The sequence below is a fragment of the Flaviflexus massiliensis genome, from assembly GCF_001375495.1.
GTDB classification, from domain to species: Bacteria; Actinomycetota; Actinomycetes; order Actinomycetales; family Actinomycetaceae; genus Flaviflexus; species Flaviflexus massiliensis.
Map to the genome: position 1 here is coordinate 173,015 of NZ_LN831056.1, position 53,891 is coordinate 226,905.

Annotated in this window: 65 protein-coding genes, 1 tRNA gene and 4 pseudogenes (2 of these 70 running past the window's edge); 33 read left to right on the plus strand and 37 right to left on the minus strand. The window is 58.8% G+C overall.

Going from position 1 to position 53,891, the window contains the following annotated elements:
- On the plus strand, positions 1–428 hold the 3' portion of the coding sequence (locus tag BN1241_RS00795) for a nucleoside deaminase (protein WP_054951855.1). Its footprint begins 34 nt before the window's first position; 428 of the gene's 462 nt are visible here — the last part of the coding sequence; its start codon lies off the left edge, out of view; it ends in the stop codon at positions 426–428.
- 181 nt (positions 429–609) lie between these two features.
- On the opposite strand, the gene nhaA is transcribed toward BN1241_RS00795, so the two are convergent.
- Positions 610–1,920, minus strand: a complete 1,311-nt coding sequence (nhaA, locus tag BN1241_RS00800; protein ID WP_230198216.1) for a Na+/H+ antiporter NhaA — start codon at positions 1,918–1,920, stop codon at positions 610–612.
- A gap of 107 nt (positions 1,921–2,027) precedes the next feature.
- Here nhaA and BN1241_RS00805 point away from each other — a divergent pair.
- A tRNA-Leu gene (locus BN1241_RS00805) sits at positions 2,028–2,101 on the plus strand.
- A gap of 403 nt (positions 2,102–2,504) precedes the next feature.
- The gene (locus tag BN1241_RS00810; RefSeq protein WP_054951856.1) at positions 2,505–3,434 is read left to right on the plus strand and encodes a Bax inhibitor-1/YccA family protein; all 930 of its coding nucleotides are present in this window, start codon (positions 2,505–2,507) and stop codon (positions 3,432–3,434) included.
- A gap of 171 nt (positions 3,435–3,605) precedes the next feature.
- Here BN1241_RS00810 and BN1241_RS00815 read toward each other — a convergent pair whose 3' ends face one another.
- Both BN1241_RS00815 and msrA read right to left on the minus strand, forming a co-directional pair.
- Positions 3,606–4,010, minus strand: coding sequence for an FKBP-type peptidyl-prolyl cis-trans isomerase (locus BN1241_RS00815; RefSeq protein WP_054951857.1), 405 nt, complete (start codon positions 4,008–4,010; stop codon positions 3,606–3,608).
- A 65-nt stretch (positions 4,011–4,075) separates the two neighbouring features.
- Positions 4,076–4,723, minus strand: coding sequence for a peptide-methionine (S)-S-oxide reductase MsrA (gene msrA / locus BN1241_RS00820; protein ID WP_054951858.1), 648 nt, complete (start codon positions 4,721–4,723; stop codon positions 4,076–4,078).
- A gap of 160 nt (positions 4,724–4,883) precedes the next feature.
- Between msrA and BN1241_RS00825 the strand changes: the two genes are divergently transcribed.
- Positions 4,884–6,314, plus strand: coding sequence for an AI-2E family transporter (locus BN1241_RS00825; protein WP_054951859.1), 1,431 nt, complete (start codon positions 4,884–4,886; stop codon positions 6,312–6,314).
- 119 nt (positions 6,315–6,433) lie between these two features.
- Here BN1241_RS00825 and BN1241_RS00830 read toward each other — a convergent pair whose 3' ends face one another.
- The 3 genes from BN1241_RS00830 to BN1241_RS00840 all read right to left on the minus strand — a co-directional run bounded on the left by BN1241_RS00830 (position 6,434) and on the right by BN1241_RS00840 (position 7,824).
- Positions 6,434–6,748 (minus strand): YqfO family protein, encoded by a 315-nt coding sequence (locus BN1241_RS00830; protein WP_054951860.1) that lies wholly within the window; start codon positions 6,746–6,748, stop codon positions 6,434–6,436.
- 107 nt (positions 6,749–6,855) lie between these two features.
- Positions 6,856–7,338, minus strand: a complete 483-nt coding sequence (greA, locus tag BN1241_RS00835; protein WP_054951861.1) for a transcription elongation factor GreA — start codon at positions 7,336–7,338, stop codon at positions 6,856–6,858.
- Between the two features lie 87 nt (positions 7,339–7,425).
- A complete protein-coding gene (locus tag BN1241_RS00840; RefSeq protein WP_054951862.1) occupies positions 7,426–7,824 on the minus strand; it encodes a DUF4307 domain-containing protein in 399 nt (132 codons plus the stop codon).
- A gap of 90 nt (positions 7,825–7,914) precedes the next feature.
- Between BN1241_RS00840 and mca the strand changes: the two genes are divergently transcribed.
- Together mca and BN1241_RS00850 are read left to right on the plus strand one after the other, a co-directional pair.
- Positions 7,915–8,775: a mycothiol conjugate amidase Mca gene (gene mca / locus BN1241_RS00845; protein ID WP_222704353.1), complete on the plus strand. Its 861-nt coding sequence runs from the start codon at positions 7,915–7,917 to the stop codon at positions 8,773–8,775.
- On the plus strand, positions 8,775–9,092 hold the full coding sequence (locus BN1241_RS00850) for a hypothetical protein (protein ID WP_054951864.1): 318 nt from the start codon (positions 8,775–8,777) through the stop codon (positions 9,090–9,092). The genes mca and BN1241_RS00850 overlap by 1 nt, the downstream gene beginning before the upstream one ends.
- 125 nt (positions 9,093–9,217) lie before the next feature.
- Here the strand turns inward: BN1241_RS00850 and BN1241_RS00855 are convergent, their stop codons facing one another.
- Together BN1241_RS00855 and trhA are read right to left on the minus strand one after the other, a co-directional pair.
- Positions 9,218–10,435 (minus strand): PPK2 family polyphosphate kinase, encoded by a 1,218-nt coding sequence (locus BN1241_RS00855; RefSeq protein WP_077138212.1) that lies wholly within the window; start codon positions 10,433–10,435, stop codon positions 9,218–9,220.
- A gap of 185 nt (positions 10,436–10,620) precedes the next feature.
- Positions 10,621–11,346, minus strand: a complete 726-nt coding sequence (gene trhA / locus BN1241_RS00860) for a PAQR family membrane homeostasis protein TrhA (protein ID WP_082418134.1) — start codon at positions 11,344–11,346, stop codon at positions 10,621–10,623.
- A gap of 35 nt (positions 11,347–11,381) precedes the next feature.
- Here trhA and BN1241_RS00865 point away from each other — a divergent pair, with 35 nt between their 5' ends.
- Complete coding sequence (locus tag BN1241_RS00865; protein WP_187117577.1) at positions 11,382–12,173, plus strand: isoprenyl transferase; 792 nt, start codon at positions 11,382–11,384, stop codon at positions 12,171–12,173.
- Between the two features lie 126 nt (positions 12,174–12,299).
- Here BN1241_RS00865 and BN1241_RS00870 read toward each other — a convergent pair whose 3' ends face one another.
- From BN1241_RS00870 to xseA, 3 genes are read right to left on the minus strand one after another with little or no spacing between them, the layout of a single operon-like run.
- Complete coding sequence (locus BN1241_RS00870) at positions 12,300–13,256, minus strand: PfkB family carbohydrate kinase (RefSeq protein ID WP_054951866.1); 957 nt, start codon at positions 13,254–13,256, stop codon at positions 12,300–12,302.
- Complete coding sequence (locus tag BN1241_RS00875) at positions 13,253–13,501, minus strand: exodeoxyribonuclease VII small subunit (RefSeq protein ID WP_054951867.1); 249 nt, start codon at positions 13,499–13,501, stop codon at positions 13,253–13,255. Before BN1241_RS00875 ends, BN1241_RS00870 begins: the two co-directional genes overlap by 4 nt.
- On the minus strand, positions 13,488–14,747 hold the full coding sequence (gene xseA / locus BN1241_RS00880) for an exodeoxyribonuclease VII large subunit (RefSeq protein ID WP_054951868.1): 1,260 nt from the start codon (positions 14,745–14,747) through the stop codon (positions 13,488–13,490). Before xseA ends, BN1241_RS00875 begins: the two co-directional genes overlap by 14 nt.
- Positions 14,748–14,914: 167 nt before the next feature.
- Between xseA and BN1241_RS00885 the strand changes: the two genes are divergently transcribed.
- Positions 14,915–15,955 (plus strand): 4-hydroxy-3-methylbut-2-enyl diphosphate reductase, encoded by a 1,041-nt coding sequence (locus BN1241_RS00885; protein ID WP_054951988.1) that lies wholly within the window; start codon positions 14,915–14,917, stop codon positions 15,953–15,955.
- A 107-nt stretch (positions 15,956–16,062) separates the two neighbouring features.
- Here the strand turns inward: BN1241_RS00885 and BN1241_RS00890 are convergent, their stop codons facing one another.
- The gene (locus BN1241_RS00890; RefSeq protein WP_054951869.1) at positions 16,063–17,217 is read right to left on the minus strand and encodes a DNA recombination protein RmuC; all 1,155 of its coding nucleotides are present in this window, start codon (positions 17,215–17,217) and stop codon (positions 16,063–16,065) included.
- A 107-nt stretch (positions 17,218–17,324) separates the two neighbouring features.
- Between BN1241_RS00890 and BN1241_RS00895 the strand changes: the two genes are divergently transcribed.
- The 5 genes from BN1241_RS00895 (at position 17,325) to BN1241_RS00915 (ending at position 20,985) form a co-directional block, all read left to right on the plus strand.
- Entirely contained in the window at positions 17,325–18,206 is an 882-nt protein-coding gene (locus BN1241_RS00895; protein WP_054951870.1) for a hypothetical protein, read from the plus strand.
- 274 nt (positions 18,207–18,480) lie between these two features.
- A complete protein-coding gene (gene ychF, locus BN1241_RS00900; protein WP_054951871.1) occupies positions 18,481–19,560 on the plus strand; it encodes a redox-regulated ATPase YchF in 1,080 nt (359 codons plus the stop codon).
- Between the two features lie 33 nt (positions 19,561–19,593).
- Positions 19,594–19,875 (plus strand): type II toxin-antitoxin system RelE/ParE family toxin, encoded by a 282-nt coding sequence (locus tag BN1241_RS00905; RefSeq protein WP_054951872.1) that lies wholly within the window; start codon positions 19,594–19,596, stop codon positions 19,873–19,875.
- Positions 19,862–20,164: a HigA family addiction module antitoxin gene (locus BN1241_RS00910; protein ID WP_054951873.1), complete on the plus strand. Its 303-nt coding sequence runs from the start codon at positions 19,862–19,864 to the stop codon at positions 20,162–20,164. The genes BN1241_RS00905 and BN1241_RS00910 overlap by 14 nt, the downstream gene beginning before the upstream one ends.
- Before the next feature lie 74 nt (positions 20,165–20,238).
- Positions 20,239–20,985: an alpha/beta fold hydrolase gene (locus BN1241_RS00915; RefSeq protein WP_230198233.1), complete on the plus strand. Its 747-nt coding sequence runs from the start codon at positions 20,239–20,241 to the stop codon at positions 20,983–20,985.
- Positions 20,986–21,250: 265 nt separating this feature from the next.
- On the opposite strand, the gene BN1241_RS12685 is transcribed toward BN1241_RS00915, so the two are convergent.
- Positions 21,251–21,421 carry a hypothetical protein gene (locus BN1241_RS12685; protein WP_222704354.1) on the minus strand — a complete coding sequence of 57 codons (171 nt, stop codon included), beginning with the start codon at positions 21,419–21,421 and terminating at the stop codon, positions 21,251–21,253.
- Between the two features lie 66 nt (positions 21,422–21,487).
- Between BN1241_RS12685 and BN1241_RS00925 the strand changes: the two genes are divergently transcribed.
- Positions 21,488–22,677 (plus strand): IS3 family transposase gene (locus tag BN1241_RS00925; protein ID WP_390617980.1). Its coding sequence is split into 2 segments (ribosomal slippage): positions 21,488–21,740 and positions 21,740–22,677, totalling 1,191 coding nucleotides; the frame shifts between segments, so codons are not numbered across the junction.
- A gap of 53 nt (positions 22,678–22,730) precedes the next feature.
- Positions 22,731–23,786, plus strand: coding sequence for a replication initiation protein (locus BN1241_RS00930; protein ID WP_261795453.1), 1,056 nt, complete (start codon positions 22,731–22,733; stop codon positions 23,784–23,786).
- A gap of 257 nt (positions 23,787–24,043) precedes the next feature.
- Here BN1241_RS00930 and BN1241_RS00935 read toward each other — a convergent pair whose 3' ends face one another.
- Both BN1241_RS00935 and BN1241_RS00940 read right to left on the minus strand, forming a co-directional pair.
- Positions 24,044–24,934, minus strand: a complete 891-nt coding sequence (locus BN1241_RS00935) for a hypothetical protein (RefSeq protein WP_187117578.1) — start codon at positions 24,932–24,934, stop codon at positions 24,044–24,046.
- A gap of 191 nt (positions 24,935–25,125) precedes the next feature.
- Positions 25,126–25,518 (minus strand): hypothetical protein, encoded by a 393-nt coding sequence (locus BN1241_RS00940; protein ID WP_054951879.1) that lies wholly within the window; start codon positions 25,516–25,518, stop codon positions 25,126–25,128.
- 1,133 nt (positions 25,519–26,651) lie between these two features.
- Here BN1241_RS00940 and BN1241_RS00950 point away from each other — a divergent pair.
- The 4 genes from BN1241_RS00950 to BN1241_RS00965 all read left to right on the plus strand — a co-directional run bounded on the left by BN1241_RS00950 (position 26,652) and on the right by BN1241_RS00965 (position 29,800).
- Positions 26,652–27,880 (plus strand): IS3 family transposase gene (locus BN1241_RS00950; RefSeq protein WP_147599124.1). Its coding sequence is split into 2 segments (ribosomal slippage): positions 26,652–26,931 and positions 26,931–27,880, totalling 1,230 coding nucleotides; the frame shifts between segments, so codons are not numbered across the junction.
- A 307-nt stretch (positions 27,881–28,187) separates the two neighbouring features.
- Positions 28,188–28,796 carry a ParA family protein gene (locus BN1241_RS00955; RefSeq protein WP_054951880.1) on the plus strand — a complete coding sequence of 203 codons (609 nt, stop codon included), beginning with the start codon at positions 28,188–28,190 and terminating at the stop codon, positions 28,794–28,796.
- Positions 28,789–29,028 (plus strand): hypothetical protein, encoded by a 240-nt coding sequence (locus tag BN1241_RS00960; protein ID WP_054951881.1) that lies wholly within the window; start codon positions 28,789–28,791, stop codon positions 29,026–29,028. Before BN1241_RS00955 ends, BN1241_RS00960 begins: the two co-directional genes overlap by 8 nt.
- A 238-nt stretch (positions 29,029–29,266) precedes the next feature.
- Entirely contained in the window at positions 29,267–29,800 is a 534-nt protein-coding gene (locus BN1241_RS00965; protein WP_230198218.1) for a vitamin K epoxide reductase family protein, read from the plus strand.
- A gap of 19 nt (positions 29,801–29,819) precedes the next feature.
- Here the strand turns inward: BN1241_RS00965 and BN1241_RS00970 are convergent, their stop codons facing one another.
- The 4 genes from BN1241_RS00970 to cmtR (BN1241_RS00985) all read right to left on the minus strand — a co-directional run bounded on the left by BN1241_RS00970 (position 29,820) and on the right by cmtR (BN1241_RS00985) (position 32,203).
- Positions 29,820–30,761: a cation diffusion facilitator family transporter gene (locus BN1241_RS00970; protein ID WP_054951883.1), complete on the minus strand. Its 942-nt coding sequence runs from the start codon at positions 30,759–30,761 to the stop codon at positions 29,820–29,822.
- Positions 30,758–31,147 carry an ArsR/SmtB family transcription factor gene (locus BN1241_RS00975; protein WP_054951884.1) on the minus strand — a complete coding sequence of 130 codons (390 nt, stop codon included), beginning with the start codon at positions 31,145–31,147 and terminating at the stop codon, positions 30,758–30,760. The genes BN1241_RS00970 and BN1241_RS00975 overlap by 4 nt, the downstream gene beginning before the upstream one ends.
- Before the next feature lie 97 nt (positions 31,148–31,244).
- A complete protein-coding gene (locus BN1241_RS00980; protein WP_054951885.1) occupies positions 31,245–31,844 on the minus strand; it encodes a cadmium resistance transporter in 600 nt (199 codons plus the stop codon).
- Positions 31,841–32,203 carry a Cd(II)/Pb(II)-sensing metalloregulatory transcriptional regulator CmtR gene (gene cmtR, locus BN1241_RS00985; RefSeq protein ID WP_054951886.1) on the minus strand — a complete coding sequence of 121 codons (363 nt, stop codon included), beginning with the start codon at positions 32,201–32,203 and terminating at the stop codon, positions 31,841–31,843. Before cmtR (BN1241_RS00985) ends, BN1241_RS00980 begins: the two co-directional genes overlap by 4 nt.
- A 258-nt stretch (positions 32,204–32,461) precedes the next feature.
- Here cmtR (BN1241_RS00985) and BN1241_RS00990 point away from each other — a divergent pair, with 258 nt between their 5' ends.
- On the plus strand, positions 32,462–33,052 hold the full coding sequence (locus BN1241_RS00990; RefSeq protein ID WP_054951887.1) for a recombinase family protein: 591 nt from the start codon (positions 32,462–32,464) through the stop codon (positions 33,050–33,052).
- 147 nt (positions 33,053–33,199) lie between these two features.
- Here BN1241_RS00990 and BN1241_RS13530 read toward each other — a convergent pair whose 3' ends face one another.
- A complete protein-coding gene (locus BN1241_RS13530) occupies positions 33,200–33,451 on the minus strand; it encodes a DUF305 domain-containing protein (RefSeq protein ID WP_054951888.1) in 252 nt (83 codons plus the stop codon).
- A 338-nt stretch (positions 33,452–33,789) separates the two neighbouring features.
- Between BN1241_RS13530 and BN1241_RS01000 the strand changes: the two genes are divergently transcribed.
- Positions 33,790–34,500 carry an IS6 family transposase gene (locus tag BN1241_RS01000; RefSeq protein ID WP_054951889.1) on the plus strand — a complete coding sequence of 237 codons (711 nt, stop codon included), beginning with the start codon at positions 33,790–33,792 and terminating at the stop codon, positions 34,498–34,500.
- 509 nt (positions 34,501–35,009) lie between these two features.
- Here the strand turns inward: BN1241_RS01000 and BN1241_RS13105 are convergent.
- The 3 genes from BN1241_RS13105 to BN1241_RS01015 all read right to left on the minus strand — a co-directional run bounded on the left by BN1241_RS13105 (position 35,010) and on the right by BN1241_RS01015 (position 36,735).
- On the minus strand, positions 35,010–35,183 hold the full coding sequence (locus BN1241_RS13105; RefSeq protein WP_222704356.1) for a hypothetical protein: 174 nt from the start codon (positions 35,181–35,183) through the stop codon (positions 35,010–35,012).
- Complete coding sequence (locus BN1241_RS01010; protein WP_222704357.1) at positions 35,168–35,719, minus strand: IS110 family transposase; 552 nt, start codon at positions 35,717–35,719, stop codon at positions 35,168–35,170. Before BN1241_RS01010 ends, BN1241_RS13105 begins: the two co-directional genes overlap by 16 nt.
- Positions 35,720–36,159: 440 nt before the next feature.
- A complete protein-coding gene (locus BN1241_RS01015) occupies positions 36,160–36,735 on the minus strand; it encodes a CueP family metal-binding protein (protein WP_054951891.1) in 576 nt (191 codons plus the stop codon).
- A gap of 475 nt (positions 36,736–37,210) precedes the next feature.
- Here BN1241_RS01015 and BN1241_RS01020 point away from each other — a divergent pair, with 475 nt between their 5' ends.
- A complete protein-coding gene (locus tag BN1241_RS01020; protein ID WP_054951892.1) occupies positions 37,211–37,393 on the plus strand; it encodes a helix-turn-helix transcriptional regulator in 183 nt (60 codons plus the stop codon).
- Positions 37,394–37,584: 191 nt separating this feature from the next.
- Complete coding sequence (locus tag BN1241_RS01025; protein ID WP_082418138.1) at positions 37,585–38,565, plus strand: NAD(P)-binding domain-containing protein; 981 nt, start codon at positions 37,585–37,587, stop codon at positions 38,563–38,565.
- Between the two features lie 78 nt (positions 38,566–38,643).
- Here the strand turns inward: BN1241_RS01025 and BN1241_RS01030 are convergent, their stop codons facing one another.
- From BN1241_RS01030 to BN1241_RS01045, 5 genes are all read right to left on the minus strand, one after another.
- On the minus strand, positions 38,644–40,536 hold the full coding sequence (locus BN1241_RS01030) for a heavy metal translocating P-type ATPase (protein WP_054951894.1): 1,893 nt from the start codon (positions 40,534–40,536) through the stop codon (positions 38,644–38,646).
- On the minus strand, positions 40,533–40,892 hold the full coding sequence (cmtR, locus tag BN1241_RS01035; RefSeq protein WP_054951895.1) for a Cd(II)/Pb(II)-sensing metalloregulatory transcriptional regulator CmtR: 360 nt from the start codon (positions 40,890–40,892) through the stop codon (positions 40,533–40,535). The genes BN1241_RS01030 and cmtR (BN1241_RS01035) overlap by 4 nt, the downstream gene beginning before the upstream one ends.
- An 82-nt stretch (positions 40,893–40,974) precedes the next feature.
- Positions 40,975–41,427 (minus strand): hypothetical protein, encoded by a 453-nt coding sequence (locus tag BN1241_RS13110; RefSeq protein WP_230198219.1) that lies wholly within the window; start codon positions 41,425–41,427, stop codon positions 40,975–40,977.
- The gene (locus BN1241_RS13115; RefSeq protein ID WP_230198220.1) at positions 41,427–42,041 is read right to left on the minus strand and encodes an LLM class flavin-dependent oxidoreductase; all 615 of its coding nucleotides are present in this window, start codon (positions 42,039–42,041) and stop codon (positions 41,427–41,429) included. Before BN1241_RS13115 ends, BN1241_RS13110 begins: the two co-directional genes overlap by 1 nt.
- Positions 42,042–42,398: 357 nt before the next feature.
- Positions 42,399–42,941, minus strand: a complete 543-nt coding sequence (locus BN1241_RS01045) for a DUF488 domain-containing protein (protein ID WP_054951896.1) — start codon at positions 42,939–42,941, stop codon at positions 42,399–42,401.
- Positions 42,942–44,067: 1,126 nt separating this feature from the next.
- On the opposite strand from BN1241_RS01045, the gene BN1241_RS13120 reads away from it, so the two are divergent.
- From BN1241_RS13120 to BN1241_RS12470, 5 genes are all read left to right on the plus strand, one after another.
- Positions 44,068–44,226 carry a HepT-like ribonuclease domain-containing protein gene (locus tag BN1241_RS13120; protein WP_222704358.1) on the plus strand — a complete coding sequence of 53 codons (159 nt, stop codon included), beginning with the start codon at positions 44,068–44,070 and terminating at the stop codon, positions 44,224–44,226.
- Positions 44,227–44,481: 255 nt separating this feature from the next.
- Complete coding sequence (locus BN1241_RS01055) at positions 44,482–44,715, plus strand: FitA-like ribbon-helix-helix domain-containing protein (protein WP_054951897.1); 234 nt, start codon at positions 44,482–44,484, stop codon at positions 44,713–44,715.
- Complete coding sequence (locus BN1241_RS01060; RefSeq protein WP_054951898.1) at positions 44,712–45,137, plus strand: type II toxin-antitoxin system VapC family toxin; 426 nt, start codon at positions 44,712–44,714, stop codon at positions 45,135–45,137. The genes BN1241_RS01055 and BN1241_RS01060 overlap by 4 nt, the downstream gene beginning before the upstream one ends.
- The gene (locus BN1241_RS01065) at positions 45,134–45,685 is read left to right on the plus strand and encodes a GNAT family N-acetyltransferase (RefSeq protein ID WP_147599165.1); all 552 of its coding nucleotides are present in this window, start codon (positions 45,134–45,136) and stop codon (positions 45,683–45,685) included. Before BN1241_RS01060 ends, BN1241_RS01065 begins: the two co-directional genes overlap by 4 nt.
- Positions 45,686–45,801: 116 nt before the next feature.
- Positions 45,802–46,254 (plus strand): nucleotidyltransferase family protein, encoded by a 453-nt coding sequence (locus BN1241_RS12470; protein ID WP_082418139.1) that lies wholly within the window; start codon positions 45,802–45,804, stop codon positions 46,252–46,254.
- A gap of 253 nt (positions 46,255–46,507) precedes the next feature.
- Here BN1241_RS12470 and BN1241_RS12695 read toward each other — a convergent pair whose 3' ends face one another.
- Positions 46,508–46,669, minus strand: a complete 162-nt coding sequence (locus tag BN1241_RS12695) for a hypothetical protein (RefSeq protein ID WP_230198221.1) — start codon at positions 46,667–46,669, stop codon at positions 46,508–46,510.
- Between the two features lie 26 nt (positions 46,670–46,695).
- Between BN1241_RS12695 and BN1241_RS13535 the strand changes: the two genes are divergently transcribed.
- The 4 genes from BN1241_RS13535 (at position 46,696) to BN1241_RS13125 (ending at position 48,001) form a co-directional block, all read left to right on the plus strand.
- Positions 46,696–46,815, plus strand: a complete 120-nt coding sequence (locus BN1241_RS13535) for a hypothetical protein (protein WP_390617982.1) — start codon at positions 46,696–46,698, stop codon at positions 46,813–46,815.
- A 126-nt stretch (positions 46,816–46,941) separates the two neighbouring features.
- Positions 46,942–47,250 (plus strand): nucleotidyltransferase family protein, encoded by a 309-nt coding sequence (locus BN1241_RS01080; RefSeq protein ID WP_054951901.1) that lies wholly within the window; start codon positions 46,942–46,944, stop codon positions 47,248–47,250.
- The gene (locus BN1241_RS01085) at positions 47,234–47,572 is read left to right on the plus strand and encodes a HepT-like ribonuclease domain-containing protein (RefSeq protein ID WP_054951902.1); all 339 of its coding nucleotides are present in this window, start codon (positions 47,234–47,236) and stop codon (positions 47,570–47,572) included. The genes BN1241_RS01080 and BN1241_RS01085 overlap by 17 nt, the downstream gene beginning before the upstream one ends.
- A 48-nt stretch (positions 47,573–47,620) precedes the next feature.
- Complete coding sequence (locus BN1241_RS13125) at positions 47,621–48,001, plus strand: helix-turn-helix domain-containing protein (RefSeq protein WP_054951903.1); 381 nt, start codon at positions 47,621–47,623, stop codon at positions 47,999–48,001.
- Between the two features lie 247 nt (positions 48,002–48,248).
- Here BN1241_RS13125 and BN1241_RS01095 read toward each other — a convergent pair whose 3' ends face one another.
- The 8 genes and pseudogenes from BN1241_RS01095 to BN1241_RS01130 all read right to left on the minus strand — a co-directional run.
- Positions 48,249–48,533 (minus strand): type II toxin-antitoxin system RelE family toxin, encoded by a 285-nt coding sequence (locus BN1241_RS01095; RefSeq protein ID WP_077138213.1) that lies wholly within the window; start codon positions 48,531–48,533, stop codon positions 48,249–48,251.
- Positions 48,533–48,745 carry a type II toxin-antitoxin system RelB family antitoxin gene (gene relB, locus BN1241_RS01100; protein WP_054951904.1) on the minus strand — a complete coding sequence of 71 codons (213 nt, stop codon included), beginning with the start codon at positions 48,743–48,745 and terminating at the stop codon, positions 48,533–48,535. The genes BN1241_RS01095 and relB overlap by 1 nt, the downstream gene beginning before the upstream one ends.
- 128 nt (positions 48,746–48,873) lie before the next feature.
- A pseudogene (locus BN1241_RS12100) lies at positions 48,874–49,089 on the minus strand (integrase core domain-containing protein); the annotation flags it as partial.
- 16 nt (positions 49,090–49,105) lie between these two features.
- Positions 49,106–50,185, minus strand: a complete 1,080-nt coding sequence (locus BN1241_RS01105; protein ID WP_054951905.1) for an IS110 family RNA-guided transposase — start codon at positions 50,183–50,185, stop codon at positions 49,106–49,108.
- Positions 50,186–50,441: 256 nt separating this feature from the next.
- Positions 50,442–51,164: pseudogene (locus tag BN1241_RS01110) on the minus strand (IS3 family transposase); the annotation flags it as partial.
- Positions 51,158–52,389, minus strand: a protein-coding gene (locus tag BN1241_RS01115) for an IS3 family transposase (protein WP_147599167.1) whose coding sequence is annotated in 2 segments (ribosomal slippage) — positions 51,158–52,101 and positions 52,101–52,389 — 1,233 coding nt in all. Because the reading frame shifts where the segments join, the coding sequence is not laid out codon by codon here. The pseudogene BN1241_RS01110 and the gene BN1241_RS01115, both read right to left, overlap by 7 nt.
- Positions 52,373–52,639: pseudogene (locus tag BN1241_RS13130) on the minus strand (transposase); the annotation flags it as partial. The gene BN1241_RS01115 and the pseudogene BN1241_RS13130, both read right to left, overlap by 17 nt.
- Before the next feature lie 129 nt (positions 52,640–52,768).
- A pseudogene (locus tag BN1241_RS01130) lies at positions 52,769–53,805 on the minus strand (IS3 family transposase); the annotation flags it as partial.
- Between the two features lie 81 nt (positions 53,806–53,886).
- Here BN1241_RS01130 and BN1241_RS01140 point away from each other — a divergent pair.
- A protein-coding gene (locus BN1241_RS01140) for a major tail protein (protein WP_054951908.1) crosses the window boundary here: on the plus strand, positions 53,887–53,891 show its beginning. Its footprint extends 574 nt past the window's final position; 5 of the gene's 579 nt are visible here — the first part of the coding sequence; the start codon lies at positions 53,887–53,889; its stop codon lies beyond the right edge, outside the window.

A 53,891-nucleotide genomic window follows, 5' to 3' on the forward strand; every position in this document is an offset into this window, starting at 1 on the left:
AGGCCCTCGGTGACGGCGATGAACCCTTTGGATCCGTCCTTGTGCTCGAAGGTGAGGAGCTGTTCGCCGACCGAAATCGGGTCAGCGGGGGTGACAATACTCGCCACCCCGAATTTGAGATTGCGCGATGGGCGGCAGAGAATCTCAGCCCGGACCAGCGCAAGAAGGCAGTGGTCTACACCTCGGGCGAGCACTGCCCCATGTGTTCAGCCGCGCACGCCTGGGTCGGGCTCGGCCCGATCTACTACGCCAGTTCAAGCAAGCAACTTGCGGGCTGGTTTGCGGAGTGGGGGATCCCGCCAGGGCCCGTGGAAACGCTCCCCATCAACCAGGTAGCCACCGGAATTGAGGCAACCGGACCCGATGAAGAACTGAGCGAGCAGGTGAAACTCCTCCAGCAAGCAGCGCACGGAGTAGGCGGAAACTAGAAGACTCGTAGACGGAGCGTTCGATCCCTCGAACAAGACTCAGAAATCAAGTCAGATCCAGAATCTGATCCCTCCATACTCTGTCTATTCAGACAATGATCTATTAACAAGGGAGCGGGTAGTGAGCAGGAGATTCTCCTTACTCGCCACCCGCTATCGCGTCTTGGGTTACGTTTCCCGACTATGGGTTGTTAATTCCAGGACTGGTTGCACCCGACTCGGGGAGCTCATCCGGATCGAGGTTGGGCTTGCCGTCGAGGCGAATATCGTCCGAGGTGGCGTCATGCAGTTTCGGAGCATCATTCGCGTGAGCAAGGGACCTGATGTGAACCGCAATTGATCCGAGGACCGCGGAGAGTAGGGTGCCGATAATGACGGCGACACGGGCGTAACCAGCCACGTCCAGGCTCTGATCGAAGGAGAGCTGGGCGATTAGGAGGGACACGGTGAAGCCGATACCGGCGATGAGCGAGACAGCCGCAATGTCAGCAAGGAGCAGTCCCTTACCGAGCCGCAATCTGAACACCTTGGTGAGGAGGACTGTGCCGCCCCAAATACCAATGAACTTACCCACGGGTAGGGCGAGGTAGATGGCGAGTGCAACCGGGTGGGTGAAAACGTCACCGAGACCGCCAGAATCCACGATGTTCACACCGGCCGCGAAGAAGGCGAAGATGGGGAGAACGATGCCGGAGGACCAGAAGTCGAGCTTCTCACCAAAGAATTCAGTGAGGGGCTTCGATTCCTTCGCTGCCGCAATGGCAGGAATGGACAGACCCATGAGAACGCCCGCGATTGTGGCGTGCACACCCGAGGCGTGCATGGTTGCCCAGGCGAAGATCGCGATAGGCCACAGCAGCCACCAGTGGGTGATCCGCTTGTTGACGAGCACAGCGAACACAATGATCGTGGCGAAAGACACTGCGAGCCAGAGGAAAGAGATTGACGAGGTGAAGAAGATCGCGATGATCAAAATGCCCAGGAGGTCATCAACGACGGCGAGAGTGAGGAGGAAGGTGCGCGCTGCGGTGGGGAGGCCCTTCCCGAACAGCCCAAGTACTGCAAGGGCAAACGCAATATCCGTTGCCACCGGGATCGCCCACCCGTCATACACACCGGATCCCGTGATCGTAATGATCAGGACATAGATGAGAACAGGTCCGGCGATGCCACACACGGCCGCCAGCATGGGGACCAGCGCCTGCTTGATATCCCTCAGACTTCCGGTGATGAACTCGGTCTTGAGCTCAAGGCCGATGACAAAGAAAAAGATGGCGAGCAGACCATCGGAAGCCCACGTGGCGATCGACAGGTCGAGGCCGATCGATGATGGTCCAACGATCGTGTTCGACAGGTCGAAATACGATTCGCGTGCGGGAGAGTTCGCCCAAATGAGCGCGATGAGTGCCCCGAGCATGAGCATGCCACCCGCAAAGGTCTCCGAATGGAGCTTCCCTCTATACCAGGTGATGGGATTCATGGTTGCCGCCAAAACTTTTCCTCCTGTGATCTGCATTGACCGTGATCTGCCTCCACTTTACTCCGGACAATCCAAACGAATTCTGTGATTACCGGCGGCGTCTTGCATAATTGAACGAGGCCCCCGTAGCCCAATCGGCAGAGGCAGTCGACTTAAAATCGATTCAGTATGGGTTCGAGTCCCATCGGGGGTACCGCAAGGTCAGGGAAACATTGAGGTTAAGGCCGATTTCAGCCGGGGCCAGTGGATTCACTCTCGTCGATTTCCGCTCGGGTTTCTAGCTTCACCAACGCTTCTATTGAACATGTCACAGTTGCGCCCAAGGTGGCAAAAAAGAGCAACTGGCAACAGGGAATCGGGCAAATTGGATGAAGCGAGGGTGCATTCAGGATATAAAAATCAAGGTGAGAGGCTGGCGGGAGCAGTCAGAGGCACCTGCCCGAGAGGTACGTACGAAATGCCTGTTCCCGCTTCCTGGTAGGTAGCTGATTGCGGGTAGTTCACCCCGCGCTCAATAGCGGTCGGAACCTGTGTTTCTCCAGACTCGTTGGATAGAATGCAAGAAGTGCACCACTAGATCTTGGAGGAATTGCATAATGAGCAATCCGATTATGTCGCGCAACTCGTACTTCACCGAGCAGCGCACCCCGGCCGGTTACCCGACCATGCCGGGTTACGCCCCCGGAAATGGCCAGCAGGCCAACCCCAACCAGTACGGCCAGCAGCAACAGCAGTACGACTACCAGCAGGCGGCTCCCGAATACGGCTACCAGCAGGATGTTTTCGGTCAGATGCCGGCGGACCGTGCGGCTAACGGTGAACCCGCGCTGACGTACGAAGACGTCATGATGAAGACGGGCATCCTTCTCGGCATCACAATTCTCACGGGTGCCCTTTCTTGGATGTTTTTCATCCCGTCAAATGCCACCTCGAGCGACGTCAGCTTGGGAATGACCGTTGCGGTTGTTAGTTCCCTTGCCGCCTTCGTGCTCGGCCTCGTCATGGCATTTAAGCGCCAGATCGGCCCCGGCCTTTCGATCGGCTACTCGGCACTCCAGGGTGTCGCTCTCGGTACCTTGACCGGTGCGCTGGAGATAATCTACCCCGGCATCGCAGTCCAGACGATCCTCGCCACCGTATCCGTTGTCGCGGTCTGCTGGTTCCTGCACACCACCGGTCTGGTTCGCACCACCTCGAAGGGTATGAAGATCGTCTTGACGGTCATGATCGCGTCGATCGTCTTTTCCCTCGCCAACCTGTTCCTCTCCTGGACCGGCATCGTCGACGCTCCCTGGGGCATGCGTTCCGCTGAAATTGCCGGCATCCCGCTCGGCGTCATCCTCGGCTTCGTCATGATCCTCGTCGCCTCCTACATGCTCATCAACGACTTTGAGGTCGCCAAGATCGCCGTCGCGAACCGCGCACCAAAGTCGTTTGCATGGACTGCGGCCGTCGGCATCGTCATGACCATCCTCTGGATCTACCTCGAGATCCTCCGCCTCATCGCCATCCTCAACCAGGACTAGTCGCGACCGAGATTGACATTGGCCCTCGGGATACCGGGGGCCAATCCCTTTCTCCAGCACCTATTCGCTCAATCCGCTGCCGTGCTTGAGCGATGGAACGGATCGTGGTGGGAAGAGATGATTGTGGGGCCGTCAGTGACGGCCCCACAATCATGTGAATAAACTCTTTGGTTACTTCACGCCAACGATGTCGACAACGAAAACGAGGGTATCGGTGCCGCCGATACCGGCCTGTGGCACGCCGCGTGCGCCGTAGCCCTTCTCCGGCGGAATGGAGATGACGAGGCGGGAGCCCACGGTCTTGCCGACCAGGGTCTCGTCCCAGCCCTTAATAACCATGCCAACACCGATGGGGAACGAGGTGGTTTGGCCGCGTTTGTATGACGAGTCGAAGAGGCCACCGTTCCAGATCTGGCCGTGGTAGTTCACCTCAATTTCGCGACCGCCCTGGACCACGGGGCCGGTACCTTCTTCAAGGACAATGGCGTGCAAACCGGCAGGGGCCTGCTCGGTCGGGAACTCGAGTGTGGGCTCGTCACCGAACGAACCGGAGACGTTGGGTAGCTCAACGGACATGTGATTCCTTTCAATTATGAACAAGGTCAAGTTTGGCACAGATCGCGTGCGGAGGAGATGGTGGGTTATCGTGCGATCGGGCAGGGCAGGCCCGTGCGGGAGTGGCAGTTGTATCCGAACGGGTTCTTATCTAGATACTGCTGGTGCTCATCTTCAGCCAGGAAGTATTCTGCTCCGGGCTCGTTTACTTCGGTTACGATCTGGTCCCGGCCAGCACCGTCCAACACGACCTGGTAGTCGCTGCGGACCTTGAGAGCAGTCTCGTACTGCTCGGGCGTGGTTGCGAAGATCGCGGACCGGTACTGGGTGCCGCGGTCGTTGCCCTGGCGGTTGAGGGTCGTGGGATCGTGCGACTCAAAGAAAGTTGCAAGTATTTCGCCGTAGCTCAGCTTCGCCGGATCGTACACAACGCGCACGGTCTCCGTGTGGCCGGTCATGCCCGTGCACACTTCCATGTATGTCGGATTCTGAGTGAAGCCACCCATGAATCCCACGGAGGTTGTGTAGGCACCCATTTCCCAAAAGATCTTCTCAGCACCCCAGTAGCATCCGAGCGCGAGATACGCCTCTTCCATACCCTCGGGAACGGGGCCGGCGAGGGGAGTGCCGAGGACTGTATGGGGGCGGGGATTGGGCAGAACGGGGGTGTCCCTGCCGGGCAGTGCATTCTCCGCCGTCACGGTTGGTGGCTGGCTGAACTGTAGGAAACTCATGACTGAATTGTCCTCCCCACCATCATTATTCTCAAGGAATCTCGCCAGGGAAGGAATTGCGCAAATACCCCCAGGATCAAGATAAATGAAGAATTCTTGTGGTGTGCCGGATACCAGCTCTGATCAGTACAATGATTCCTTGAAGCTACGAGAGGGAGACATGCCCAAGTCAACAGAGAATGAGAAGCGGACGATTCGGCAACGTGCCCTCGAGCGCCGCAAGCGACTTTCGCATGCCCCAGCAAGACGGACGGATACCGCGTTCCTGGAACGGCTTGAGCGGCAAGAGGCGAAAGATGGTGGTGGGAGCGCAGTGCCGTGGTCCCTTAAGACGGCGGCGAGCTGGTCATGGCGCATCATCGTTGTTTGTATCGCCCTCGTCATCATCGGTCGTGTCCTGACTTTCTTCAGCACGATCCTTCTCGCGATTCTGGTTGCGGTTCTCCTGACTGTGCTCATGGAACCGATCCTCAGGTTCTATCGCTCGAAGCTCCGCATGCCCCGCACCCTTGCCGCGGCGGTCACTCTCATCACCTTCATTTTGATTGTGGCGGGTCTCGTGGGCGGTGCCGGTGCTTCCATCGTCTCCGGCTTCTCCGACCTGTCGGACAAGGCCGTGGCCGGCTTCGATCAGCTGCTCGACTGGCTGTCAGAAGGACCGCTCGGTATCGGTGCGGAGCAGATCGACACTTACGTTAGTGAACTGCAGTCAACCCTGTCCTCGAATGCGAGCATGATTGCCGGGGGAGTGGTGAGTGCAACCGGCTCACTCGTTTCCTTCTTCACCGGCCTGATCCTGGCGCTCTTCACCATGTTCTTCTTCCTGAAGGATGGGCGGAAGATCTGGTTCTACATTGTTCGACTCTTCCCCGAACAGGCACGTGACGATGCGAACGAGGCGGGTGTTCGTGCCTGGTACACGATCGGTGCCTACACACGTACGCAGATTCAGGTGGCATTCATCGATGCTGTCGGTATTGCCGGGGTCGCGGCAGCGCTTCAGGTGCCGCTCTGGTTCCCCATCGGTGTCCTTGTCTTCGTTGGTTCCTTTGTCCCGATCGTCGGTGCCTTCGTCACCGGTGCGATCGCGACTCTTGTCGCGCTCGTGGATCAGGGTGTCACCGCCGCCATCCTCATGCTCGTCGGCGTACTGCTCGTCCAGCAGATCGAAGGCAACTTCCTGCAGCCCTTCCTTCAGGGCAATAAGCTCTCCCTCCACCCTGTCGTTGTCGTTGTTGCGGTCGCGGGAGGTTCCGCATTCGCGGGAATCTTCGGTGCCCTGTTCGCCGTTCCCCTGGTGGCGGTCGTTAACGTGGTGGTCAACTACCTCGTGGGCCGGGACATGTATCCCGAACTCAATTACGACCCCAACCGGCCCGGTGGGCCGCCAGAGGCCTTCGATGAATACATTTCGGCGAGCGATGAGAAGCTTGCGATGCGGGCCGAGAAGGCTGAAGCTATGAGCAAGGCAGGAGATGACACTCCATCCGCCGCCGAACTGACCCACGAACTCGACTTTGAAGATGATGGTGGGGAAGAGACTACGCCTGATACTTCAGGGACCGACGACGGTCAGGAAGCCGCGAAATAGTAGCGGCATCAGGCCGTGATACTTTAAGGGGTTGCTTATGCTGCAGGGCGTGGGCAACCACTTAAAGCCTCTGCCGTCCTAACTCAGTGCAGATCGGATTCGTGAGGGGTGGAGGGAGCCTACTTTTGCGTGACCTCTATCGTGTAGTAGGCGGGTTCCTCGTACGGGTGGTTCTGCTCGAGCGTCGCAATGATGCGGTCTCGGAGGTTGCGGGGATACCGCACTTCGACGCGATACTCGGCAACCATTTCAATTTGCCCGGATTCTCCGATTGTTGGGTTGGCGTCCCTGCCCGGCAGGAACTGTCCCGTACCGGCCGACCAAAAGGCACACCGATCGTAGTCGCCGATCGTGCCCGCCCCGGCCTCGAATAATCCGTTGAGTACCCGGTCCCGATCGGCTTCCGGAACAAAGAACACGAGAACGTCCTGCATGATAACCCTCCCTTATCTCGTTATTACCGGTTAGGTATTTTGAACTGCCAGATATGAAAAGTGGGGAATGCGCACGAGCGCACTCCCCACGTCGACAACGGTTGCCTTTAGCGTAGCGATTCGAGGCCGATAATCTTCACGGCAATGTCCTTGCCATTGGGTGCCTTGTAAGACCGTTCGTCACCAACCGTGGCGCCCATGATTGCCGCACCAAGGGGTGCTGCTTCCGGGAACACGCTGATGTTGAGGTCGGCAGCCGCCTGACGGGAACCGAGCAGGAACTTCTGCTCCTTACCGTTGATCTCGGCGGTCACAACAACGCCGGGACCAACTTTGGATGTATCGACGTTGCCTTCACCCACCTGGGCGTTACGGAGGAGGTGCGTGAGCTCAATGATTCGCCCCTCCATCTTCGACTGCTCTTCACGAGCAGCATGGTAGCCACCGTTCTCCTTGAGGTCGCCCTCCGAGCGAGCGGCCTCAATACGTTCCGCGACTTCTTCGCGACCGCGGGTCTCGAGGTCGCGAAGCTCCGCGGAGAGGCGGTCGAAGCTTTCTTGCGACAGCCACGTGGTCTGCGATTCAGCCATGTTGGTCTCCTTGGTTGAGAGTAAGAAAAATGCCGCATAGGTGCGGCAGGCTTAAAAATTTATGTTAGCAGGTGTTGAGCGTGAGACCTAGGACGTAGGTACACAATATTCGACAGATCCGGTGGCTGCTCGCTCGGATGTTGCGAGGACAAGCTCACGTACCTCGGTTTCCTTCTCCATCGTCCACGTCCACGACTGAGCTCCAACTTCAGCAAAGTCGTCATTCACCGCGGTTGCCGTGCATTCGAGTTCGACCCCCGGCTCACCGTGAACCCGGAAATCGAGGCGTACCTGCGAATCTGAGAGAACCTTGTGCCCAGTGTTGTGAAGCTCGATGTGGGGTCCGCGACCAATAAACTGGAGCGCGATCGCAACCGATGCGAAGACAACGGCGAGAACGACGAGAACAATGCCGACAACCCGCAACGGATTGCGATCCAACCCATACCGATCGTGAAGTTCGGCCGGAATGTCGTTCTTTCTCACAGGTTACGCCTTTCGGAAAGAGATTAGTCTAGTAACTGATTGTCTCAGTATTATCGACAAAGAACATAATTGTTGGAGGGAAGAGAATCAGTGTCGCAACCACGACTCATGGCGATCCATGCACATCCGGACGATGAATCGTCGAAGGGTGCTGCCACGATGGCACACTATGCCACGCTTGGACGGGTCCGGGTAGTGACATGTACCGGTGGTGAACGCGGCTCCATTCTGAACCCGAGACTAGCCGGACGCACCGACATCGAAGAGAACATGCACGAGGTGCGTAGGGAGGAGATGCGTCAAGCCGCCGAGCATCTCAATATTGAACACCACTGGCTGGGATTCGTTGACTCGGGCCTGCCGGAGGGCGATCCGATGCCCCCGCTACCCGAAGGATGCTTCTCGGTTGTCCCCATCGAAGAACCCGTGGGCAGGCTTGTTGCCCAGATTCGTGAATTCAAGCCCCAGGTCGTGACCACCTATAACGAGCTCGGCGGCTACCCGCACCCGGACCACATCCGGGTCCACGAGGTATCGATGGCTGCGGTCAAGGCCGCGGCCGACCCGGAGCAGTTCCCCGAAGCGGGACCCGCCTGGGAGGTTTCCAAGGTGTACTACGATGTGTCGTTCTCCAAGGACCGCATTATCGCCATTCACGAAGAACTCGAGCGCGACGGCCACGAGTCTCCGTTCCAGGAGTGGCTCTCCAACCGTGGCAAGGCACCGACTCGCCCGGTCCATGCACGCCTCGACGTGCACGAATACTTCCCGCAACGCGACCGAGCTCTCCTTGCGCACGCCACCCAGATCGACCCGGATGGGTTCTTCATGGCGGTGCCCCGCGACATTGAGGCACGAGTGTGGCCGTGGGAAGAGTTTGAACTCGCCTACTCCACGGTGGGTAGATCAGACGAGATTGAAACCGACCTCTTCGCAAGGATTGAAATCTAGTGTTCCTCCTCAACCTCATGGACCCCGACTCGACCGATGACATTCCGACAGAACCGTGGGAAGCAACCCCGGGCGTCGAAGGCTTCCTCCTCGGTTTCTTCTTCATCGGAATTGCCGTCGCATTCCTCATGTGGGCAATGAACCGCTCCCTTCGCAAGATCAACCACAACGCCAGGGTTGAAGCCGCAAAGAAGGCGGAGGCACGCGCCGCAGAGAAGGAAGCGAGCGAGAAGGCAAAGGCCGAGACCGGAAAGCCAGCTGAGGAGACAGGAACGGAAGAGACTCTGCCGGCCGCATCCTCCCAATCTCCCAAGTAAGCACTGAGGGAGCTTGTTCCCGGCGGAGGGGAATAAACGGACGCTTAAGGAGGGGTGACGACTACGTCGTCACCCCTCCCCACATCTACCCTCCCGACTTGGACCATGACTGGTCCAAGGGGCGGCTACTTCTTACCCTTTTTCTTGGACTTCTTTTTCTTGTTCTTCTTGTCCTGCTTCTTCGTATTTTTCTTGGAGCCCGAGCCTGCCTTGGAGTCCTTTGCTCCAGAGCCGGCGGACTTCTTCGTTACGGAGTGCTCCGCAGAATCGCCTGACTTCTTCGAGGACGACTCGGACGAGTCGGAAGATTCAGTGTCCTTCTCGCCATTGTCCTGATCAGAGTTTGTGGTCGCGGGTGCGCGCTCCCCATTGTCGACATCTTTCAGTTGTGCCACGGAGTCCTTGAGTGCCAGGTAGTCGCCGTACTCTTCCTTTGCCTCCTTGAGCTGTTCCGCAACTGTTTCTTCGAGATGCTTGGCGAGTTCGGGTTCGACGGTTGAGAGCAGTCTGCGTCGCTGGACCGCTACCTGCCAGCGGGGGTTTGGCCACTTCGGGTCGATGTCGATAAGGGCCTGGGTGACGAGTTCGGTGATGGCGACGCGGGCGTACCACTTCTTGTCGGCGGGGACCACGTACCAGGGTGCGTGATCGGTTGAGGTGTACCGGAAAACATCCTGGTAGGCATCCTGGTATTCATCCCATTTTGCTCTCGTGTCGAGGTCACCAGGATTGTGCTTCCAACGCTTGTCGGGTCGTTCAATGCGCTCAAGAATGCGTCTGGCCTGCTCTTCGTAGGAGCACATGAGGGCGACTTTGATAATCGTTGTCCCAGAGTCAACCAGTCTCTGCTCAAACCGGTTGATCTCCGCATAACGCTTGCGCCACACCTGCTCCTCGACAAGATTGTCGACCCGAGCAACGAGAACATCCTCGTAATGCGAGCGGTCGAAGACACCGATCTTGCCCGGCTCTGGCAGTTCCTTCTTGATCCGCCACAGGTAGTGGTGGGCTAGCTCTTCTTTCGTGGGTACACCAAACGAAGCAAGGGAGACGCCCTGAGGGTCGACCATGCCCATGACGTGACGGACAATCCCACCCTTCCCCGCAGTATCGAGGCCCTGAATGATGAGGAGTACTGAGCGAGTGCCGCCGTGCTTTCCGTCGGCAAACAGGCGTTCCTGAAGTTCGCTGAGCAGCTCACCGCGGTCTGCCATACGCTCCTGCCCATCGGCCTTATCCCCGGTGAAACCGGGGGTGCTGGAGCGATCGAGCGCGGCGAGAGCAAAATCGGGCCCCGCACGTAACGCCAAGTGAGGGGACGTGTCCCAGAGCTTCTTTGCCATTGTATCCTCCTAGTCGATTCAGGATTGTACGAGTGTAACGGATACGGCACGCCCTGCGTGGAAGAAAGTCCTGCCGCTTTGCGGCAGGACTTGACCCGTTACGTCCTAAGAATTCTCGTTCTTATCACCGGTGAGGCTTTTTAACTACGAGAATTCTGGAGGCTATATGTGTGGAAGCTCGTGAGCTAGACGCCGGCGTAGGCGAGGGCGATGGCGACCGCGTGGCAGGCATAGGCGAGCACCGTGCACAGGTGGAAGAACTCGTGGAAACCAAAGTGGCGTGGCCAGGGATTGGGCCGTTTTGTTGCGTAGAAGAGAGCACCGATCGTGTAGATGACGCCACCGGCGATGATGAGAATGACGACCGTGGGTGAGCCGTTTCGCCAGATCTCAGGCAAATACCAGATCGCTATCCAACCAACAGCAACATAGAGAGCTACGTACAGCCACCTGGGGAAATCGATCCAGGAGATGTGCATGATGCTGCCGATAATGGCGCCGCCCCACACGACACTGAGACACGTGACGAGCGAAGAACCTTCGAGGAGAATGAGAGAGATTGGCGTGTACGTGCCCGCGATAAGGACAAAGATATTGGCGTGATCGATCTTGCGCATGATCGCAAGAACTTTCGGTGACCAGTTACCAAGGTGGTAGAGGGCAGAGAAACCAAAGAGGGCGGTGGATGCAAAAAGGAAAACGGCCGCCCCAACAGCCTGGGTACCCGTATCTGACATGACAATGAGGACAATGCAGAAAGCGATAGCAAGGGGTGTTGCGATGAGATGGAGGAGACCACGAGCCGCTGGTTTACCCGCCTGCCTGCGAATCTCCCGGTAGGAGCCCCGCGGCTCCCGAGAAGGCGTTCCCGAACCGTTGTCGTGAGAAGTAACCTGATCAATCGACGTCATAAGTTCAGAATATCGTGTCACCCTACGGGTAACCTATGAGTAGTTTCCGAAGGGAGCACTCTCACGTGTCAATCAAAGATATTGTGTACCAGGTCTACGAGAATCGGGTCTCGCGGTCTCTGGATAGATCCCGCCTGCCCCGCCACGTTGGAGTCATCCTTGACGGAAACAGGCGGTGGGCGAAAACGGTTGGTGCAACTGCCGCCGATGGTCACCGGAGGGGCGCCGACAAGATCAGCGAGTTTCTCAACTGGTGCGATGAGGCCGGCATCGAGCTCGTCACCCTCTGGCTCCTCTCCACCGAGAACCTCAGTCGCTCCCAGCAGGAAATTGATGACCTGTCGGAGATCATCGTGGCGACCGTTGAACGGCTCGCCTACCAGGGACACTGGAAGCTCCACCACGTGGGAGACCTTAAACTTCTCAATGATGAGCACCAGAAACGCATCACCGATGCGATCGCCTCAACCCAGGATAGTAACGGGGCCTGGGTCAACGTGGCTGTGGGGTACGGCGGTCGCAGTGAAATCACGGAAGCTGTTCGGGAATTTATCCTGACGAAAGCTGAGGAAGGATTGGCGGCCGACGAGATCGCGGCGGCAGTCTCGATCGATGAAATCGAAGCGCATCTCTACACCCGTGGACAACCCGACCCCGACCTTGTTATCCGGACCTCGGGTGAACAGCGCCTGTCGGGCTTTATGCCCTGGCAAACAGTCCACTCCGAATACTATTTCTGTGAAGCCTATTGGCCCGACTTCCGGCGCACAGACTTCCTCCGTGCGCTCCGAGCATACGAGCTTCGGGACCGCCGCCACGGACGCTAACCCGCGAAAGACAGGGTGCAACTAACCGTAGAAGGTCCACAAGTCTGGACGAAAGATTGTCCTTCGCCCCGCTCAAGAGCGGTGTGTTCGCGGGAGAGGACGTTTTGTGGGGCAGGAGGTTTCGGACTAACTACTCACGACCGAATAGGACGAGACGAAATCGAGAAGCTCATCGCGAGTGGGAGGAACCGCGCCTCGGCGGGAGACGGTGATCGCCGCCCCAGCATTCGCATAACCGGCGATGGAGGTCAGTTGGCGTTCGGACAGGCGGCGTCGAGATTCTCGTGAACCAACACCGAGCATGCTCGTCCGACCGAGCGCGTCGATCAGTCCTGACATGAAGGCGTCACCAGCTCCGACCTGGTCAACGACCGTGACGGGTGGGGTGGTGGATCGGACCTGAACATTCTCGGTGGCAACAACCGCGCCCTCGCTGCCACCAGTGATCGCGACGAGTTGCGGTCCCATGCTCAACCATCTGCTAATCACAGCCTGCTGTGACATGGTCGGATATAGTGCGCGCAGGTCAGCCTGCGAAGCCTTGACCACATCTGACAGGCGAATGAACTCCTCGGTCCGTTCCAGGACCTGATCGTGGGGGCCAAGTCCCTCCCGGTAGTTCGGGTCGTACGAAATTGTCGAAACATCGGAGAGCGCGTGAATCCAGCCCCTCATGACCTCGGGGGCAACGTGAACGGCGAGGGAGCCGGTGTGCAGGATGCTGGGGGAGAGAGAAACCAGTTGCCGTGCTTCTTCGGTGCCCGGTACGGGAGCCACCGGTGGCGTGAAGTGCAGATCAAACTCGTAGGTACCCTGACCGTCGGAACCCACGGTTGCTCGGGCCGACGAGGTGGGGTTGTCGGTTTCGGAGCCGGGCCACAGCTTAGCGCCGGACTTCGTGAGTGTCTCTTTCAGGACACTGGCGCGAGGGCCTGAGCCAATGTCGGTTGCGAGGTTAACCTTGCGGCCGAGGAGCGCGAGCCCGCGAGCAACGTTATACGGTGCTCCGCCGGGAAGCTCAACAGTGCCTTCCTCTGTTTCGAACACGTCGACGAGAGACTCGCCGACAACGAAGCAGGTCATTCCCCATCATCCTCAGACTCGGCCGACTTACGGCCGGTTTGTGCCGCCTGGAGGCGGACCCGGGCACCATCCAGCCACTGCTGGCAGCGTCGGGCGAGAGCCTCGCCCCGTTCCCAGGCGGTAATGGATTCTTCGAGAGAGTCGGTGCCCTGCTCGAGCTTCGTCACGATCTCAACAAGCTGGGTGCGTGCTTCTTCGTAGCTGAGCCCGGCAATATCGCCGTGAGGATTGCTATTCGTTGTCATCGCTACTCCTTATTGCTATGACGTCAAGGCCGAGCTTCCCAGACGCAAGTAGCGCCTCCACTCGGTCACCTACTTCAAGAGTTGAAGAATCCCGGACGACACCGTCACGGGTTCGTAAAACCGCGTACCCGCGGTCAAGAACAGACTGGGGAGAGAGTGACCGCAGGTGCCGGACGAGAGAATCGAGAGCAACGGTGCCGGTTTCAATCTTCCGGTCCATGAGCTCCGTCAACCTATCCCTCAACCGGTCAATGTCGTCCTGGTGGGTATCAACAAGGGAATGGGGATTGGCGAGAACGGGGCGGGTCATGAGGCTTTCGAGCTCCGACTGGGCCACTGTCAGGCGGCGATCAATCGCAAGTCTGCCCCGACGCACCCCCTCCATAAGAATCTTCTTTTCTTCTGCGACCTCGGGAACGATGCGTTTCGCAGCATCGGTCGGGGTCGAAGCACGATAATCGGCAGCATCATCCACGATCGGTCGATCACCTTCGTGACCGATGGCGGTGACAACAGGGGTCTGTGCGGCGACTACAGCTCGTACCAGCCCCTCATCGGAAAACGGCATCAGGTCCTCAACGGAGCCACCACCGCGAGCGATGACAATGACATCCACCTCGGGCATGTCATCTAACTCCGCCAGTGCGCCGCGCACTTGTTCGGGGCTAGCAGCGCCCTGGACCTTAACTTCACGTATAACGAATTCGACCTCCGGCCAGCGGGCCTGAGCGTTGACGATCACGTCATCCTTCGCTTTCGCGTTCGAGCCACAAATCAGGCCGATCTTGCGAGGCAGGAAGGGGAGGGGCTTCTTACGATCCGCACGGAATAGTCCCTCTTCTCCCAGCCGCTTCCGCAGTGCTTCCAGGCGTGCTAGCAGGTCACCGACACCGGCGAAACGAACCTCGGCTACCTGAAGTGAGAGTGATCCGTTACCCACCCAGTAGTCAGGTTTGACGCGCAGAATGACTCGGGACCCTTCAGCGAAGTCGTCGGGAACGACATTCGTCCAAGCTTTGCAGTTCACCGAGATCTGCTCCGACAGGTCCCGAAGCGTAAAGAACTGGACGCGGGACGATGCTCGTGGGGTGTATTGCAGGACCTCGCCCTCCACCCACAGGGGAGACATGCGAGCCACGTACTCGGAGATCTTGTTTGAGAGCAGGGCGAGCGGCCACGGCCGGTCCGCAGAAGTTTCCGCCGCCAGCTGTGGTAGATCGGGTGGAACAACGACCTGCGAGCTCATATTCTGTAGTTTCCCATGTCCGCGGAAGGAAAATCCAAATTAGGTCCCAACCCTCACTCACTCCCATGACTATTCCGGTGAGGTCGTCAAGACCGTGGCTGAACGTGCCGGCCTCGCGTAGGGTAGTGAACGTGAGCACTTCATCGCATCCGTCGTCACTCGCAGGGATTTCAGCATTCCCCGGCGAGGTTCCTTCTGCCCCGAGCGAGGATGGCAAGAAGGTCCTTCTCGCGGCCCCGCGCGGCTACTGTGCAGGAGTGGACAGGGCAGTCGACGCGGTAGAAAAAGCACTGGAGCTGTACGGTGCACCAATCTATGTCCGCAAGGAAATCGTCCACAACAAGTTCGTGGTCGAGACCCTGACCAAGCGGGGAGCGATCTTTGTCGACGAAACCGATGAAGTCCCCGAAGGCGCACGCGTCGTGTTCTCAGCACACGGTGTCTCACCCGCAGTACACCAAGAGGCAGCCTCGCGGAACCTCGCAACGATTGATGCGACATGCCCTCTTGTGACCAAGGTGCACAAGGAGGCAGTCCGCTTCGCCAGCTCCGACTTCGACATTCTTCTTATTGGCCACGAAGGCCACGAAGAGGTTGAAGGCACCCAGGGAGAAGCACCCGACCATATTCAGGTCGTCAATGGTCCCGAAGATGTCGACAAGATTGAGGTTCGAGACCCCGACAAGGTCATCTGGCTCTCCCAAACGACACTTTCGGTTGACGAAACCATGGTGACAGTCGATCTCCTACGGAAGCGATTCCCCAATATTCAGGACCCGCCCTCGGACGACATTTGCTATGCCACCCAAAACCGTCAGGTCGCCATCAAACAGATCGGGCCCCGGGCAGACGTAGTCATCATCGTAGGCTCCGCTAACTCCTCCAACTCCGTCCGACTTGTCGAAGTCGCACTCGAAGCCGGGGCCGGGGCAGCCTATCGCGTTGACAACGCCGACCAGGTGGACCTGGCCTGGTTCGAGGGAGCCAAGAACATCGGCCTGAGCTCAGGAGCGTCGGTTCCCGAGATCCTCGTCCGTGGAGTTCTGGAACTCTTGGCCGAGCATGGCTACACGGACGTCGAAACTGTCACGACCGCAACCGAAAATGTGCAGTTCACCCTTCCCAAGAACCTTCGGGCTGATCTCAAGGCCGCGGGTTACGAACCCGACCGGGCACCGAAGAAGCTCCGCCCGGCACGCCGCGCTTAAGAACTGACAAGTAATAGGGTGCGTGCAGCTACCAATTCGGTAACTACACACCCCTAACGCTTGAATGGCATTGTGCAGGTTACGAGGTTTGTGCGCTCGCGGTTTTCCTAGCTTCCTGACGCCTCATCCAGCAATTCTGCTCGGGAAATGCTGCGGATCTGGGTCGCTTCGTTGCTGAGCTGGGGAACCTCCAAGTTGTCGGAAGGGAGCGAATCAAAGTTCCTTGCTGTCACGAGGAGCCTGTTCTCTAGGGTACCGATTGACTGATTGTAGGCCTTGACCGTGCGTGACAGGTGAGTTCCGACATTGGTCAGATGCTTACTCAGATCACCGAGGCGTTGCACGAGGTCCTTCCCCAATGCCAGGACCTCGCCCGCTTCCTCCGTGACGCGGGAGGTGGACCAGGTGCTGGCCACGGCACGCAGAAGGGCGAGAAGCGATGAGGGAGAGGTGAGGGCTACACCGAGCTTTGCAGCCTCATCCAGGAGAGCAGGATTTGCCTGTACGGCTTCGGAGAGTAGTGATTCGGCGGGCAGAAACATGATCGTGAGCTGAGGGGAGCCCGGGAACTGGCTCGGGTAATTGCGCTTGGCGAGTTCAAGAATGTGCGAACGCACTGCTTTCGCGTGCTCGTTCAAGAGCTGTGAACGCTCCTCAGCTCTGTTTACATCGTTCGTCAGTTCTGCTGCCTTCAGGTAGGCGCTGAGCGGGACCTTCGCATCGACAGCAATGGTGCCATCCCCGGGCAGGTAGATGAGCATGTCGGGCCGCTGCCCACCAATTGCTGTCTGGGTGTCAAAGTGAACGTGGGGGAGCATGCCCGCAGCGGTCACGATCCGTTCGAGTTCGGCCTCACCCCACACTCCTCGCGAGCTTGTTGAGGTCAATGCACTCCGGAGTGAAGTCGTGACGTTGAGGAGTTCCTTCGATGCCTGGCTGCTGTTTGTGAGCTGCTCTCCCAGGCGCGCGGTAGCGGAGACCTGGTGCCGCTCCATCTGCTGCACCTTGGTCGTCATGTCCGCGAGCTTGGTTGTGATGGGGGCGAGGGCCTGGAGAAGGTTCTGATCCCGGCTGGCGCGTTCGATCAATCCGTTGTTCTCTTCTTCGAGACGCTCGGAACGTGCTCTCACCTCCGCCATCTCCACCCGTGCCTCGGCGGAGGTGATGCGGGTGCGGGCAACACCCAGAAAGTATCCGACGGCAATGCCGACAGCGAGAACGACAAGGATCGCGAGAACAAACAGCAGGGGAGGGATTTCCATGCTTCAACTTTGCCAAACGGGAAGGGCACTTTTGTGACCAAAACTCACCAGCGGTAAGAAAACGAAGGACCCATTCAGTAGTGTTACGGGGAGGGAAGGAGACGGCAATGTCGAACGTATACGGTGGGTCAGATCCGCGCGGGAGCGTGGAATATCGCGATCGTCGGGTGTGGCAGGTGCAGGGGGTGAGAGTCACAGAGGTTGATTCGTTTCTGCCGGCCACCCACAACGCAACCTTTGCTCTGACACTTGTCTTCAGGCTCATGATTGTCTGCATGGCAGGCTGGTCAGCATTCGCCATGGTCCACAATGCCTATCAACGGACTGGGACCTGGGAGGGAGCCTTCGACCAGGCAATTTACTTCACGACCCTCTCGGCTGTCATCGTTACCCTCGCATACGGGGCTTCTATTCTCCGCGTATTCAAGTCTGGGTCGTTGAGAACCAGAATGGAACCGGATCAGGGCTGGTTCCGAGGGCTTGCTGTTCTCATGTCAGTCATGACCGGCATTATCTTTTCCACACTTCTCGACGGTACGTACCCGGATATGCGCGGTCTCTTCGCCCACCTTCTCGTGCCCATCCTTGTCGCCATCGACTGGATCTTCGTCGGAAGAAACCAAGAACGGCTCCACCCGGCAGTTCCCATTCTGTGGGCGGTGCTGATCCTCCCGTACCTGGCCGTGTACTGGTGGGATGCGGTCCGTGATGGCGGTGGCGGACCCATGTACAACTTCCTCGACCCGAATGCCGACAACTTCTTCACCGTAGTAGTAGGTCTGCTAGTTGGATTCCTCATTGCCGGATATGTCCTGTGGGCCATTGGGCGCCTCAAGGGCGCTATTAGCGGTACTAGCAATCTCATCCCATACCAGCAAGTTGCACACCTCGTTGACGCCAATCAGCCCCACAGCGGAAACGTGGTTCTCGGACAGCAGGTCGTAACCGAGGCGCCGGACCCGCCGAGCTTCTCGCCCCGCAATTCCTGAGAGCAACCAAAGCCTTCATTTCAATTAGCACTAGCAGCAGGGCACAGACCATCGGAATTCAATTCTCAGGTGACAACGCTTGATTAGCGGTAGCTCTTCAGTAGAGGAGGTCAGCTAACCGGGCAACCATTATCGTCAGGCTTGGAAGGCTTCCGACTCCGGTCACGTGGGTGGCAGGGGCGAAAAGCCACCGTTCCATTTCAATTCGTTGGGGTATGGCATGTGACTATCCCACCACCGAACGCGGCCCTGTTATCTACTAGAATGGTCGACTGTGGCACTAACAATTGGAATCGCCGGACTCCCTAATGTCGGCAAGTCGACCCTGTTCAACGCTCTCACGCGAGCAACCGTTCTCGCAGCGAACTACCCATTCGCGACGATCGAACCTAACGTTGGTGTGGTCCCGCTTCCCGACCCGCGACTCAAAGTCCTCTACGAGATCTTCGATGCTCGGAAGATCATCCCCGCCACTGTCTCGTTCGTTGACATCGCCGGCATCGTCCGCGGCGCATCCGAAGGTGAGGGACTCGGAAACCAGTTCCTCGCCAATATTCGTGAAGCCGATGCCATCTGCCAGGTCACGCGAGCATTTGCCGATCCTGACATCACCCACGTTGATGGCAAGGTCGATCCGGCCTCTGACATTGAGACCATCACGACGGAACTTCTGTTGGCTGACATGCAGACTCTTGAGAAGCAGATTCCGAGGCTCGACAAAGAGGTGAAGGGCAAGAAGACCCCGAAGGAATACCTCGACACCGCACAGGCCGCACTCAAGGTCCTGGAAGAGGGTAAGACCATCAACTCGGTCCGAGACCAGTTTGATCCCGAGATTATTCGCTCCTTCCAGCTCATGACCGCGAAGCCCTTCATTTACGTCTTCAACACGGACGATGAGGGTCTGGCGGATGAGAAGATGCAGCAGGAACTGCGCGACCTCGTTGCTCCTGCCGAAGCGATCTTCCTCGACGCAAAGTTCGAATCGGAACTCGTTGAGCTTTCCGAAGAAGAAGCCCAGGAGATGCTGGAAGCCACCGGTCAAGAAGAAGCCGGACTCGACAAGCTTGCGCGGGTTGGTTTTGAAACCCTTGGCCTTCAGACCTACCTCACGGCTGGCGAGAAAGAAACACGGGCCTGGACCATCGAGAAGGGGTGGACCGCTCCGCAGGCTGCGGGTGTCATCCACACCGACTTTGAACGCGGCTTTATCAAGGCAGAAATTGTCTCCTACGACGACCTCGTAGAACTGGGCGGCATGCAGGAAGCGAAAGCTGCAGGCAAGGTCCGAATGGAAGGAAAAGACTACATCATGCGTGACGGTGACGTCGTGGAGTTCAGGTTTAACGTATAGCGTTAATGACGGACTCCGTTATACACTGGTTTCGTGATCAGATCGTTCGGCAACAAGGACACCGAACGGCTGTGGCGTCGTGAGCGCGTGCGCTCGATCGATCCGAGGATCCATCGGGTCGCGCTGCGCAAGCTACGTCAGGTGGGGTCTGCAAAGTCTCTCGAGGACCTCCGCGTCCCGCCTGGCAATCGGCTCGAGGCGCTCAAGGGCGATCGGGTCGGGCAGCACAGCATCAGGATCAACGACCAGTGGCGGATCTGCTTCGTGTGGACCGACGCTGGACCAGAGGAGGTGCAGATCGTTGACTACCACTGACAGGATCGAGCCGATTCACCCGGGTGAGGTCCTCATGGAGGACTTCATCGAGGGCTTCGGCATCACACAGAACAAGCTCGCCGTGTCGATCGGCGTCCCGCCCCGGCGGATCAACGAGATCGTGCACGGCAAGCGGGGGATCAGCGCAGACACGGCGCTGCGGCTCGCGAGGTACTTCGGCACGTCGGCCGAGTTCTGGATCAACCTGCAGAGCCACTATGAGCTCGACCGCGCCGAGGACGCAGCAGGTGAGCAGATCGCGGCGATCGCGCCGCTACAGGTCGCGTGACCAGCTGCGTCGTGCAACGCCCCGGAGGCGTCTGCATCGCGGTCACCGACCTCGGCGGCGACGGCCCTGTCGTCGTGCTGCTGCACGGGCTTGCCGGGAGCTCGCGGGAGTTGCTGCGCACGGCGCGAGCGTTGCAGGACCATCGGGTCCTGCTCGTGGACCAGCGAGGGCACGGTGCGAGCACGCGGCTTCCCGATGATCTATCCCGCGACGCGTTCGTCGGCGACGTCGTGGCGGCGATCGAGGAGCTCGCCCCAGGGAGTCGAGCGACGCTCGTCGGGCAGTCGATGGGAGCCCACACTGCTTTTCTCGCAGCAGCAGCGCGCCCAGACCTGGTCGAGGGGCTCGTGATGCTCGAAGGTCATGTGTCGGGAAGTGACGATCCGCGCGAGGCTGCTGGTCTCGGCGCGTACTTCGCGTCCTGGTCGGTTCCGTTCCGGGACGAGGCCGCTGCCCGCGAGTTCCTCGGTGATGACGCGATCGTTGATGCCTGGGTAGCGGATCTCCAGTCGACGGATGATGGGCTCGTCCCGCGTTTCGACGCCGCGGTCATGCAACGCACGATCGAGGCTGTGCATGAACCGCGCTGGGGCGAGTGGGAAGCTCTGCAGGTTCCGACTCTCGCGATTTTCGCCAAGCACGGGATGTTCAGCGATGCCGACAAGGACGAGCTGATCCGGCGCAGGCCCGAGACGGTCAGAGTCGATCTCTCTGGCGGCAGCCATGATGCGCACCTCGATGCCTTCGACGAGTGGATCGACGTGCTTCGCCGCTGGTTATCTCGCGATCAGGCCAGCGACTCGCGGACCAGTGTCCGCTGAGGTTGTTAGCTGCGGCGACGCGGTGGAGTTCCGCTTCTCGAACTAAACCGCTGAGGTCGCCACTCGATTGAACGATCGCGATCCGGCGTTCATTATCGGCCGCCTGAAATGCTTCCGCTCAGCGGCCGAGCTGACTCGTCACCGTGGGCATGTCTGTGTCTGCCCGCAGGAGTCGGGAGCGGGCAAACCCCACGGCGTTAGCCCCGACGACCGCCGCCAGGATCAGAAGCGCGATAGCCGCGCCGGTCAGATTCGCGGCACCCAGCTACCCCGCGATTGGGTAGGTGACCAGGAAGCAAGCGTGGGAGAGGGCGAACTGGGCCGTGTAGACGAGATTCCGGTTCGCCGTCGTCGACGCGTCGGCCAGTAGCCTCGACGATGGCGTGTTGACGAGCGAGGTGCCGATGCCCAGCAGCACCCAGGTGCCCAGCAGCACGTACCATCCCGCCCCTGGGGTGTACTAAAGATGTTGGACAGTCATTGATCAGGGAGAATCAAAGGTATGGGTTCAACATCGAGGCGTAAGTTTAGTGCGCAGTTCAAAGCTGAGGCTGTGCAACTGGTGATCCAGTCCGAGCGACCGATTGTGGAGGTTGCCGGTGAGCTCGGGATCAATGCAGGCACGTTGGGGAACTGGGTGAAGAAGTATCGGGAAGATAATCCAGAGCCGGCCAAGAAGATGACCCCGGCCGACTACGGACGGCTGGCGGAGTTGGAAGAGGCGAATCGGCGGCTGCGGATGGAAAATGAGTTCCTAAAAAAAGCCGCGGCCTTCTTCGCCCGGGAGCAGGGGTAGCCGAGAAGGCTGCCCTGATCGAAGCGGAGAAGGACAACTATCCGATCGCGTGGATGTGCACGCAACTTGGTCTGGCGCGCTCGAGTTTCTATGCCTGGCGTACCCAGGTGAATCAGGTCAGCGCCTCGGCTGCCCGTAGGGAGGTGCTGAAGGTCCTGATCCAGGAAATTTACCACGAGCACCGCAAAACGTACGGGTGCCGGCGCATCACCGCTGAACTCAACGACCGCGGCTACCCTGCGTCGGTGGGGTTGGTGGCCAAGCTCATGCGCGAGCTCGGGTTAGCGGGGATTCAACCACGTGCTTATCGGCGCACCACTATCGTCGGTGAGGAGCCGGTGGTGATTCCGGATCTGCTGGAGGGAAATTTCGATCCTGCTGCCCACGCCCCCGGGCACGCGTTGGTTGGTGATATTACCTACCTGCGCACCGGGGAAGGGTGGCTGTACCTGGCCACCGTGATTGATCTATCCACCCGGATGGTGGTGGGCTGGCAGATGGCTTCCCACATGCGCACCTCGCTGGTGATCGACGCGTTGGGGATGGCCATCGACCACGGACGCATCGCGCCGAATTCTGTGTTCCATGCGGACAAAGGAAGTCAGTACACCTCGAGCGAATTTCAGAAATATTGCGAGAAGGTCAAGGTTCGCCCCTCGGTAGGCCGGACTGGGGTGTGCTGGGACAATGCGGTTGCGGAAAGTTTCTTTGCCTCGTTGAAGAACGAGATGTACTACCACCAGGTGTTCACCACCCGGGCCCGTGCCAGGTTCGCGGTCATGGACTATATCGAGGTTTTCTACAACCGCCAGCGTCGGCACTCCGCTCTCGGCTACCGCACCCCGGTCCAGACCTGGCAAGACCACGAGAAAGACCTCGCTACCACGGCAGCGTGAAAGAAGAAAAACACTAACGACTGTTCAAGATTCTTGACACAGCCCAGATCGGAATTAACCCGCTCAATGGCAAAGCGCAAGCCCTATGGATGATTGATCCCGTCTATGCCGCAAAAGGCCACACAAGTCCGAACACCCGACTGCTGAACGTTGCCACGGCAGAACTCAACGCCCTTCTGGGTGGCGATCGTGCATTCGCCCACCAATTCTCACGGTGGCCGCTGCATCGTTCAAATGATCCCACCGCGTATCATTGGCATTGCCAGCATTCCCAGATTATTCGCCTTGCTGACCTCATCCACGAGGTACGAACGATGAACCCCCAGAACGCCCAACATCAGGCCAGGAAGCCAGAACAATACGCCAGCGGACGCGAACGTATTGACGCAGCCCAAGCCGCCAGAAAAGCAGCCCAAACCCTCAAGGAACTTGAATCTGAGCTGCCCACCACCGCTGAACTGGCCCCTGCAGCGTCCGGCATGATCGATGGGGTGCGGGTCATTTGGATTAATCAGCACCGAGCAGCCCGCGATGAAACCGCCTTCCGCCATGCTCTGGCGACCGCTCACCGTTTAAGGGCGCAAGGCCAACCGCTCAAAGACACCAAGATCATTGATGCCTACGAACGGGCCTACAACGTCGCGCAAGCCGTTGGTGCCGATTACCGAGAACCAGACCTCCCACCCATGCGCGACCGCCTCACGATGGCTCGTCGTGTTCGCGGCTACGTCATCCAAGGCATCACCAACCCCAACACCAGCAGCAAAACCAGCTCCAACCAAACCAGCAGCGGACGAAAAGCGTTAGCAACCATGGGACGCCGCGGTGGAAAACAAGCCGCCAAACGCTGGCATGACCCAGCGCACAAGGACTATCAAGAAGCAGCTCGAAAACCTTTAGCAGAAGCTAATCAACGACGAGAAATAGGAGCTAGGGGAACCAAATTCGAGATAGCTGCCTATTTTCACAAGCATTTCTTTGAGACAGGAAAGTACCCGCGGATTGCTGACGCAGCAGCAGAATTCAGCGTTTCAGAAAGGACAGTTCGTCGTGCTCTCAAAGCGGCAGATATCCAACTTCCGAGAGGACGAAAACCCTCCCAAAAATAATACCGGACAGGCCGTAGACGGTATACGGTTCCCCCGCCCCGTAGGGGCGGGGGATGCTTCTAGGCTCTGTTTAACATCCTCAAATCACGGGTTCCTACTGTTAGTTACACGGGTGGAAATGCCGTAGGCGGTGTACGGTTCCCTCGCCCCTTACGCCTTAATATTTTTTGATGTGATAAATGATTGGGCAAGTAGTCCAGATGATTAAAGAGAAATAGGGGCGTTAGATATAATCTAACGCCCCTATTTCTCTACTTCTACGCAGCTTTGAGTTGCAGCTCCGCTTGTTTCTGTACAACGAAGGCTGTGAATCTTTCGATTAGATCTATATCGACTTCATACGCCTCTAAAGTGAGGCGCAAGATGGTGAGACGGTTCCGAGGAATGTTGCCACGTTCTCGAAGCTCGTCTTTAGTAGGGCGATCTATAGTTCCATCAGGAAGTATTACTGTCTGCTTTTCTTGAATCCAGTCGAGCAGCGTCTTGTTGTAATAACGGTCTGCTGACATCAGCAGAGATTTTCCTGTCCAGGACTCGGGGACTAGAAGTACTGGGGCCCCGTTTATATACGGCAACTCCACTTCTTTGTATACCCACGAATGATTTCTTCTATCCCATAGTTGATATTCTGCCCTCGCTGTGGTCTCCCCTAGCTGTGGGTAGAGTTCTATCATTTCGTGGGTGAAATCAACTAGAGCCCCAAATGCGATTCGTGTGACAATGTCGCTAGTGATATCTCGATCAATGCCCTCGACAAAAAGCGGTAAGTTTTCGAGATGCTTGAGTATTCCCACTTCCATGAGTGGTCGCAGATCTTCCGTGAGAATATTCGCTATCCGGCGGCCGATTTCCGAAGCTCCTCCGCGTCCTTGGAAGCTTGTTTTTGAGAGGCCAAGGCGAGTTTCGGAAGGTTCCCTAAACTGACTGAGAAGTCTTTTAGCGCCTAGGTCGTCACCAGACATTATTTTTTCGGTGACAGTGTCCAGAAAATCATCGATAAGTGCGGTCGCAGCTAGAGCATGTTTCGAAGAATGAGACAGGTGCCGAATTCGATGAGAGTCAACGAAGCGTTTATTGTCTCTTCTCGGGTCGATATCAAGGAATGGGGCGTCGTAGGGGATTGAAAAAAGGGATTTAATAGTAGCCAATTTAGGCCTTTCGTCGTAGGAAGGGCCCGCACTGCTAGAGCATTTTTAGCACTAACGACAAATTTTTGGGTAGACTACCAGTACTTATGCGATAAGTTCCTGGTGCCCTCGGGCCCAGTATGGTGGCCTCTTCCTGCGCCAACAGGAGGGGGCCATTTTTATTTTGGACAGTGTTTCCACTGCCTAATCTTTTACTGAGGGTTATCACCTTCCATTGTCGAGTGATTAGCATCAGTTGAAGTGTTGCCCACATCAAGGCAGAGCATATTGCCTTCTAGCCAAGGGGTTTGTCGTCGACTTTCTGTGTAGTCGATGTCGTATGCCTCAAACACTGCAGCGGCAAAAACTGACGTATACCCAGTTGAGCTAGGTTCTCGGATCTTATAACTGTTCACCGAATCTTCAGCAGGACGAAGGGCTAATACCTTCCTTGAAGGGTCGTACAGAAATTCCACGAAATTTGTTTCATCCAGCATTTGGTGCGCGGCAGCGTTCAGACCGATATTGCCGCTCTTTTGAACTGTGGCAACCGGCCCTTTTGCTGAGGCCGCAGCTTTACGGTCAAACAGTATAAAACCTGACACACCGACTCCTGGATAGAGAATAACTTACATACACCATGGTACCAGAAAAAAACGCTACACGAATGTAGCAACAAAGAGACTGCGGAATTTTGATTCACTGGCAGGTGACGCTTAGAGGAGTAAGCGCGGAAATTCGCCACACGTTTGTGTAAACCAGATAGCGCGAACCGTCGGTTAGGTCTGAAGCGGTGAGGGCGCGGCTAGTTTCCACTATGAAGCTCCCAAGGGTGGCCACGACCGCTGCAACGTGTCGACCCCGCCAAAAGGACGGGTCGTTAGATGACGTGATGAACGAACTCTGTGTAATTGATTGCGGCGTGAGCACCGGCGACAATCGATTACCCTCGAGTATTTGGACAGATCTGGCCAAGCGAGTAAAGAGTCAATGCTGGTGAAATAAATGCACGAACAGTTATTGCGACATGAGCGCAGATCGGGAAACTACTGCCCGAATGAATAGCCTACTTTAGTGACACGGACACTAGCTCACCACTACGTCAGCAGCTGTTGGCTTGGAGGGCGACAGCGGCTTCGTGGGTAGTTTCTTGCAGAATCCTTTGACGATCAACATGATGTGCCTGTTAATTTTGTTTGGCAGTGTTTCGCAGCTTCATGTGGCGATTCGCCTCTTACTTACCCTATTGCTACCCAAATGCACCACGCAGAGTGCCGGAACCGACCAAGGCGGATAGAAGGGCGTGTAAAAGTGGGTATACCCTTTTCCACACCGACCATCCTGACGAGGGGATGCTGTCAACGCAGGTTGAAAGTGTGACTCACATCTTCGTTTGGCGGGTTTTCGCAGCTGCAGGTGGCAGGTTTCGGGGGAGTAGGCGGCTGTGTTCGTCATCTCGTGCAGCAAAGGTGTGCCATGACCCGTGGCTGTCAACGCTAAATATCGCATTATTCGCAGCGGCAAATGTCGCAGCTCCAAGCTCCGGTTCCCACGGGAGCGCCGTAAGCGCGGGTTTCCCGGTGACGCGGGGGTCGCTGCCCGGGTGGGGAACTCAGGGGTTCTTCATCAGTGGTAGCCCAGTGTGCCGGGGGTGCGGCGAGGTCAGTAGAAGGGCTATCAAGCGGTTCAAGTGAACCGTCCTGGGTTTTGTTCCGTCCTGTGATGAGAGGATGGAACTATGCCAAGTAAGTACCCTCAATCGTTTAAAGACCGCGCGACGCGTATGGTGTTTGATCGATTAGAAGATGATGATGCGCCAAGTCGCTATGTGGTGATTCGTGAGACCGCGCCGAAGCTGAGTATCGCAACCGAGACGTTGCGCCGATGGGTGGAACAGGCCGAGGTTGATACCGACAAGAAGTCGGGAGTGTCTACGGATGCGCAGGAGCAAATCCGGAAGCTCAAACGCGAGAACGCCGAGCTGCGCCGGGCCAATGAGATCCTCAAGACGGCGTCAGCTTTTTTCGCAGCGGAGCTCGACCGCCCCACGACGAGATGATTGCTTACATTGACATGTTCAGGGATCGTTTCGGAGTCGAGTCCATCTGTCGCGTGTTGGGTGCGACAGACCGTGGGTTTATCACCTCACGCGGGTACCGGGCAGCCAAGACACGACCAGCCAGTCAGCGCGCGCAACGCGATGCGGCGTTGATTCCGGTGGTCAAAGAGTTGCACCAGGCTAATTATGGGGTCTATGGGGTGCGCAAAATGTGGCATGCCATGACCCGTGCTGGGTGGGATGTGGGCCGCGACCAAGTCGCCCGGCTGATGCGCCTGGCCGGAATCCGCGGTGTCGTTCGTGGCCGGAAGCCACGCACGACGAGCCCAGCGAAGGTGCCAGATCACCGGCCGGATCTGGTCAATCGGAACTTCAAGGTGAATGCACCGCATCAGCTGTGGGTTGCTGATATTACCTATGTGCGCACGACCAGCGGATTTTGCTATACCGCGTTTGTCACCGATGCATTCAGTCGCAAAATTGTTGGCTGGGCGACTCGGACCACGATGCGCACCGATGCGCTGCCGTTGGAAGCGTTGGAACACGCGTTGCTCAGCGCCAAGGGCCAAGCGCTTGAAGGATTAGTTCATCACAGCGATCGAGGGTCGCAATACGTCAGCATTCGCTACACCGAACATCTGGCCAGGGCTGGTCTGACGGCCTCGGTTGGCACTGCTGGAGACGCGTACGACAATGCGTTAGCTGAGACCGTCAACGGGTTATATAAGGCCGAGTTGATCTATGCTCGCCCCGCTTGGCCGTCAGCTACTGAGGTGGAATTCGAAACGATGAACTGGGTCCACTGGTGGAACACGAGACGATTGCATGAAGCCCTGGACTATCAGACCCCGACCGAAATCGAAGCAAGTTATCATATGACCCAGGCTCAAGCCCTGAGCCCCGTATAAAAAGCGGAACAAAACCCAGGGCGATTCAAAGCTCATCGGCGAAGCGCTGGGTTCCAAGACGATGAAAATCGTCTCTAGGTGGTATTGTCATCTATACAAGCTTCCTCACCGGATGTCCCCGGTGGTAAGCGAGCGTCTATCCGGCTGCAACCGGGTAGGCGCTCTTTTTTGTTCAATTATGGCTGAACCTACCATCTGCATCGTACGATCCCGCAGGTTTCGGGCGGTATGTCCGCATATCACCACGTTCTACGTTGCGTCATTTGGCCAGACCACCATACCCCCATCTGGGGGTATGGTGGGTGGTATGAGTACAGTCATTACGGTCTTGAATCCCAAGGGCGGGGTATCTAAAACAGTGACCTCGATCTTTGTGGCCACCGCCCTGGCCCGGCATGGGTCGGTCACCGTGGTCGATGCGGATCCCCAAGCTTCTGCCACTGAGTGGGCTTTTACTGCCGAGGATGCTGGTGCGCCACTGCCCTTTGAGGTCGTGCCTGGTTCTGCAGCGACGATTCGGCGGGCCTTGCCACGTTGTGATTTCGTCATCATCGATACCCCTCCTGGGGTGGCTGAGGTGTTAGATGCAGCCACAGAGGCAGCAGATATCGTGTTGATTCCCACCATGCAATCAAGTTTGGAACTCACCCGGGCGTGGGCGGCGCTTGATGCCATTGACGGTACGGCTGCCGCATTATTTCTGGCCCGGGCTGAGACAGGTTCCACGACCTTTGGTTTATCTCGAGCAGCATTGCAGGAAGCAGCCGGTGGGTCAGTCTATGCGTTAGAGACGTTTATCCCGAAACGTGAAGCGATTCGACAAGTTGCCGGGGTCTCGTGTCCCACAGCGTTACACGGCTATGACGCATTGGTCGATGAGGTCCTGGCCATTCTTGAAAGGCAACAACATGGCTAAAAAAGATGCAGACCAACTTGGCGCAGCAATGCGCCGCAACACCCGTCGCGGTGGGAAAGGTTTCTCCAGCAGTTTTGCGGAAAAACCCGTGGTAGAAACTGTCCGGTTGGCTATTGATCTGGACAAAGACTTTCATCGTCGTTTGAAGATCACGGCAGCCCAGCATGAAATGAGTCAACGCGATCTCGTGTTGGAGGCGTTGCGGAAAACGTACCCCGAGCTCCAAGACTAACCCCCATTACCCATTCCCCATTCCCCCATCTGGGGTTCTAGGGTTAACCCCAAAGCCCCATTGCCCCATCTGGGGTGATGGGGGTTTGGTGGGCTGTTGCATCTTGACCTCTTTAACGCCCTAGATCGAAGCCGCGGTCTGGGTCTGGCGTCGATGATGGTCTCACGGCAGCCTGAGAGGACAGGCTATACGGGTCAAGGCGCGATGTTCGAGTGGATTGTTTTTTGGCTGCTTGTGCTTGGCGGCGCTGCCTGGCATCGTCCAGTGCGGTGACCACCTGTTCTTGGTTTGCTGGGTGTTCAGCCCAGTCGATGCGTTGGTCAAGCTGCTGGATCCGGCGTTGGGCATCCTCGTAGGTGACGGGTTTGAAGTGGCGATCTCGCACGATGTGGATATTGGGCTTCTCGCCTACTTCGGCATCCCACTGGTGGGCAACATACTCTGCGTGCTCTCCGGTGCCCGCCTGGGCCGCTGGTACTGGATGGGCCTGCAGCTGGGTGTCACCGCCGGCACCGTGTTTGTGGGGTGGCTGTGGTATCAAGCCTTGTTTGTCATCCATATTCTGTGTTTGTACTGCATGATCGTGTGGGCAGTCATGATCCCGATGGTCATCTTGCTCACCGTGCGCAATCTGCTCCACGGGGTCATCCCAGCTCCCGTCCGGGTCGTGCACTGGGCCCAAGAATGGGCCTGGCCGGTGGTCGGCATCGTTTACGTCGCGGTGGCCGGCTCGGTATTGGTGACCTTTTTCACCGCCCTCACCGGCTACTAAACCTTCCGATCGGCTCCGCTCAGGGATGGATCACATGGGCTGGCTCGTTGGCATGCAGCTGGGAGGTCTCCAATTGGAATGTGGAGTGTTCGATGCCCACCGGAAAATGCTCTGCTACGCAGTGGCGCACGGCCTGCAGCACCTCCAGGGCATGCCCGTCTTGAAAGCACTGTTCGTCTAACACAATATGCGCCGACAGGGTCGGCAACCCAGTCGCAACCGTGGAGGCGTGCAGGTCGTGGACCCCCTGGACATGTTCCAAGTCCAGCAGATGGGTCCGGACGTCATCGAGGTCAAGGCCCTTGGGCGTGAATTCCATCAGCACCCCGGTGGTCTCACGGATTAATAACAACGCCCGGGGGATGATCATCAACGCAATCGCCACAGCCGCCAGGGTGTCGGCCCGTTGGAATCCGGTGGTCATAATCAGGATGGCCGACACAATCACGGCCACCGTGCCCAAGGCATCCATCAAGACTTCCAAAAAAGCCGCCCGCATATTGAAATTCGCCTTGCGCCCGGAAGCCAACACGAGAACGGCGGCGATATTCAACACCAGTCCGATGACCCCAAAGACTAAGAGTTCCGGTCCGGCCACCTCCGGCGGATGGTTCCACCGATCGATGGCTTCGAAGAATGCATAGATGCTCACCCCGGCCAACAACAGTGCCTGGCCCAGCGCGGCGAGTACCTCGATGCGCCGAAAACCCCACGTGCGTTTACTATTGGCAGGCCGGACCATCAACACTGCCGCAATGAGCGCCACCAGCAGGCCGATGGAATCCGTTAAGGAATGGACCACATCGACCAGCAGCGCCAGACTCCCGGTGACCCAGGCCCCGATGGCTTGGGCCACAACGATCGAAAAGACCAGACCAAACGCTATAGCGAGCTTGCGGCGAAAGTCCGGAGAAGCTGCCGCCTGCTCAGGGCTGGGCCCGTGCTCGTGGCCACCGCTCATGACAACCCCTCGACAAGCTCCGCCGACAGCGCCTCGTGGTCCCGGTGTTCAGCCCGTGACAGGGCAACGCCCGAGGCGCGCAGCAACGACGCCGCAGCATCGACCAGAGCTGTCAGGCGGTCAGGATCAGCAAGTGAAAACCACGAAGCCCGCCCCTCGCTGCGCACCTGCACCAACCCGCAATCCCGCAAACATGCCAAGTGTTTACTCACCGTAGATTGCGCTAAGTGCATGTGCTCCACGAGATCACGCACCCGGTGCTCCCCACTGCCCAAATGTTCCAACAACGCCAGCCTCGTGGGCTCTTCCAGTGCATGAAACAGCGCAGCATACGCACTACGGTCGTCACACTGCGGCGGTTCGCCAGCCATTCGATTCATCGTCATACAGTGATATTAGCCATATCTGACGATGAATCTCAAGCGGGCACCGTTCGTGTAAATGCGCCCCAGTTTCCTGAGTATTGGAGTGTTATGGTCTTGGCTACAGTCCGAAGGCTCCGCCGCTGACGAGGATGACGATGCCCAGGCCAATGAGGACTGCTGGAAACAGGATGTGTTCCCATCGTTCCAGGGCTTCGGCAATAGGTTTTCTTGAGCTAATCCATTTAGCCAGGAACACCAGGACGGCCACCAGCAATAAGAAGACGATGCAGTAGGCCAGCACTGCACCCCAGCTGACGCTGACGAACACGGGCACATAGACCCCGATATTGTCGCCACCGTTGGCGAAGGTCACGGCCGCCACGGTCCAGATCGAGACGCGTTTGCCTTCCAGTTGTGCTTCGTCATCGTCATCTTCGCCGCGATTGCGCCACGCCTGCCATGCCGCCCAGAGACCTAGCCCCAGGGGAATCAAACCGAAGTACGGCAGGATGGCTTCCGGTAGCAGTATTTGGGCACCAAAGGCTACTGCTACCGCCGCGCCTAAAATGCCCAGGAATCCTAGATATTGTCCCACCAGGATGCGGCGAGTGGTGCCTGGTTGCCCTTGGCCTCGGGCAAAAAACAGCGACAGGATGACGACGTCATCAATGTTGGTGGCGATAAACAGGCCAATCGCCTGCACGATGGAAGAAATCACGCGCTCAGCTCCTCGTCGGTAGTGCAACCGGCAACAGTGCAGACCGGATCAAGGCAAGGGGCAGCTACGTCAACGGCCAGGGTCGTGTCCACCAACGCGGTCAGCGCCTGAGCCAAGTGTGGGTCCGCGATCTCATAGCGGGTTTGGCGTCCCTGATGCTGTCCGACCACAATGCCACAATCACGCAAACAGGCCAGATGGTTGGACACATTAGACCGTGTCAGGTCCAGATCGCGGGCAAGGACCGCCGGATATTCAGGCCCCTCCAACAGCGTCAACAAAATTCGGGACCGCGTGGGATCGGCCATGGCTCGACCCAACCGGTGCATCACATCTAAACGAGCAACATTAATCAGCATAGACTGAACTATACAGCGGATATTGAACTAGCACTCTCCGAATTTCCCAATGTTGCATTATCGGTCGCAGCTGGGCGATGGGGACGAACGGTGCCGGGCATCAGGCGTAGCGTCTTGCAACGGTTGGCTTGCAAGACGTCTCACCCAAAATTTTGAGGCTCACACGAATTCAAGCATTTGAGTGTCTTGCAGCTCTGTCTTGCAACGAAAGTCTAGAATGGTGTCAACAACGTGGGTTGTAAGACAGTGTGAGGTGGCATGAAGAAACTTATTGGGTATGCGCGGGTGTCGACTCGTGGCCAGCAGGCCGATCGGCAAATCGAGGACTTAGTGGCCGCTGGTGTTCGGCGCGATGACCTGTATGTCGATCATGGCGTCTCTGGGGCTCGAACCTCCCGTCCAGGCTTCGATCAAGCCCTCGCGGCCCTGGAATCCGGTGACACGTTGGTCATTGCCACCTTGGACCGGTTGGGCCGGTCCACCCAGAGCATGCTGACTTTCGCTCAGCAGCTGCGGGAGTGGGGTGCGGGGTTGCGGGTGCTGAATCTGGGCGGTGGGGATGTGGATACCTTCACGCCAATGGGGTCGATGGTGTTCACGGTGATGGCTGCGTTGGCGCAGATGGAATTGGATATCAAGCGTGAACGGATCACCGATTCGGTGGCCAAGCGCCGAGCCGCTGGCAAAGATCTGGGCGGCCGACGCCGCGCCTTTACCGACAGTCAGATCCGTAGCGCGATGAAACTCATTGACGCCGGGGAGCCAGCTACCCAGGTGGCCCGTGATTTTGGCATGTCCCGAGCCACCCTGTACCGGCGTATCCAACAGCTGCCTGCTGAGGACAGCTGAATACCATCACCAACAATGTGGTTGAAGCCGCCAAACGAAGCTGTGAAACCCCGCCAAATGAAGTTAACAGTCACAGCATACTCTCGTCAGCGTTCCCGGTGTGTAAAAGGGTATACCCGTGTGGTGGCCTTGGATGCAGCGTGCTGGTTACTCAGTCAGAAGGCTTTCACCTTTGGCGTCCAGGAGTTGTTCGATCTCGTGCATCTCAGCGGTTTGGATGTCGATTATTTGTTGGGCTAGGTCCACTAGAGGTTGGTAGCCGCCGTTGTCGATTTGGTCGTGGGTCATGGCAATGCCCCCTTGGTGGTGGAAATGACCAATCACAAATGGGTCGTGGAAAGCGAAATCCAACCCGGCAACTAAGACCCCACCAGCCCACACCCCAGCAGGTGGCTGCATCTATCGCCACGAACCAGCGATGGCCGACCGGTGCGAAGTAGTGGCCGTAATGCCAAAGGACCAGTCGGAGAGGTATGTTTCGACTGGTCCTTTGGGCTACTGGATATGGTGGCTTAGCCGATAACTGCCAGCAGGTCTGCGCAGGCCTGTTCACAGCGTCGGCAGGCCTCAGCACATATACGGCAATGGTCGTGCATGTCGGCGTGTTTTTCACACTCGGCGGCACATTCTGCACACGCGATGCGACATGCTTCTAACACTGCCTTCACGGTGGCCAGGTTACTGGTGCTGTTGCAAAGTTGGGGCAGTAAGAAGACCGGCGTGAAATAATCAGGGCCATGGGCATCTTCTCGGGTCGTCATTTTCCTCGCGAGATCATTCTGTGGGCGGTGCGGTGGTACTGCCGCTACGGCGTGAGCTACCGCGATCTGGAAGAGATGATGACCGAGCGTGGTGCGCCGGTTGATCACACCACCATCTACCGTTGGGTCCAGAAATATGCTCCTGAACTGGACAAACAAACGCGGTGGTATCGGCAAGTTCCTGACTGGCAAGCCCGGTCCTGGCGGGTGGATGAAACCTATATCCGGGTCGGCGGCACGTGGTGCTACCTCTATCGGGCGATCACCGCCGGTGGACAGACCCTGGACTTTTACCTCTCCCCGAAGCGGAACGTGGCCGCAGCGAAGCGTTTCCTGGCGAAGACGCTGCGGGCGAATAAATCGGCAGGCTATCCGCGGGTGATCAGCACCGACAAGGCCCCCTCACTCGCCAGGGCAATCTCTGACTTGAAGGCGGAAGGCATCTGTCCATCGACGGTCGAGCATCGTCGGGTGAAATACCTCAACAATGTCATTGAAGGCGATCATGGCCGGCTGAAACGGATCCTGGGGCCGAAGGGGGCGTTCAAAAACCGAACGTCCGCCTACCGGACTCTGAAAGGGGTGGAGGCGATGCACTCATTGCGGAAAGGCCAGGGCACGATGTTTGCCTACGGGCAACCGAACCCGGATGCGGTGATCGTCAACCGGGTATTCGAGAATGCCTGAGAACGCCGGCTCTCAGCGACCATCAGAGGATGAAAGACGGAGTCTTCACGGCTCTTCTCCCGGAGTTTGCAACACCACCCCATCCTTCACCACAAGCCCATCACAACGGCCGCAAGCGTGGACAGAACGCGATGGGACCCCCATCACCTCGGCACCAGCTGACCTATTCAGCGTCCCACACACCGAGCAGTTGGTCTCCAACGGGTGGACAGATGTTCAAGCTGCAGCGTTGTTGGATCACATAGGCCGCGAAGCGTTTCACGCCAGCGTGGATCGGGACTTTTCCAAAGCCTGGCGCAAAGACCCCACCACCGGAGAAAGCACCCCACGCTTCTATACCGTGGGCAGCCCAGCGCTTAACCGGTGTCAATACGCAGTCATGACGCACCCGCAACGCTCGGCAGTCCTGATTATCGATATCGATAAACCTAGCCACACCCCCGGTGGAACTGTCGAAGCCCTCCACCCAGAAACTCACGCAGCACTGACTGCCCTGCATCAACGAGGACTCAGCCCAGCGTGGATGGCACTGTGACGGTTTGCTCGGACAGTGCGGTGAAGATCTGGTCGATGAGCGGGCCCGGGTCTTTGCGGCTGTGGTGACGTGCCCACCGTTTCACTGTGGCTTTGCCTGCTGCTTTGAGTCCTGCGGGGCCGTGGTAGCGAATCAGCAGATCCAACACGATCGCCCGAGTGAGAATGATACCGGGGAAGACACGTTCCAGTGATGGGTAGATCTGGGCCAAGAGGGATCGTAGTCGGTTGATCGCGCGTGTTGATTCGCGGGCGAGGTATTCTCGTCGAACCCGGAGAGCACCTTCAGTGCCGACAAGGCCTCAAAGTTGCGGTCCACGGCTCGTAGCGTGTGTGGCATTGTCCGGGCTGTATCAGCGATGATGAACGCGTCCCTTGCGTCGGTTTTCGACCGTCCCGGATACAGATCGGCGGCCTTGCGCATCGCTAACCCTGGCAGGTAAGCGACGTCCGCGCCGAGATCACGGGCGACAGCGATTGGCAGTGCCCCGATCGTGTTCGGTTGGTCGACCACGACCAGCACCCGACCGTGCTGCTGCAGGTCGGTGACGACCTTCCGTAGCGCGGTCTCATCTTGGGGTAGCTCGTGGTCATACACTCGTTGCCCTTCGGGTGTGAGCGCGCACCCATGATGGGCGGTCTTACCGACATCGAGGCCCAGGGTGACTGCGTATTCGGTTGCCATGACAGGCCCCCCTTCGTTCTGCGATACCCGGGTCGCTGATGTCACGACACCCGATGCTGGCACCCACGTTACGAACAGACCTCGACAAGAGTCGGGCCACGTCCCTATCAGCAGTCAACGCGCGTCCTGGACTCCTGGCGGCAACACCCCCCGGATCATCGATGACAGGGCAAAACAGCCATACCAGGACCAGCGACCAGATCCTCTGGCGAGGACCTACAAATAAATGTAACGGGGAATGGGGCGAAGGGAGGGACCTGGTGCCGAGGCAGCGGGTCCAGGGTCGCTGGTGCAGGCGGCCACGGCCCCGGTGCCGCCGAGGACGAGCCCGTCGAGCAGAAACTGTCGTCGGGAAAACGCGTTCGTCATGATTTAACCGTCCTTGGTGCAAGATTTCGGTGACACGGGAGACAGGCGCAGGTGAGGACCCTGCTGAGCCATCACGTCAGGCGCAGGTCTGTGATACAGGTGGCACCGTCGTCGGTGGTGGAAAACTCCGTGGTGCCGGTACGCCCCTGGTAGCTGACCTCAATCAGGCCGGTGACATCATCGGGAAGCCAGAAGCCAATAAACCCGTTGTCGAAGGTGGTTGTCGCCTCGTCCACCAGCACCTCACCGGTCGTCTCATCGGTGATCGTGACCTGGATATCCTCATTGCTGAGTTCCCCCAGGCAGGTCGTGAGGCTGTGGTAGAAGCAGTCGTGGGTGGAGGTGAGATAGGGTGCGATCGAGACATACGTCTGATTGTCGGGAAGATCGACCACGACTTCCTGGTCACCGCTCGAGAGCAGCAGTTCATCGGCACGCACTGAGGCGATCAGATCCGTGGGACGCTCAGTGACCTTCTGCCGGTCGAGATGATCAATGATCTCCACCGCGTCCATGGCGGCCAGGCCATGGGTAGTCAGGAATGTATCCTGGTACACCGTCCCGTCGGCGGTGGGTTCCGGGTCAGCGGCCGAACACCCCGTGAGGGCGAGGGCAAGGGCGGCGGCTGCGATCGCTGCTCGTTTCACGTCAATCTCCTTGGATCGCGGTAAGACCGTGAGAAGACACCGCCTCAAGGTCGATATCACACCTTTAATCTAGCACGGGTGCCTGATGGACTAGAAATCAAAAACCCTGCTCACAGCCTTATAGCAGGGCGAAAAAGGGGTGGATTCGGTGGGCTGGGTCACCACCGGGACACCACCCCACAGCCGTGGGCGATGTCCTTCTACCCGCCCCGGGTATGCGGTGCAGGCAGTGAAATCCCTGGTGGCGCCTGCTGAACCGACCAGGGGAGGCGATGCCGCCGGCCCGGGGTGGGGCACAGGGGTGACGGCGGTCGAAGGGTGATGTTTGAAGATTTGATGAAGATTTCCCCGCCGGGCACTGAGCGAGGGTGGTATCCCCCCCCCACGGATCATCGATGACAGGGCAAAACAGCCATACCAGGTCCAGCGACCAGATCCTCTGGCGAGGACCTACAAATAAATGTAACGGGTTCTCATGGAAGCTTTGCTCTGGGAGATGGGCATTACCCAGCACAAGCTCGCTGTCTCCATCGGTGTTCTCCCTCTCGGGATCGACGAGATCGTTCACGGGAAGCGCGCGATTGATACTGACACTGCTGACCTTTCGGCCGCGGGCATGAGTGCGAGCGAGGGACTCGCAGTCGATCCAGCTAGCTGACCGCTGGATAAGCGGTAAGGTCGTGGAACTGACCGCGTGCAAGGCTGAATAACTGCGAGACGGCGGCATGCGCCTGAAACCGACCACTCCCGATGGAGAGGTCGCGGAGACATAACTGGGTGGGCATTTGTCCGATGAAGTGAGAAGCGATACTGAGCGGCGCTTCCGGGAGGTTATGGAGGGATGGTCGATTGGCTCAGCATCACACGGCCATCGTCGTCGGTGGTGGCCAGTCCGGCCTAGCCACGGCATACTACCTGCGGCGCTTCAAAGTGTACTTCTTGATCTTGGATAATCAAGAGGAACCCGGCGGAGCGTGGTTGCACGCGTGGCCTTCACTGACGCTTTTCTCCGCCGCGGAGTTTTCCAACCTGCCCGGCTGGCCTATGCCGCAGTACCCGGGGTATCCGCCGGCACGCCATGTCATCGACTATCTAACAAGCTACGAACGACGGTACGACCTCCCGGTTCGACGCCCAGTGTACGTTCGCAGCGTGTCCCATGACGGAGGGATGTTCTTCCTAGATTCGACCGACGATCAATTCACAGCGGAGAACGTGGTCGCGGCCACAGGCACGTGGTCCGCGCCCTTCGTGCCCCACTACCCCGGTACCTTCCGCGGACGCCAATGGCACTCGTCGACCTACCCCGGTCCCGAACCATTCCGCGGCGCGAAGGTCGCGGTGCTCGGTGGCGCGAACTCGGGTGCCCAGATTGCCGCGGACCTCATCGGGACGTCGGAGGTCACATGGTTCACAATTGAGCGGCCGCGCTGGATGCCTGATGATGTCGATGGCCGCGATCTCTTTCTCCGCAGCCGCCGCCGAATTCTCGGCGGCGATTCCGGCCCGAACCTTGGGGACATTGTCGCGCTTCCTCATCTACGTGAGCTCCGCAACTCCGACCATCTCACCGCTACCCCCATCTTCGATAGCTTGAGCGAGCTCGACCACGACCACCTGATCTGGTGCACTGGTTTCCGTCCGGCCCTCGGCCCATTCCGCCACCTCATGCGCGGCCGCGAAACCGCGGTGACGAATATGCATCTAGTCGGTTATGGCAACTGGACCGGGGACGGCTCGGTAACGCTGATGGGTGTTGGGCCCTTTGCCAAACACACCGCCCAGGTAGTCGCGGGCCGTGTCGATGAAGCTCGGCATCAAAAGTTTTGAGACGATGCTTGGTCCCTGAGCAGCTCGATCCTTCCAAGATCCGCGCTGGAGAGCCAGCGCGCTGGGCGAAGGTGCGTCTCAGCGCTTCGCTTGCGCAGCCCGCAGGCCGTTCAAAATCACGATAACCTCGGCGACCTCGTGAACCAACACGACGGCGGCCAGGCCCAGCATGCCGCTGATCGCCAGCGGCATCAACACGATGATGATGGCCAGAGACAGCATGATGTTCTGGTTAATGATCCTGCTGCCTCGGCGGGCGTGCTGCAGCGCCTGCGGGATCAGTCGGAGGTCGTGGCCGGTGAAGGCGACGTCAGCGGAATCGATTGCGGCATCAGAGCCGGTCGTTCCCATCGCTATACCCACCGTCGCGCCCGCCAGTGCCGGCGCGTCGTTGATGCCATCGCCGATCATCGCTGTCGGCGTCTTGGAGGAGAACCCGGCGACGATGCTTGCCTTGTCCTCCGGGCGAAGCTCGGCGCGCACGTCGTTGATTCCGGCGATTTCAGCCAGCGCCCGGGCGGTGCGGGTGTTGTCGCCGGTGAGCATGCTTACTTCCACGTCATGGGCGTGCAGGGTCTGCACGGCTTCGGGCACTTCGGGCCGCAGCTCGTCGCGGACCCCGATAGCCCCGGCGAGAGCGTCATCGACGGTGACAAGGACGCAGGTCTGGCCCTCGGACTCCATGCGCTCAACGTCTGCCTTTAGTGGCCCGGCATCGATCCACCGGGGGCTGCCCACCCGCACCCGTCGACCGTCGACGGTGCCGCCGATGCCATGCCCGGCTTCCTCGCTGATGTCCAAGGCAGCGGGCGCTTCGGGCACCGCTGCCGCGATCGCCGCGGCGAGGGGGTGCGTCGATTGCTGCTCAACTGCCGCCGCGAAAGCAAGCACCTGCGCTCGATCGAATCCCACTGTCGGGACCACGCCGGTAACCTCGGGCTGGTTGCGGGTGAGGGTTCCGGTCTTGTCCACCGCCAGGTGACGGATGCCGCCGAGTCGCTCGAACGCGGCGCCGGACTTGATGACCACGCCGAACTGGCTGGCCGCGCCGATCGCGGCCACGACCGTCAGCGGCACGGAGATTGCCAGCGCGCACGGCGATGCTGCGACCAGGACCACCAACGCGCGGGTGATCCACGTCTCGGGGTCGCCCAGCAGTGAGCCAATCACGCCGACCAGCACCGCGAGGATCATCACCCCGGGCACGAGGGGTCGGGCAATCCGGTCGGCGATCCGGGCGCGGTCGCCCTTTTCCGCCTGCGCCTGTTCGACCAGGTCCACGAGTGTGGTCAGCGAGTTGTCTGTTCCAGCTGCGGTCGTCTCGACCTCCAGCACGCCGGCGGAGTTGATTGCTCCCGCGGGCACCTCGTCGCCGGGCGCAACCTCCTGCGGAATGGATTCTCCGGTGATCGCTGAGGTGTCAAGGCTGGAGCGCCCAGACCGAATGATGCCATCCGTGGCGATCCGCTCTCCGGGGCGCACGAGCATCAGCTCGCCAGCCACGAGGTCCTTCGCTGCGACCTCGACCGCCGTACCGTCGCGCAGCACCGTCGCGGTCTGCGGTACCAATTTCAACAGTGCCCGTAGTCCGTCCTGGGCTCGGTCCATCGCCTTGTCTTCCAGTGCCTCGGCGATCGAGTATAGGAACGCTAGCGCCGCGGCCTCTCCGACGTAACCAAGGATTACCGCGCCGACCGCGCTGATTGTCATCAGCAAACCAATGCCGAGCTTGCGCTTCGTTGCGAGGTTCCGGATCGCTCCAGGTGCGAACGTATACGCCCCTAGCAGCAGGCCAACCCAAAACAGTACCGTCGCGGGCGTCTCCTGCCCAGACCAGTCCAGCGCTAGGCCTATGCCGAGGGCTACGCCGGAGAAGATCGGTAGCAGCAGCTCGGGGTCCTTCCACCATGGTCGATCGCGCTCTTCGATCTCTTTGGCGGGTTCGTGTTCGCATCCACACGACGAGCTCATGCGTCTGCTCCTTTCACGCTGCAGCCGGGCACCGAGCACTCAGGGTCGATGCACGGGGCATTTTCGTCGACAGCCAACGTCGCGTTCACTAGCGCGTTGAGCGCTGTCGCGAGGTGCGGATCGGCGATTTCGTAGCGAGTCTTGCGGCCCTCTGGCTCGGCGACGACGATGCCGCAGTCACGCAGGCAGGTCAGGTGGTTCGAGACGTTCGAGCGGGTCAGGTCCAGGTCGCGCGAAAGCACGGCCGGGTAGCTCGGGCCGTCGAGCAGGGTCATCAGGATTCTGGAGCGCGTCGGATCCGCCATGGCCCGGCCGAGCCGGTTCATGACGTCGAGGCGTGAAGCAATAGTCAGCATGTGCTGTACTATACAGCAGTTATTGAACTATTCAACACGCACTGAACTGGCATTGAAGCGAAGAGCTTGCGACCTGCAGGAATTAGTCGATGGAATAGCCGGTAACTGGGCCTTCGCGATTCGGCTGCCAACCCAACGCGGGGGCGACATGCGTGGCGAAGTTGTCCAAGATCCTCACGTTGACGTCGACGCCCATCCCGGTGGGCATGGTGATGAGCAGGGTGTCGGCGGACATGACGGCGGCGTCAGCTTTGAGCTGCTCAATGAGCTTGTCCGGCTCGGTGGCGTAGGTGCGGCCGAAGGTGGAGGCGTCGACGTCGGGAAGCATGCCCACCTGATCGGCGCCGGAGGCCTGCATGCCGAACAACTGCATGTCCGCGCCGTCGACGATGGGGAAGACGGAGCGGGACACCGACACGCGCGGCGTCCAATCGTGGCCCGCCTCCTTCCACGCGGCGCGGTACCGGCTGATCTGCTCCGCCTGGACTTCGCCCAGGGGCTCGGCGGTGGTCTCGGAGACCAGGGTGGGCGACATCAGGTTGAGCCCGTCCTTGCGGTTGGCACGGCACAAGCGTGGGTGCCGGAGCCGTAGAAAATGTGCTTATGCAGCTCGGGCACCACGGGGAAGACCGGCAGGGCGGAGCCGGGCTGGAACATGTTGGGGTACTGCCGGTCCCGCGGTGCGGCGGTGGCGAGTCCGTTGCCGTCCACTGCAGCCATGAACGCCTCGAGGTGGGCTCGTGCCACGTCTGCGCCGTCGGGCGCTTCGCCCTTGTAGCCGAAGGCCTCCCAGCCGCGGTCAGCCACCTCGGGGGCGCCGCGCGAGATGCCCAGGGCCACGCGGCCACCGGAAATTTGGTACAGCGACGCGGTCTCTTCGGCGGGGTACGGCGGGTTTTCATAGCGCATGTCGATGACACCGGTGCCCACCTCGATGTGTTTGGTGGTGTCCGCGACAGCACCCAGCAGCGGCATCGGAGCGGAGGCCTGCGGCACGAAGTGGTGGACACGGAAGGACGCGTTGTTCACGCCGATTTCGTCCGCAGCCTGGGCGATCTCCAGATGTGTCTTGGCGATCTTTTCCGCAGATGGCCCGCGCTGGCCACCGAAGGCGTAATGCCCGAAGCTTAAGAATCCGAACGCTTTCATTGGATAACACTCCCTTTGATGGCGTGAACGAGAGAGTGACTTTGCAACGAGATGCCGTAGACTTCAAGTTCAACGTCTAGGTCCGTGGCAAGTCGGTAGCACGTTTTTCGATTCGACGCTTTGGGGCACTACTGGGGTTCCCGGTAGTCTTCTTAGGTTGAGCGGTTCAGTTTTCCTAACCTAAAACTCGTTTGAGCGTGCTATCCGCTGGTGTGCCTCCGATGCTGCTGCTCATAAGGCGGCGGGCGCTCCATGAATACAAGGCGTAGGGCGCACCTGAGGTCAGGCCGAGGAGGATGCCGTGGCTGACTGATTCGTAGTCCGAGTTTCCGCACCCCCTGGCCTCTGGTGTACGCGCTAGCCCCGCTCGGGGTAGCGCACGCGGAGATCGTTGCCGATGACTGCGCCGTCGTTGAGCGTTGCCTCGCTCACCTTCGCCCCGGCTGCACCCAGGCCCATAATGTGGCCAACCTCGTCACCGTGGGCGATGAGGTGGTCGGCGATGATACGCCGGTGGCAGCGCCACCACACCGCCTCGGCGCACATGATCGCGGTGGGGGTTTCGGCGGCGTTCGCCCGTAGCTGCGAGATTGCGTCGGAGAACTCCTCGCCCAGCGCATGGTCGGCGTAATTGTGGAAGCTGCGGTTACGCCAGTTGCCGTTAACCTCAAACGGCACCGAGTGGGACGTGTTGCGCCGCCCGGTTAGGCCTTCGCTTCTGCTGTAAGTGATGCCACATGTGGGAAGGTGTTCGGCAAGGTGGTCGCCGTTGAACCACGGGTACTTCCTGGACCCGGGCAGCTTGCGCACATCCACGATGGATGCCACACCGGCAGCCTTGATCATTTCAGCGAAGTCCTCGAACTCGAGGTTGGAGTGGCCCACGGTGAAAATGCGCATGTTACCAATGCTACGCTCCAAGCGGTTACATCCATCGGCCTCTGGGTATCGTGCATTGGCAGGTGGTCGGACCGGTAGAGCGCGGAGGTAGCAGGCAGGACGTTTAATGCATTCGCGCCCGCCTTTGCGCAGCATCAATCCTATTTACGGCCGAGCGTTCCGCACGGACCGTTCGGTTAAGTTTCAACGGGTCGCTTGGGCGACATCGGAAGCCTGAATTAACCGTATGTAGGGCGAATCCCATGTATGTCTTGTTAAAGGATGCTGCTGCACGAGGAGCGAGGGCTGAGACTACCTGGTGTGAACCCTATCTTTGCCGCACATAGTGGGGTGCGGTCGTTTTTAGCTGCTATTCACGAATGAGAAGGTGACTTCGCAGCGACACGTCGTGGAGTTCAGATTTAACGTGTAGGCGGAGTTGGGGCTGCGATCCAGACTTGAGGCCTAATTGGTAGAGCACGGTAGGTTTGCGCGTTTTCATCGAGTCAATGCTCCGTTTCGGTGCCGTCGTCCCATGTGAGGATGACAAGCTCGAGGAACCGTATTGAGTCGTCGAACCCGAGGCGCAATTCCCGCTGAGGGTGCTCTTCGTCGCGTGGGGTCGGAAAAAACGTGGCCTGATGTCGCGGCGGAAACCGAGTCGTCCGGATTGATGTCGTGTTGCGTGATGCTCCGAGGTACGTCCCATTCTAAATGGCGTTCTTGAATGTTTCGCGGATTGTGGCAATCGGCTTGCCGCTCAGCAGTCGCTCGTGTGAATGAAGCCCGTCCGCGACAGTGAAGCCCGCTGGAAGAATTGATCTCGGGTCGGGTGAATCCGAGCTGTGTCATCGCTGTCGTTCTCGCCTCGATCTCAGTGCCAACATCTGGGATGTACTGGGAGCTACGTCAGATAAATCTGGTGTAGAAGAGTAATCCGGTCTAGGTCGAGGAGAATTCTCCTCCCTTCGCGCAATCAACGTGTTTCCTGCGCAACTACTCAAGCGCCAGGTCTCCGCCGCGGTGCTCGCCGAGGCGGTGCCGCTGTGAGTCGCAGTTCGGCGTAGCGCATCGCGATGTGCTCAAGGCTGTCGTGCCATGCCAGAGGTATGTCGCTGCGTTGGACCGCTAGAGTGACATCGCGGAGATGGCAGGGGGTGCGATCGAGCGGAACCTGCAGGTCATCGGCGAAGCCGTGAACCATCTGCCCGATGAGATCACCGGCGCGCACGCCGAGTTCGCCTCGCCGCAGATTCGGGGCTTTCGCAGCATCCTGGTGCACCAGTACTTCGGCGTCGACCCGTGATGTCGTCGAGACTCATCTGCCGCCTCTCGCCGAGGCGCTACGTGAGTACGTTGCCACCGACTGGCGGCGCGGACCCAAAGGTTGTTCGGCTACGGAACGTGGGTCGAGTTCTGGTTTGACGCGTGATGGGAGCTGATCTTGCTCCTCGAGTCCCGTTGATCTTTGTGATCGGCCGGATTTCGTTCTCTTAGCTTTGTCTTTCCCCAGCGCACCATCGGAGCTATCATTGTTGATAGCAGAAGGGGGGTGGTGCTGATGGCATCCATTATCGTGCGTGGTCTCGATGACCGTGTGAAGCAACAGCTCGCAGCTCAGGCGAAGGAGAATGGGCGGTCCATGGAGGCCGAGGTTCGCGATATCTTGACGCAGGCGGCCCGCTTCCCGCATATCGGCATGGCTCTTCTGAATGTGGCACAGGATGTCGGTGGGGTCGGTGAGCTACCGATTCAGACGCGCGATGATGTCGCCCGGGTGGCGAGTTTCGAATGATCGTCCTCGACACCAACGTCATCTCGGAGATCTTTCGGCCCTCGCCGGAGCCTCGTGTCCTCGAGTGGCTCGCGTCGCTGACGGGCGACGTGGCGATCACGTCCATCACTCTTGCTGAATTGCTTGCTGGTATCCGGAGGTTGCCGGAAGGGCGACGAAAAGACGAGCTTGCTCGCGGGATCGATGAAGCGGTAGCACTCTATCGGGGGAGCCGCGCGGTACTCGCGTTCGATGCTGACGCGGCGGGGCGATACGCGGAGGTGCTGGCCTTGCGAGAGGCGGCAGGTGCGCGGATCAGTACCGCCAACGCCCAGATCGCTGCGATCTGCCTGGCACGCGGGGCAACCTGCGCTACGCGCAATGTGAAGGATTTCCAGCACACCGGCGTCGAACTCGTGAACCCGTGGGACGTGGACGATTGAAGCAGTATTCAATCGAGGTCCTCGCCCACCAAGAGCTCACCGAGGCTGATCTGCATGGGCTTCGGTCACTCTTCGACAGCGAGTATCTCGAGGAGTTCGGTGAGTGGGATCCGCGACAGCCTTACGGCTATGCGTCACATGATGTCCACAGCATGGCGCGGATCGAAGGTCGCGTTATCGGCCATGTGGGGTGGGCACACCGCGAGATTACTGTTGGAACCCAGACCCTTGCGATCGGGGGAGTCGGCGGTGTCTTGGTCTCCGCTGACGCACGAGGGGTGCACCTCGGGCGCGAACTTATGAGCTGGGCTGCGCAGTCGATGCGCGATCATGGCCGCGCCGCGTTCGTCTACTTGGGGTGTCGCGAGGAAGTCGTCCCGTTCTACGAGTCATGCGGGTGGAAGAGGATCCGTGCACGCGAAGGGTCGGTCGGGCGTGATGGTCGACCTGTCGTGACCGAGCCTGGCCCGCCGATCCTCATCCTGCCCATCTCGCCCCTCCAGATGTGGCCTGACGGAGACATCGACCTGCGCGGACGGGCTTGGTAGTCGCTGACTGCAGATGGATCTCCATGCTGGAAAGTGGTGGAGCCCCACGTCTACGTGTAGAGCGCCATGTCGACGTGCTGTCAGGGTAGGTACCCTGGAGGCATGCTGATCCCGTCATGACGCCCGAGACGCTCGCGCTGTGCGAGCTTCTAGCTGCGCGCCGTGACGAGTTCGAGGTGCTCCTCGATCGCTACCGCGCGACTAACCCGATGTTGTTCGGATCCGTGGCGCGAGGCACCGCGTCCGCTGGATCAGGCATCGACATCCTCGTCGAGACGGACCCCGCTGAGGGGAATCTTCTGATGCGTGGGTCCGGACTGCTCGAGCAGGCCCGCGCGCTGTTGGGGCGCGATGACATCGATGTGTCTCCTGCGCAACTGCTCGACGAGCCGGACAGGCTCGTCGAGCAGTTGCGGGCGGACGCGGCGGTGATGTCGGCGGACACGCTCATGTTGACGATTCCCAACCAGGTTGGCACCCAGTACTACCTGCACGTGCTCGAATCGTTCGCGAAGTACGTTGCTCCTGAACTCGGCTGGGAACCGGCGGACGCGGCGTCGACTCCTTGACGCCGCCCGCCCCGAGGCCCACGCCGACAACGAGCAGCGCCCGATGCCGAGCCGCACGCTCCCGTCCACGTCCAGCGCCTACGGCGTACCCGTGATGCTCTGCCGCTCTTCGTGCGGATTGTCAGGGTGCTCATGGTTTCTCCCTGCGCTCGAGAATCCCTCTCTGTTACACACATCGCGCCCGCCCCGAGGCCCACGCCGACAACGAGCAGCGCCCGATGCCGAGCCGCACGCTCCCGTCCACGTCCAGCGCCTACGGCGTACCCGTGATGAGTCCGGCGACCGACATCCACACGCCGGCGACGACCACGACCATCGGCAGGAGGGTCAGGCACATCGCGGCGGCGGCCGACCAGAGCTGGCGCGCCTCCAGCTTCGGCGTGGCGGTACTGATCCGCTCGGCCCGCCTGGCCATCAGCGACCGAAGTCGAGTACGAAACTATGAACTGGGTTCACTGGTGGAACACGAGACGATTGCATGAAGCTTTGGACTATCAGAGCCCAGCAGGACTAGAAGCCAGCTATCATATGCCCCAGGCCCAAGCTCTGAGCCTCGTATAAAAAGCGGAACAAAACCCAGGGCGCTTCACTCCGTCCTGAAATTGATGGAGTTCCTCCGTAAGGTGTGAACCGCAATCTAGGATCGATAGCCGCTCCGCGGGTAGGCGACGGCAGTATACTGGTCCCATGACTATCTCTGCTGGCGTGAATCTCGGCGCCATTCGTCGCGCCGCTCTGCGCCACGGCGTGGCAGAATTAGCGCTGTTTGGATCCGTCGTCACCGGAGACTTGGGCGAGGACAGTGACATCGACTTCCTCGTTGATTTCCTCCCCGACCGGCCGGATCCGTTTGAGGACTTCTGCGCGCTTCGCGACGATCTTCGCACCATCGTTAACCGTGATGTCGATCTGGTTGTGAAGCGAGCAATCCGCAATCCCTACTTCCGTGAGTCGGCGCTCCGCCAGGCAAAGGTTGTCTATGTTGCCGACATCTAAGGCCCACTTATGGGATGCCCATCAGGCATGCTTGGCTGCCCTATCCTTCGTCGAAGGGATCGACGTCCACGAGTTTCAAGTCAACCTACTCGTGCAATCGGCAGTGGAGCGACAGCTGGAGATTCTCGGTGAAGCATTGAACCGTCTGCGCCGCACAGATGCCCAGACCGCCGCCGAAGTTCCGGACCTTGAACGGATCATCGGGATGCGCAACATCATCGCCCATGAGTATGGCATTGTCGATCACGAGATCGTGTGGGCCGTGGTGGTTACGCGGCTGTCTCCTCTTGCTACCCGGTTGGCGGTTTTGCTCGAGGATTAACATTGGCCCAGAAATCGTGATCATTGAGGACTACGACCGGGGTGCAACATGACTGGGAAGCTTGACGCCCCGATTCACCCTGGCGAGGTCCTGGTGGGGGAATTCATCGACGGGCTCGACATCACGCGGCACAAGCTTGCAGTGTCCATCGGTGTCCTGCCGCGACGGTTTAACGAGATCGTGCACGAGTCTTGCTGGGATGAATGGGAGGCTCTGACGGTCTCGACCCTTGCGGTGTTCGCGAGGCAGGGGATGTTCGGTAACGACGAGCGGGATGCATTGATCCGGCGCAGGCCCCAGACAGACTGGATTGATCTCAACGGAGGTAGCCATGACGGGCACCTCGACGCCTTCGATATGTGGATCGACGTGCTCAGTCGCTGGCTGGCCCGCCAGCGAACCGATGCCACGCACGACCACGGGCGCTGATTTTCCCCATGCTGGAACTCTGCGAAGTTCCGGTCTATCGTGTGACGTCTGGGGAAATGGAGGTCACTCTTTCGCCTGGTTCGCTGCATGCTGTGGAGTGAACCAGGCGAGTCACATGCGAACCCCACGCTGATCCCGGTTCAGTATCGCGACCCGGTGCTTGGGCTCGTGTTCCTGGCTTGTGCGGCGAACCGCTTACAAGCCGTGCGTGAGTCGGTGAAGAGTTCTGCGCTGAGTTCGACGACGTTCAGCGCTCGTAGATCCTGTCGCGTCGACCGATGGAGAAGACTTCGATAGTGACGACATCGTCGTGGATGAGGGCGAGGATACGGTAGGACCCTACGCGGTAGCGCCATTCGCCCAAACGATTCGCGGTGAGTCCTTTGCCGAAGACGCGCGGGTCGAGGCATCCGTCGAGGTTGTTCTTGATCCAGGTGGTGAGGATCCGGGCATCGAACCGGTCCATCTTGTTCAGCTGCTTGCGTGCTCGTGCCGTCAACTCGACGCGGTACCGAGTAGGCTGTGCGGTCATCAGTCGAGTTCGTCGAGGATTTCGTCGATGCTGAAGCGCTCGCCGGAATCCTGTGCGACGGCCTCGCGCAGCTCCTGGAGGTCGTAGGAGTCCTCGATCTTTTCTAGGATGGCGGCACGTGCGAAGTCGGAGATGGTGACGCCTTCAAAGTGGGCGAACTTGCGGACGAGCTCGGCGTCTTGCTCGTTCATGCGGATTGTCATGGTGCTCATAGTTTCTCCCTGCGCTCGAGAATACAGTGTATTCAGCGATGTGTTCCGGCGCAAGATCAGGCGTCCGCACTGGATGTGGGGGACGGCGATAGTCTGGATGTGAATCGCCCTGGGTTTTGTTCCGCTTTTTATACGGGGCTCAGGGCTTGAGCCTGGGTCATATGATAACTTGCTTCGATTTCGGTCGGGGTCTGATAGTCCAGGGCTTCATGCAATCGTTTCGTGTTCCACCAGTGGACCCAGTTCATGGTTTCGAATTCCACCTCAGTAGCTGACGGCCAAGCGGGGCGAGCATAGATCAACTCGGCCTTATATAACCCGTTGACGGTCTCAGCTAACGCATTGACGCTCCTATATCTGTCAACTCGCTTTCTGCAGAGGTATAGCGGTGGCTGGTTGAGCTTTGACGAGGTGGTAGACCTCGCGGATGACGTAGCGTTTGAGGCATCGGATGATGTCGCGTTTGGACTTGCCCTCGGCCGTTCGTCTAGCCACGTAAGCTTTTGTCGGTTCGTGGTGTTGCATCCGGACAATGACGGTGCGGTAGATCGCGGCGTTGAGCTGGCGGTGACCGCCGTGGTTGATCCGGTGCCGGCCGCTGGTCTGTCCCGAGCCGGTGGGGATCGGGCTGATGCCTGCGAGTTTCGCGAAGGCTGCTTCTGATTTAATGCGTTCGGGATTATCGCCGACCACGATGAGAATCTTCGCGGCAGTGTCGGCACCGATCCCGAATTGCTCCAGTAGTGCTGGTCGGTAATCAGTCACGAGGGCGTTGATCTGTGATTCTAGTTCTTTGATCTGAGCATCGAGGAAGAGCCAGCGCCTTGCCAAGGCCCGTAACGAGTACCGCAGCGTCCCAGCGACTGTGGTCAGATCAGAGGGGCGTAACCGTGCTAGGTGGCGGGCGAGCTTGATTGGGGTCAGCTTGTTCGTGGTTGCTCGCAGGTGATCGTCACCGTGGACCAGCATCGCTTTGAGCGTGATCATCGCGGCACTGCGGTCTTTGACTGCAGTGCCGTGGACAACCTTGAGCAGGCGGAGCATCTCGACTGTGCCATCAGCAGTTTTCGGGGTTGCAGTAGCCATGCCTGCCAGTGCTGCCCGAGCAGCATTTCTCGCATCCAGGGTGTCGGATTTACCGTTCATTCTCCGAAGCCGGCGATCGGGCCTGCCCGCCTCCACAACACGATGACCATGACGGCGCAGATAGGATGTGAGCCCGGCTCCGTAGGATCCGGTCCCTTCGATACCGAAAACTAAGATCTGTCCATAGGTTTGGGCCCATGTGGTGAGTTTCGCGAACCCGAAAGTATCGGTGGGGATCGTTAAAGTATCGAGAATCCCGGCCACGGAGTCCATCACGGCTGCAACGTGGATGTGTTTATGTGTATCGACGCCGATGACAACGTATCCGGATCTAATATTTATCGGGGTTTCCATGGCACTGTGTTTCCTTGCTCGCTCGAGTGGACTCACACTGTCGCCTGCCGGGTGGACAGGACTGTCACGAGGAATGCGTAAAGCTCCAGGCTCCTATGAGGTCACTCCCGCCAGGTGTCAGTGCTCTGTTACATGCCTGTCCGGGTGCTCGACAGTACAACGCTAAGACACCATTGGGGTCATTCGTATGCTGGAGTCAGAGCTCACCGGTCAGGTCTACCCGATTCTTGCGGAACCAGGTGAAAACAGTCTGACAGTCGTACGCGTCTCCAGCAGTGCCAACCGAGGCCGTCAGACCAGCCCTGGCCAGATGTTCGGTGTAGCGAATGCTGACGTATTGCGACCCTCGATCGCTGTGATGAACTAATCCTTCAAGCGCTTGGCCCTTGGCGCTGAGCAACGCGTGTTCCAACGCTTCCAACGGCAGCGCATCGGTGCGCATCGTGGTCCGAGTCGCCCAGCCAACAATTTTGCGACTGAATGCATCGGTGACAAACGCGGTATAGCAAAATCCGCTGGTCGTGCGCACATAGGTAATATCAGCAACCCACAGCTGATGCGGTGCATTCACCTTGAAGTTCCGATTGACCAGATCCGGCCGGTGATCTGGCACCTTCGCTGGGCTCGTCGTGCGTGGCTTCCGGCCACGAACGACACCGCGGATTCCGGCCAGGCGCATCAGCCGGGCGACTTGGTCGCGGCCCACATCCCACCCAGCACGGGTCATGGCATGCCACATTTTGCGCACCCCATAGACCCCATAATTAGCCTGGTGCAACTCTTTGACCACCGGAATCAACGCCGCATCGCGTTGCGCGCGCTGACTGGCTGGTCGTGTCTTGGCTGCCCGGTACCCGCGTGAGGTGATAAACCCACGGTCTGTCGCACCCAACACGCGACAGATGGACTCGACTCCGAAACGATCCCTGAACATGTCAATGTAAGCAATCTGAAGTGCCCCGGGTTTTGTTCCTAGGCGTTTACCCTATTTTTGATTGTTTCTTGTGTTGGGTAGTGAGCCCAATAGTCGACTTCTACCTCGTGTGGTGTCCGATATCCCAGGCTTTGGTGGAGTCGGGCTTCGTTCCACCACGTCACCCATTGAAATGTGGCGATCTCGACCTCAATAACATCAGCCCACCGGCGGGTATGGATCAATTCATTCTTGTATGAGCCGTTGACATTTTCTGCTAGAGCGTTATCGTAGGAATCTCCCACTGTGCCGGTTGACGGAGTGATACCAGCCTCTGTCAGCTTGTCGTTATAGACAACGCTAACGTATTGGGAGCCGTGGTCAGCATGATGGACCAGACGCGTGGTTTCCTTCGCTGATGCAATGGCTTGATTCAATGCTTGTAAGGGGAGGGCTTCGGTCCGCATCGAATCCGATAGTGCCCAGCCCACGATCTTGCGGGAGAAGGCATCGGTGACAAACGCTGCATACACAAACCCTGTCACGGTGCGAACATAGGTGATGTCAGCAACCCATAACCGATTCGGTCCACTTGCTTGAAAGTCTCGTTTGACCAGGTCAGGGCGCGTATCAACAGTCCGTGGTTTACGTGTCGTGACAGGAGGCTTGCCTTTGCTCTTGCCGCATACCCCGGCCAGGCGCATCAACCGGCCAGTTTGCTCCCGGCCGATACTGATTCCTGCACGGCGCAGTACATGCCACATCTTGCGTACACCGTAGACCCCGTAGTTTTCTTCATGAATCTGGCAGATCATCTCCACGAGGTCAGCATCACGCAGTGCCCGGGCACTGGGGCCGCGGGATTTGGATTGGCGGTATCCCCGGGCAGTGATGAACCCGCCTTCGCGGTGCTGTTGTAACGTCTGGCAGATGAACTCAACCCCGAAATGATCACGGTATTCGTCGATGAATGAGATCATTTCTGACGTTTCGGGTCGAGTTCGGACGCGAAAAAAGCTGAGGCAGCTTTCAACAGTTCGTTGGTGTCACGAAGTTCTTGGTTCTCCCTGCGTAGCCGCGCATTCTCGGCGATCACGTCTTCCTCCGCACGGTGTACTCCACCGGCTTGACGAGCTTGTTGTACCCACTGGCGGGCTGTATGCCACGAAACCCCCAGCTTTGGGCCTACCAGTTTGCATGCTGCTTGGATGGATAGATTTTCTGCCAGAATACGGTCTTCTACGAGGCGAACCACACGGTCCTTCGCGTCCTGGTCAAACTTCTTCGGCATGGTCTAGATTTTCCCATCTACTCAGACGGAACAAAACCTGGGACAGTCCAGGGTGGTGCATGAGGTGTTTGGTGTGTTCGAGTGCGGACAGTGACATGTAGCGCTTTTGTTGGATCCAATCGTCGTGTTGCTCGGCAAGAACCGCACCGACAAGCCGGATGATGGATTCGCGGTTCGGGAAGATGCCCACGACATCGGTGCGCCGGCGGATCTCCCTGTTTAACCGCTCGGTGGGGTTGTTCGACCACACNAGATTTTCTGCCAGAATACGGTCTTCTACGAGGCGAACCACACGGTCCTTCGCGTCCTGGTCAAACTTCTTCGGCATGGTCTAGATTTTCCCATCTACTCAGACGGAACAAAACCTGGGACAGTCCACAGTGCGATAGACCCGTTCGACTTTCAACGCGGCAAAAAATGACTCAGCCAGGGCATTATCCCAGCACACACCGGTGCGGCCCATGGATGAACGCATTCCAAGGTCTTTGAGGAGCGTGCGATAGCGTGCTGAGGTGTAGACACTTCCTCGGTCGGAATGGAAGATCGCACCGGGCTTGATCACTGTCGTTGCGGCAGCGTTCTTTAAGGCCTGCTCCACCAGAGATGATCGCATATGATCAGCGATCGACCAGCCCACCACTTTCTTGGAGAAGCAGTCGATGACCGTGGCGAGGTAGATGAAGCCCTGCCAGGTGCGGATATAGGTGATGTCGCCAACGAACTTGATCCCGGGACGATCGGCGGTGAAGTCACGCTCAACTAGGTCAGGGACCTCCTCAGCGCCCCGGGTATCAGGTGTGGTGGTGACTTTGTAGGGCCGGACCTGACAAGGCACTAGGCCTTCGTCTTTCATGATCTGACGGACCAGCTCAGGTGAGCACTCAATGGCTTCAGCTCTCAGATCGGCATGGATACGCCGATACCCGTAGATGCCCTCCGATTCTTCAAAGAAGAAAATGATTCGCTTTGCGAGCTGTTCGCGCCGGGCACCGGTTGCCGATTGGGGGCGGCTGCGCCAGTGATAAAACCCCGAGGTCGATACCTGGAGCCATCGGCACATTGACGTCACCGGATTCGTGTTAGCTGGGTCGTTGCGCAGGGAGTCGATGTACTCATACTTGCTCACTACCGCTGCTCCCTCGCGAAGTAAGCGCTGGCTTTTTTCAGGAACTCTCGCTCCGCGCGTAGCTCTCGGTTCTCTCGTTCCAGCTCTTTGAGCCGGGCCCGCTCAGGCAGGGTTAGTGCTTCTTCGTCCCCGACGTTCTCTTGGCGGTACTTATAGACCCAGCCTCGTAAAGTCTCAGGATTGACGCCGTAATCCTTGGCGACAGCCCTGACCGGTTTCGAGGAGGAGACGACCTCTCGACAAAGCTCGTCTTTGAACTCCTGGCTGTAATGCTTGCGTGTTGCCGACATAAACTCGGATCTCTCTTTCAGTAACGCCCCCTCGATTGTAAGAGGGCCCACTGTCCGAAATCCCTAGGCCGCCCAGCCACCATCGG

What these genes read in the sequence shown, in the direction of transcription:
- BN1241_RS13110 (WP_230198219.1), bottom strand. Translation starts at nt 41,427, where the DNA reads ATGTCGCCCACCCTGGTCTCCGAGACCACCGCCGAGCCCCTGGGCGAA.
- BN1241_RS00855 (WP_077138212.1), bottom strand. Translation starts at nt 10,435, where the DNA reads ATGGCAAAGAAGCTCTGGGACACGTCCCCTCACTTGGCGTTACGTGCG.
- BN1241_RS01105 (WP_054951905.1), bottom strand. Translation starts at nt 50,185, where the DNA reads ATGGAAACCCCGATAAATATTAGATCCGGATACGTTGTCATCGGCGTC.
- BN1241_RS00890 (WP_054951869.1), bottom strand. Translation starts at nt 17,217, where the DNA reads ATGGAAATCCCTCCCCTGCTGTTTGTTCTCGCGATCCTTGTCGTTCTC.
- BN1241_RS00865 (WP_187117577.1), top strand. Translation starts at nt 11,382, where the DNA reads ATGAGTAGTTTCCGAAGGGAGCACTCTCACGTGTCAATCAAAGATATT.
- BN1241_RS00875 (WP_054951867.1), bottom strand. Translation starts at nt 13,501, where the DNA reads ATGACAACGAATAGCAATCCTCACGGCGATATTGCCGGGCTCAGCTAC.
- BN1241_RS01045 (WP_054951896.1), bottom strand. Translation starts at nt 42,941, where the DNA reads ATGCGCATTTTCACCGTGGGCCACTCCAACCTCGAGTTCGAGGACTTC.
- BN1241_RS01030 (WP_054951894.1), bottom strand. Translation starts at nt 40,536, where the DNA reads ATGAGCTCGTCGTGTGGATGCGAACACGAACCCGCCAAAGAGATCGAA.
- BN1241_RS00810 (WP_054951856.1), top strand. Translation starts at nt 2,505, where the DNA reads ATGAGCAATCCGATTATGTCGCGCAACTCGTACTTCACCGAGCAGCGC.
- BN1241_RS01080 (WP_054951901.1), top strand. Translation starts at nt 46,942, where the DNA reads ATGACTATCTCTGCTGGCGTGAATCTCGGCGCCATTCGTCGCGCCGCT.
- cmtR (WP_054951895.1), bottom strand. Translation starts at nt 40,892, where the DNA reads ATGCTGACTATTGCTTCACGCCTCGACGTCATGAACCGGCTCGGCCGG.
- BN1241_RS01055 (WP_054951897.1), top strand. Translation starts at nt 44,482, where the DNA reads ATGGCATCCATTATCGTGCGTGGTCTCGATGACCGTGTGAAGCAACAG.
- BN1241_RS13125 (WP_054951903.1), top strand. Translation starts at nt 47,621, where the DNA reads ATGACTGGGAAGCTTGACGCCCCGATTCACCCTGGCGAGGTCCTGGTG.
- BN1241_RS00975 (WP_054951884.1), bottom strand. Translation starts at nt 31,147, where the DNA reads ATGACGATGAATCGAATGGCTGGCGAACCGCCGCAGTGTGACGACCGT.
- BN1241_RS12695 (WP_230198221.1), bottom strand. Translation starts at nt 46,669, where the DNA reads ATGGCCAGGCGGGCCGAGCGGATCAGTACCGCCACGCCGAAGCTGGAG.
- BN1241_RS01060 (WP_054951898.1), top strand. Translation starts at nt 44,712, where the DNA reads ATGATCGTCCTCGACACCAACGTCATCTCGGAGATCTTTCGGCCCTCG.
- BN1241_RS01010 (WP_222704357.1), bottom strand. Translation starts at nt 35,719, where the DNA reads ATGGCAACCGAATACGCAGTCACCCTGGGCCTCGATGTCGGTAAGACC.
- BN1241_RS01020 (WP_054951892.1), top strand. Translation starts at nt 37,211, where the DNA reads ATGGAAGCTTTGCTCTGGGAGATGGGCATTACCCAGCACAAGCTCGCT.
- BN1241_RS13120 (WP_222704358.1), top strand. Translation starts at nt 44,068, where the DNA reads ATGGCAGGGGGTGCGATCGAGCGGAACCTGCAGGTCATCGGCGAAGCC.
- BN1241_RS13530 (WP_054951888.1), bottom strand. Translation starts at nt 33,451, where the DNA reads ATGCAGCCACCTGCTGGGGTGTGGGCTGGTGGGGTCTTAGTTGCCGGG.
- BN1241_RS13115 (WP_230198220.1), bottom strand. Translation starts at nt 42,041, where the DNA reads ATGAAAGCGTTCGGATTCTTAAGCTTCGGGCATTACGCCTTCGGTGGC.
- greA (WP_054951861.1), bottom strand. Translation starts at nt 7,338, where the DNA reads ATGGCTGAATCGCAGACCACGTGGCTGTCGCAAGAAAGCTTCGACCGC.
- xseA (WP_054951868.1), bottom strand. Translation starts at nt 14,747, where the DNA reads ATGAGCTCGCAGGTCGTTGTTCCACCCGATCTACCACAGCTGGCGGCG.
- BN1241_RS00955 (WP_054951880.1), top strand. Translation starts at nt 28,188, where the DNA reads ATGAGTACAGTCATTACGGTCTTGAATCCCAAGGGCGGGGTATCTAAA.
- BN1241_RS12470 (WP_082418139.1), top strand. Translation starts at nt 45,802, where the DNA reads ATGACGCCCGAGACGCTCGCGCTGTGCGAGCTTCTAGCTGCGCGCCGT.
- BN1241_RS01000 (WP_054951889.1), top strand. Translation starts at nt 33,790, where the DNA reads ATGGGCATCTTCTCGGGTCGTCATTTTCCTCGCGAGATCATTCTGTGG.
- BN1241_RS00815 (WP_054951857.1), bottom strand. Translation starts at nt 4,010, where the DNA reads ATGTCCGTTGAGCTACCCAACGTCTCCGGTTCGTTCGGTGACGAGCCC.
- BN1241_RS00870 (WP_054951866.1), bottom strand. Translation starts at nt 13,256, where the DNA reads ATGACCTGCTTCGTTGTCGGCGAGTCTCTCGTCGACGTGTTCGAAACA.
- BN1241_RS01095 (WP_077138213.1), bottom strand. Translation starts at nt 48,533, where the DNA reads ATGACCGCACAGCCTACTCGGTACCGCGTCGAGTTGACGGCACGAGCA.
- BN1241_RS00960 (WP_054951881.1), top strand. Translation starts at nt 28,789, where the DNA reads ATGGCTAAAAAAGATGCAGACCAACTTGGCGCAGCAATGCGCCGCAAC.
- BN1241_RS13535 (WP_390617982.1), top strand. Translation starts at nt 46,696, where the DNA reads ATGAACTGGGTTCACTGGTGGAACACGAGACGATTGCATGAAGCTTTG.
- trhA (WP_082418134.1), bottom strand. Translation starts at nt 11,346, where the DNA reads ATGACGTCGATTGATCAGGTTACTTCTCACGACAACGGTTCGGGAACG.
- relB (WP_054951904.1), bottom strand. Translation starts at nt 48,745, where the DNA reads ATGAGCACCATGACAATCCGCATGAACGAGCAAGACGCCGAGCTCGTC.
- BN1241_RS01085 (WP_054951902.1), top strand. Translation starts at nt 47,234, where the DNA reads ATGTTGCCGACATCTAAGGCCCACTTATGGGATGCCCATCAGGCATGC.
- BN1241_RS00830 (WP_054951860.1), bottom strand. Translation starts at nt 6,748, where the DNA reads ATGCAGGACGTTCTCGTGTTCTTTGTTCCGGAAGCCGATCGGGACCGG.
- cmtR (WP_054951886.1), bottom strand. Translation starts at nt 32,203, where the DNA reads ATGCTGATTAATGTTGCTCGTTTAGATGTGATGCACCGGTTGGGTCGA.
- BN1241_RS00825 (WP_054951859.1), top strand. Translation starts at nt 4,884, where the DNA reads ATGCCCAAGTCAACAGAGAATGAGAAGCGGACGATTCGGCAACGTGCC.
- BN1241_RS00895 (WP_054951870.1), top strand. Translation starts at nt 17,325, where the DNA reads ATGTCGAACGTATACGGTGGGTCAGATCCGCGCGGGAGCGTGGAATAT.
- msrA (WP_054951858.1), bottom strand. Translation starts at nt 4,723, where the DNA reads ATGAGTTTCCTACAGTTCAGCCAGCCACCAACCGTGACGGCGGAGAAT.
- BN1241_RS00990 (WP_054951887.1), top strand. Translation starts at nt 32,462, where the DNA reads ATGAAGAAACTTATTGGGTATGCGCGGGTGTCGACTCGTGGCCAGCAG.
- BN1241_RS00970 (WP_054951883.1), bottom strand. Translation starts at nt 30,761, where the DNA reads ATGAGCGGTGGCCACGAGCACGGGCCCAGCCCTGAGCAGGCGGCAGCT.